The sequence below is a fragment of the Campylobacter sp. JH32 genome, assembly GCF_017846535.1.
Classification (GTDB): domain Bacteria; phylum Campylobacterota; class Campylobacteria; order Campylobacterales; family Campylobacteraceae; genus Campylobacter_D; species Campylobacter_D coli.
Genome location: NZ_JAEQBS010000003.1, coordinates 1 through 57,671 on the forward strand (window position 1 = coordinate 1; position 57,671 = coordinate 57,671).

The 57,671-nt window shown below is 31.1% G+C and carries 58 protein-coding genes and 4 pseudogenes (1 of these 62 running past the window's edge); 31 read left to right on the forward strand and 31 right to left on the reverse strand.

Going from position 1 to position 57,671, the window contains the following annotated elements; all coding sequences use genetic code 11:
- Nucleotides 1–199: GTP-binding protein (locus KAR67_RS02710; RefSeq protein WP_192801052.1), on the reverse strand; the 199-nt coding region annotated here is incomplete at its 3' end.
- Nucleotides 200–483: 284 nt separating this feature from the next.
- On the opposite strand from KAR67_RS02710, the pseudogene KAR67_RS02715 reads away from it, so the two are divergent.
- The 6 genes and pseudogenes from KAR67_RS02715 to KAR67_RS02740 form a co-directional block, all read left to right on the forward strand.
- Nucleotides 484–601: pseudogene (locus KAR67_RS02715) on the forward strand (N-acetyltransferase); the annotation flags it as partial.
- A 63-nt stretch (nt 602–664) separates the two neighbouring features.
- Nucleotides 665–1,284 (forward strand): annotated as a pseudogene (locus KAR67_RS02720) (nitroreductase family protein).
- Complete coding sequence (locus KAR67_RS02725) at nt 1,284–1,889, forward strand: NAD(P)H-dependent oxidoreductase (RefSeq protein WP_002777066.1); 606 nt, start codon at nt 1,284–1,286, stop codon at nt 1,887–1,889. The pseudogene KAR67_RS02720 and the gene KAR67_RS02725 overlap by 1 nt, the downstream one beginning before the upstream one ends.
- A 150-nt stretch (nt 1,890–2,039) precedes the next feature.
- Nucleotides 2,040–2,576, forward strand: a complete 537-nt coding sequence (gene pgsA, locus KAR67_RS02730) for a CDP-diacylglycerol--glycerol-3-phosphate 3-phosphatidyltransferase (protein WP_002777068.1) — start codon at nt 2,040–2,042, stop codon at nt 2,574–2,576.
- A complete protein-coding gene (gene rseP / locus KAR67_RS02735) occupies nt 2,573–3,676 on the forward strand; it encodes an RIP metalloprotease RseP (protein WP_060794051.1) in 1,104 nt (367 codons plus the stop codon). The genes pgsA and rseP overlap by 4 nt, the downstream gene beginning before the upstream one ends.
- Nucleotides 3,673–4,529, forward strand: a pseudogene (locus KAR67_RS02740) (VirK family antimicrobial peptide resistance protein). Before rseP ends, KAR67_RS02740 begins: the two are co-directional and overlap by 4 nt.
- Here the strand turns inward: KAR67_RS02740 and KAR67_RS02745 are convergent.
- Both KAR67_RS02745 and KAR67_RS02750 read right to left on the reverse strand, forming a co-directional pair.
- Nucleotides 4,522–5,523: a TIM barrel protein gene (locus KAR67_RS02745; RefSeq protein WP_057030590.1), complete on the reverse strand. Its 1,002-nt coding sequence runs from the start codon at nt 5,521–5,523 to the stop codon at nt 4,522–4,524. The pseudogene KAR67_RS02740 and the gene KAR67_RS02745 overlap by 8 nt on opposite strands.
- The gene (locus KAR67_RS02750; protein WP_057030591.1) at nt 5,523–6,794 is read right to left on the reverse strand and encodes an MFS transporter; all 1,272 of its coding nucleotides are present in this window, start codon (nt 6,792–6,794) and stop codon (nt 5,523–5,525) included. The genes KAR67_RS02745 and KAR67_RS02750 overlap by 1 nt, the downstream gene beginning before the upstream one ends.
- Nucleotides 6,795–7,072: 278 nt before the next feature.
- Here KAR67_RS02750 and rpsF point away from each other — a divergent pair, with 278 nt between their 5' ends.
- The 3 genes from rpsF to rpsR are packed head-to-tail and all read left to right on the forward strand — an operon-like array spanning nt 7,073 to nt 8,278.
- The gene (gene rpsF, locus KAR67_RS02755) at nt 7,073–7,450 is read left to right on the forward strand and encodes a 30S ribosomal protein S6 (protein ID WP_002777082.1); all 378 of its coding nucleotides are present in this window, start codon (nt 7,073–7,075) and stop codon (nt 7,448–7,450) included.
- Between the two features lie 8 nt (nt 7,451–7,458).
- A complete protein-coding gene (locus KAR67_RS02760) occupies nt 7,459–8,007 on the forward strand; it encodes a single-stranded DNA-binding protein (protein ID WP_052780253.1) in 549 nt (182 codons plus the stop codon).
- 10 nt (nt 8,008–8,017) lie between these two features.
- Nucleotides 8,018–8,278, forward strand: a complete 261-nt coding sequence (gene rpsR, locus KAR67_RS02765; RefSeq protein ID WP_002777087.1) for a 30S ribosomal protein S18 — start codon at nt 8,018–8,020, stop codon at nt 8,276–8,278.
- Nucleotides 8,279–8,333: 55 nt separating this feature from the next.
- Here rpsR and lon read toward each other — a convergent pair whose 3' ends face one another.
- A complete protein-coding gene (gene lon, locus KAR67_RS02770; protein ID WP_170876373.1) occupies nt 8,334–10,709 on the reverse strand; it encodes an endopeptidase La in 2,376 nt (791 codons plus the stop codon).
- A gap of 15 nt (nt 10,710–10,724) precedes the next feature.
- The gene (gene bamD, locus KAR67_RS02775; RefSeq protein WP_002780248.1) at nt 10,725–11,372 is read right to left on the reverse strand and encodes an outer membrane protein assembly factor BamD; all 648 of its coding nucleotides are present in this window, start codon (nt 11,370–11,372) and stop codon (nt 10,725–10,727) included.
- A gap of 164 nt (nt 11,373–11,536) precedes the next feature.
- Between bamD and fliW the strand changes: the two genes are divergently transcribed.
- Genes fliW through KAR67_RS02800 form a run of 5 tightly spaced genes read left to right on the forward strand, consistent with a single transcriptional unit; the run spans nt 11,537 to nt 14,075 of the window.
- Nucleotides 11,537–11,926 carry a flagellar assembly protein FliW gene (gene fliW / locus KAR67_RS02780; protein ID WP_002777093.1) on the forward strand — a complete coding sequence of 130 codons (390 nt, stop codon included), beginning with the start codon at nt 11,537–11,539 and terminating at the stop codon, nt 11,924–11,926.
- Nucleotides 11,926–12,663, forward strand: a complete 738-nt coding sequence (locus KAR67_RS02785) for a pyrroline-5-carboxylate reductase (RefSeq protein ID WP_002780246.1) — start codon at nt 11,926–11,928, stop codon at nt 12,661–12,663. The genes fliW and KAR67_RS02785 overlap by 1 nt, the downstream gene beginning before the upstream one ends.
- Nucleotides 12,660–12,965 carry a hypothetical protein gene (locus KAR67_RS02790; protein ID WP_002790525.1) on the forward strand — a complete coding sequence of 102 codons (306 nt, stop codon included), beginning with the start codon at nt 12,660–12,662 and terminating at the stop codon, nt 12,963–12,965. Before KAR67_RS02785 ends, KAR67_RS02790 begins: the two co-directional genes overlap by 4 nt.
- Complete coding sequence (locus KAR67_RS02795) at nt 12,958–13,626, forward strand: hypothetical protein (protein WP_002790524.1); 669 nt, start codon at nt 12,958–12,960, stop codon at nt 13,624–13,626. Before KAR67_RS02790 ends, KAR67_RS02795 begins: the two co-directional genes overlap by 8 nt.
- Nucleotides 13,623–14,075 (forward strand): hypothetical protein, encoded by a 453-nt coding sequence (locus KAR67_RS02800; protein ID WP_002777117.1) that lies wholly within the window; start codon nt 13,623–13,625, stop codon nt 14,073–14,075. Before KAR67_RS02795 ends, KAR67_RS02800 begins: the two co-directional genes overlap by 4 nt.
- Here the strand turns inward: KAR67_RS02800 and KAR67_RS02805 are convergent.
- The 15 genes from KAR67_RS02805 to yajC are packed head-to-tail and all read right to left on the reverse strand — an operon-like array spanning nt 14,068 to nt 30,024.
- Complete coding sequence (locus tag KAR67_RS02805; RefSeq protein ID WP_002783358.1) at nt 14,068–14,697, reverse strand: uroporphyrinogen-III synthase; 630 nt, start codon at nt 14,695–14,697, stop codon at nt 14,068–14,070. The two genes, KAR67_RS02800 and KAR67_RS02805, sit on opposite strands and share 8 nt — an antisense overlap.
- Nucleotides 14,675–15,307 carry a thiamine phosphate synthase gene (gene thiE, locus KAR67_RS02810; RefSeq protein WP_162284675.1) on the reverse strand — a complete coding sequence of 211 codons (633 nt, stop codon included), beginning with the start codon at nt 15,305–15,307 and terminating at the stop codon, nt 14,675–14,677. The genes KAR67_RS02805 and thiE overlap by 23 nt, the downstream gene beginning before the upstream one ends.
- Nucleotides 15,297–16,109, reverse strand: a complete 813-nt coding sequence (gene thiD, locus KAR67_RS02815; protein ID WP_002822374.1) for a bifunctional hydroxymethylpyrimidine kinase/phosphomethylpyrimidine kinase — start codon at nt 16,107–16,109, stop codon at nt 15,297–15,299. Before thiD ends, thiE begins: the two co-directional genes overlap by 11 nt.
- Nucleotides 16,109–16,792 carry a 3-methyladenine DNA glycosylase gene (locus KAR67_RS02820; RefSeq protein WP_060785324.1) on the reverse strand — a complete coding sequence of 228 codons (684 nt, stop codon included), beginning with the start codon at nt 16,790–16,792 and terminating at the stop codon, nt 16,109–16,111. Before KAR67_RS02820 ends, thiD begins: the two co-directional genes overlap by 1 nt.
- Nucleotides 16,789–17,550 (reverse strand): ATP-binding protein, encoded by a 762-nt coding sequence (locus tag KAR67_RS02825; protein ID WP_072212081.1) that lies wholly within the window; start codon nt 17,548–17,550, stop codon nt 16,789–16,791. Before KAR67_RS02825 ends, KAR67_RS02820 begins: the two co-directional genes overlap by 4 nt.
- A gap of 3 nt (nt 17,551–17,553) precedes the next feature.
- The gene (locus KAR67_RS02830; protein WP_060785325.1) at nt 17,554–20,490 is read right to left on the reverse strand and encodes a DEAD/DEAH box helicase; all 2,937 of its coding nucleotides are present in this window, start codon (nt 20,488–20,490) and stop codon (nt 17,554–17,556) included.
- Nucleotides 20,490–20,885 carry a polymer-forming cytoskeletal protein gene (locus KAR67_RS02835; RefSeq protein ID WP_002780236.1) on the reverse strand — a complete coding sequence of 132 codons (396 nt, stop codon included), beginning with the start codon at nt 20,883–20,885 and terminating at the stop codon, nt 20,490–20,492. Before KAR67_RS02835 ends, KAR67_RS02830 begins: the two co-directional genes overlap by 1 nt.
- Nucleotides 20,822–21,724, reverse strand: coding sequence for a M23 family metallopeptidase (locus KAR67_RS02840; protein WP_002777140.1), 903 nt, complete (start codon nt 21,722–21,724; stop codon nt 20,822–20,824). Before KAR67_RS02840 ends, KAR67_RS02835 begins: the two co-directional genes overlap by 64 nt.
- A complete protein-coding gene (locus tag KAR67_RS02845; protein WP_002791730.1) occupies nt 21,711–22,898 on the reverse strand; it encodes a Mur ligase family protein in 1,188 nt (395 codons plus the stop codon). The genes KAR67_RS02840 and KAR67_RS02845 overlap by 14 nt, the downstream gene beginning before the upstream one ends.
- A complete protein-coding gene (locus KAR67_RS02850) occupies nt 22,870–24,273 on the reverse strand; it encodes a hypothetical protein (protein ID WP_002777143.1) in 1,404 nt (467 codons plus the stop codon). Before KAR67_RS02850 ends, KAR67_RS02845 begins: the two co-directional genes overlap by 29 nt.
- Nucleotides 24,257–24,769: an LPS assembly lipoprotein LptE gene (gene lptE / locus KAR67_RS02855; RefSeq protein ID WP_162284674.1), complete on the reverse strand. Its 513-nt coding sequence runs from the start codon at nt 24,767–24,769 to the stop codon at nt 24,257–24,259. The genes KAR67_RS02850 and lptE overlap by 17 nt, the downstream gene beginning before the upstream one ends.
- Nucleotides 24,766–27,198 (reverse strand): leucine--tRNA ligase, encoded by a 2,433-nt coding sequence (leuS, locus tag KAR67_RS02860; protein ID WP_192801053.1) that lies wholly within the window; start codon nt 27,196–27,198, stop codon nt 24,766–24,768. Before leuS ends, lptE begins: the two co-directional genes overlap by 4 nt.
- A gap of 9 nt (nt 27,199–27,207) precedes the next feature.
- Nucleotides 27,208–28,179: a protein translocase subunit SecF gene (gene secF, locus KAR67_RS02865; RefSeq protein ID WP_002853635.1), complete on the reverse strand. Its 972-nt coding sequence runs from the start codon at nt 28,177–28,179 to the stop codon at nt 27,208–27,210.
- A complete protein-coding gene (secD, locus tag KAR67_RS02870) occupies nt 28,179–29,759 on the reverse strand; it encodes a protein translocase subunit SecD (protein ID WP_162284671.1) in 1,581 nt (526 codons plus the stop codon). The genes secF and secD overlap by 1 nt, the downstream gene beginning before the upstream one ends.
- On the reverse strand, nt 29,752–30,024 hold the full coding sequence (gene yajC / locus KAR67_RS02875) for a preprotein translocase subunit YajC (protein WP_002777154.1): 273 nt from the start codon (nt 30,022–30,024) through the stop codon (nt 29,752–29,754). The genes secD and yajC overlap by 8 nt, the downstream gene beginning before the upstream one ends.
- Between yajC and KAR67_RS02880 the strand changes: the two genes are divergently transcribed.
- From KAR67_RS02880 to KAR67_RS02890, 3 genes and pseudogenes are all read left to right on the forward strand, one after another.
- Nucleotides 29,997–31,316 carry an apolipoprotein N-acyltransferase gene (locus KAR67_RS02880; protein WP_002783373.1) on the forward strand — a complete coding sequence of 440 codons (1,320 nt, stop codon included), beginning with the start codon at nt 29,997–29,999 and terminating at the stop codon, nt 31,314–31,316. The genes yajC and KAR67_RS02880 overlap by 28 nt on opposite strands.
- Nucleotides 31,317–31,457: 141 nt before the next feature.
- Nucleotides 31,458–32,219 carry an SDR family oxidoreductase gene (locus KAR67_RS02885; protein ID WP_002787915.1) on the forward strand — a complete coding sequence of 254 codons (762 nt, stop codon included), beginning with the start codon at nt 31,458–31,460 and terminating at the stop codon, nt 32,217–32,219.
- Between the two features lie 77 nt (nt 32,220–32,296).
- A pseudogene (locus KAR67_RS02890) lies at nt 32,297–33,446 on the forward strand (hypothetical protein).
- Nucleotides 33,447–33,812: 366 nt separating this feature from the next.
- Here the strand turns inward: KAR67_RS02890 and metK are convergent.
- The gene (metK, locus tag KAR67_RS02895) at nt 33,813–35,012 is read right to left on the reverse strand and encodes a methionine adenosyltransferase (protein ID WP_002777165.1); all 1,200 of its coding nucleotides are present in this window, start codon (nt 35,010–35,012) and stop codon (nt 33,813–33,815) included.
- 151 nt (nt 35,013–35,163) lie between these two features.
- Between metK and sstT the strand changes: the two genes are divergently transcribed.
- Genes sstT through aat form a run of 13 tightly spaced genes read left to right on the forward strand, consistent with a single transcriptional unit; the run spans nt 35,164 to nt 47,392 of the window.
- Nucleotides 35,164–36,387: a serine/threonine transporter SstT gene (gene sstT / locus KAR67_RS02900; RefSeq protein ID WP_002782167.1), complete on the forward strand. Its 1,224-nt coding sequence runs from the start codon at nt 35,164–35,166 to the stop codon at nt 36,385–36,387.
- A 5-nt stretch (nt 36,388–36,392) separates the two neighbouring features.
- Nucleotides 36,393–37,274, forward strand: coding sequence for an aspartate carbamoyltransferase catalytic subunit (locus KAR67_RS02905; protein WP_002777170.1), 882 nt, complete (start codon nt 36,393–36,395; stop codon nt 37,272–37,274).
- Nucleotides 37,275–37,283: 9 nt separating this feature from the next.
- Entirely contained in the window at nt 37,284–38,999 is a 1,716-nt protein-coding gene (locus tag KAR67_RS02910; RefSeq protein WP_057030596.1) for a M3 family oligoendopeptidase, read from the forward strand.
- On the forward strand, nt 38,999–39,436 hold the full coding sequence (locus KAR67_RS02915; protein WP_002777175.1) for a hypothetical protein: 438 nt from the start codon (nt 38,999–39,001) through the stop codon (nt 39,434–39,436). Before KAR67_RS02910 ends, KAR67_RS02915 begins: the two co-directional genes overlap by 1 nt.
- The gene (locus KAR67_RS02920; protein ID WP_002783711.1) at nt 39,433–41,493 is read left to right on the forward strand and encodes a UvrD-helicase domain-containing protein; all 2,061 of its coding nucleotides are present in this window, start codon (nt 39,433–39,435) and stop codon (nt 41,491–41,493) included. The genes KAR67_RS02915 and KAR67_RS02920 overlap by 4 nt, the downstream gene beginning before the upstream one ends.
- The gene (gene truB / locus KAR67_RS02925; RefSeq protein ID WP_002777177.1) at nt 41,490–42,308 is read left to right on the forward strand and encodes a tRNA pseudouridine(55) synthase TruB; all 819 of its coding nucleotides are present in this window, start codon (nt 41,490–41,492) and stop codon (nt 42,306–42,308) included. The genes KAR67_RS02920 and truB overlap by 4 nt, the downstream gene beginning before the upstream one ends.
- Nucleotides 42,302–42,529 carry a carbon storage regulator CsrA gene (gene csrA / locus KAR67_RS02930; protein WP_002777178.1) on the forward strand — a complete coding sequence of 76 codons (228 nt, stop codon included), beginning with the start codon at nt 42,302–42,304 and terminating at the stop codon, nt 42,527–42,529. The genes truB and csrA overlap by 7 nt, the downstream gene beginning before the upstream one ends.
- Entirely contained in the window at nt 42,526–43,296 is a 771-nt protein-coding gene (locus KAR67_RS02935; RefSeq protein ID WP_002790135.1) for a 4-(cytidine 5'-diphospho)-2-C-methyl-D-erythritol kinase, read from the forward strand. Before csrA ends, KAR67_RS02935 begins: the two co-directional genes overlap by 4 nt.
- Complete coding sequence (smpB, locus tag KAR67_RS02940) at nt 43,293–43,745, forward strand: SsrA-binding protein SmpB (RefSeq protein ID WP_002777180.1); 453 nt, start codon at nt 43,293–43,295, stop codon at nt 43,743–43,745. The genes KAR67_RS02935 and smpB overlap by 4 nt, the downstream gene beginning before the upstream one ends.
- 9 nt (nt 43,746–43,754) lie before the next feature.
- Complete coding sequence (locus KAR67_RS02945; RefSeq protein ID WP_002777181.1) at nt 43,755–44,360, forward strand: TlpA disulfide reductase family protein; 606 nt, start codon at nt 43,755–43,757, stop codon at nt 44,358–44,360.
- Nucleotides 44,360–44,650, forward strand: coding sequence for an ATP-dependent Clp protease adaptor ClpS (locus KAR67_RS02950; RefSeq protein WP_002777182.1), 291 nt, complete (start codon nt 44,360–44,362; stop codon nt 44,648–44,650). Before KAR67_RS02945 ends, KAR67_RS02950 begins: the two co-directional genes overlap by 1 nt.
- Nucleotides 44,647–46,764, forward strand: a complete 2,118-nt coding sequence (locus KAR67_RS02955) for an AAA family ATPase (RefSeq protein WP_131235454.1) — start codon at nt 44,647–44,649, stop codon at nt 46,762–46,764. Before KAR67_RS02950 ends, KAR67_RS02955 begins: the two co-directional genes overlap by 4 nt.
- Nucleotides 46,739–47,392, forward strand: a complete 654-nt coding sequence (aat, locus tag KAR67_RS02960; RefSeq protein ID WP_002787725.1) for a leucyl/phenylalanyl-tRNA--protein transferase — start codon at nt 46,739–46,741, stop codon at nt 47,390–47,392. The genes KAR67_RS02955 and aat overlap by 26 nt, the downstream gene beginning before the upstream one ends.
- Before the next feature lie 85 nt (nt 47,393–47,477).
- Here the strand turns inward: aat and KAR67_RS02965 are convergent, their stop codons facing one another.
- Together KAR67_RS02965 and KAR67_RS02970 are read right to left on the reverse strand one after the other, a co-directional pair.
- A complete protein-coding gene (locus KAR67_RS02965) occupies nt 47,478–48,116 on the reverse strand; it encodes a MarC family protein (protein ID WP_002777185.1) in 639 nt (212 codons plus the stop codon).
- A 3-nt stretch (nt 48,117–48,119) separates the two neighbouring features.
- Nucleotides 48,120–48,476, reverse strand: coding sequence for a methionine-R-sulfoxide reductase (locus tag KAR67_RS02970; RefSeq protein ID WP_002777186.1), 357 nt, complete (start codon nt 48,474–48,476; stop codon nt 48,120–48,122).
- 163 nt (nt 48,477–48,639) lie between these two features.
- Between KAR67_RS02970 and KAR67_RS02975 the strand changes: the two genes are divergently transcribed.
- On the forward strand, nt 48,640–49,437 hold the full coding sequence (locus KAR67_RS02975; protein WP_002777187.1) for a ferritin-like domain-containing protein: 798 nt from the start codon (nt 48,640–48,642) through the stop codon (nt 49,435–49,437).
- Here KAR67_RS02975 and pssA read toward each other — a convergent pair.
- The 8 genes from pssA to pglD all read right to left on the reverse strand — a co-directional run.
- The gene (pssA, locus tag KAR67_RS02980; RefSeq protein ID WP_002777189.1) at nt 49,434–50,159 is read right to left on the reverse strand and encodes a CDP-diacylglycerol--serine O-phosphatidyltransferase; all 726 of its coding nucleotides are present in this window, start codon (nt 50,157–50,159) and stop codon (nt 49,434–49,436) included. The genes KAR67_RS02975 and pssA overlap by 4 nt on opposite strands.
- A gap of 9 nt (nt 50,160–50,168) precedes the next feature.
- Nucleotides 50,169–50,783 (reverse strand): phosphatidylserine decarboxylase, encoded by a 615-nt coding sequence (locus tag KAR67_RS02985; RefSeq protein ID WP_002790132.1) that lies wholly within the window; start codon nt 50,781–50,783, stop codon nt 50,169–50,171.
- Nucleotides 50,783–52,729, reverse strand: a complete 1,947-nt coding sequence (gene ftsH / locus KAR67_RS02990; RefSeq protein WP_002780655.1) for an ATP-dependent zinc metalloprotease FtsH — start codon at nt 52,727–52,729, stop codon at nt 50,783–50,785. Before ftsH ends, KAR67_RS02985 begins: the two co-directional genes overlap by 1 nt.
- Nucleotides 52,729–53,577, reverse strand: a complete 849-nt coding sequence (locus tag KAR67_RS02995; RefSeq protein ID WP_002777195.1) for a 50S ribosomal protein L11 methyltransferase — start codon at nt 53,575–53,577, stop codon at nt 52,729–52,731. The genes ftsH and KAR67_RS02995 overlap by 1 nt, the downstream gene beginning before the upstream one ends.
- Before the next feature lie 13 nt (nt 53,578–53,590).
- The gene (locus tag KAR67_RS03000; RefSeq protein ID WP_002777196.1) at nt 53,591–53,983 is read right to left on the reverse strand and encodes a chemotaxis response regulator CheY; all 393 of its coding nucleotides are present in this window, start codon (nt 53,981–53,983) and stop codon (nt 53,591–53,593) included.
- Between the two features lie 214 nt (nt 53,984–54,197).
- Nucleotides 54,198–55,970, reverse strand: a complete 1,773-nt coding sequence (gene pglF, locus KAR67_RS03005) for a UDP-N-acetylglucosamine 4,6-dehydratase (configuration-retaining) (RefSeq protein ID WP_002777199.1) — start codon at nt 55,968–55,970, stop codon at nt 54,198–54,200.
- A 2-nt stretch (nt 55,971–55,972) separates the two neighbouring features.
- Nucleotides 55,973–57,133, reverse strand: coding sequence for a UDP-N-acetylbacillosamine transaminase (gene pglE / locus KAR67_RS03010; protein ID WP_002777202.1), 1,161 nt, complete (start codon nt 57,131–57,133; stop codon nt 55,973–55,975).
- Between the two features lie 154 nt (nt 57,134–57,287).
- Nucleotides 57,288–57,671, reverse strand: partial view of a UDP-N-acetylbacillosamine N-acetyltransferase gene (gene pglD / locus KAR67_RS03015; RefSeq protein WP_002780649.1) — the 3' portion only. 204 nt of this gene lie beyond the right edge of the window; the window shows 384 of its 588 coding nt (coding positions 205–588); the start codon falls outside the window, past its right edge — the gene reads right to left on this strand; its stop codon occupies nt 57,288–57,290.

The window sequence follows — 57,671 nt, forward strand, 5'->3', positions numbered from 1 at the left end:
CCTCCCACTGAAAAGATGTCACTGCTGTCTGGATAGTGATTCCCCTTTGACGCTCCAAATTCATTGTATCTGTCCTTGTTGTGCCTTCATCTACGCTCCCTAGTTCTGCAATTGCACCACTGGTATACAATAAACTTTCCGTTAATGTTGTCTTTCCTGCGTCAACGTGAGCCAGAATGCCTAAGTTAATTATTTTCATGTAATTTTCCTCCTATCAACACCCAAAAAAGGGCATAAAAATACCCAGTGATAAATACTCCTATCACTGGGTAAATAACTCCAATAGCCCCAAAACACTTATATGTTTTCGGGCATATAAAATTACATGATAAAAGTATTCTTAAACTGGGTACAAAAAACTAAGCCCCATATTAAAAGTGAAACGGGACTGCTACTTTTTGTTCCCACTATCAAATTGACAGTTTATTTAAGAATACCTTGCCGCATATTTATTAACTCCTTGTATAATACTGAATCTAATTATATCAAGAATTAGAACTAAGTTCAAGTTTTTTTTAGAACACAAGCTCATGAATTTTATATCCAAAAAATGGGTTTTGAAAAATCTGGTTTTGTTTTTAAGAAAAATATCAAACTATAATATTTTTTGATTAAGCTTTGCATTTTATAATTAATATTATTATTTTTGATTTTAAGGAATAAAATGAATTTTAAAGAACTAATTTCAAAACGCAGAGCTTGTAAACTTTTTAATGATAAAAAATCAGTGAAGAAGATTTGCATTTTATCTTAGAAAGTGGAATTTTAGCTCCTAGCTCACATGGATTTGAGCCTTGGAAATTTATCATACTAGACAAAAAAGAAGACAATCAAAAGCTTGCTAAACTTTGTTTTGATCAAGCAAGCGTAGCAAGTGCGAGTCATAATATCATTCTTTTAGCAAGAAAAGACTTGCAAAGCAAGGATGAATTTGCACAAAAACAGATTCGTCGTTTTGCAGGCTCCAAGGAAGAAAATTTCCAAAAAATTTTAAAGATTTATACCCATGATACTGATGCAATGGATGAAAAAGAACTGTATCATTTTGCACAACTTCAATGCTATCTTGCAATGATGCAAATGTCGCTAGCTGCGATGAGTTTGGGGATTGATTCTTGTATGATAGGGGGCTATGAAAAAGATAAGGTGGATGATTTTCTTAAACTTGAGTATCCTTTTGAAACGGCTGTGATCTTATCTTTGGGCTATCAAGCTCACGAGCCAAAATACCCTACTCAACGTTTAAAATTTGATGAAGTGGTTGAATTTTATAAGGAGAAGTGATGAAAACAGAACTTGAAATTTTTAGCACAAGATATTCTTGTAGAAATTTTAAAAATGAAAAACTTAAAAAAGAAGATTTGGATACTATTTTAGAGATAGCAAGATTAAGTCCTAGTTCTTTAGGGCTTGAGCCTTGGAGATTTTTAGTGGTGCAAGATGACAATAAAAAAGAAGAGCTGGCTCAAATTTGCAATCAACAACAACATGTAAAAGATTGCGGGGCGTTAATTATCATTGTTTCAAGGCTTGATTTTTTAGATTATTTTGAAGATAAGCTTAGAAAAAGAGATATGAGTGAAGCAGAAATTCAAAAACGCTTAGATACTTATATGCCTTTTTTACAATCCCTTAGTCAAGAACAAAAAATATCCTATGCAAGAGAACAAGCTCATATAGCACTTGCGAGTATACTTTATAGTGCCAATGCTTTAAATATAGCAAGTTGTACCATAGGCGGTTTTGATAAAGAAAAACTCGATTCTTATCTTTTGCTTGATACTAAAAAAGAAAAATCTACTTTGGTGATAGCTTTAGGGTATTCTAATGATGAGAAAATTCCACAAAAAAATCGCTTTGAATTTGACAAGATAGTTCAATTTCTTTGATTTTTACCTTGCTCTTTTAGGCAAGGTGTTTATATTTTTTACATTATATTTCAAAAAAATATAAATTTAAATATTTTTTTACTAAAGCTTTGCCTAAATCTTATACAATTTTATCTAATAGTTTTATCTTAATCTAAAATAAGGTTTTTTATGAACATACCCAATACTTTAGCTGTGCTAAGGATGATTTTAGCACCCTTGCTCTTTTTTTTATTGAGTTATAAATTTGATAATATACATCAAAGCTGGATTAATTATTTTGCTGCTTTAACTTTTGCTTTGGCAGCCTTGAGTGATTTTTTTGACGGCTTTATAGCTAGAACCTTACAACAAACCACAAAGCTTGGTGGAATTTTAGATCCTCTAGCAGATAAAATGTTAACCCTAGCAGCTTTTTTAGGCCTTCTTCTATCAGGAAAAGCTAATGAATGGATTGTTTATCTTATCTTAGTGCGCGAATTTTTTATCACGGGTTTTCGCGTGGTTATGGTAAGTGAAAATTTAAATGTCAATGCTTCTTTTACTGGAAAATTAAAAACAACTTTTCAAATGATAGCCATAGGGTTTTTAACTATGGAATGGATAGGTGGAGATATCTTGCTTTACATTGCTTTATTTCTCACGCTTTATTCAGGATTTGAGTATATTTTTAGTTATGTTAAGCAAAGCAAAGGAAAATTACAATGAAATCTTTACTTTTTTTAGCTTTGATTTTAATTCTTGGGTTTAAATTTTACTCTATAGAATTTTTAGCAACCATCTTAGTTATTTCTTTTTTGATTTTCTTTCACGAACTAGGTCATTTTTTAGCAGCAAAATCCTTAGGTGTTAAAGTAGAAATTTTTAGCATAGGTTTTGGACAAAGCTTATTTGAGTGTGAATTTAAAGGTACCAAATACCGCTTGAGTGCTTTACCATTAGGCGGTTATGTTAAGCTTAAGGGGCAAGATGATATGCAACCTGGTTTAGAAAATCAGGATCAAGATAGCTATAGTATTTTAAGCCCTATGAAAAAAAATTATATTCTTTTTGCAGGACCTTTTTTTAATCTTTTCCTAGCCTTTTTGCTTTACATAGCCATAGGAAATTTAGGCATACAAAAACTAAGTCCACAAATAGGAAATATCGCACCTAATTCAGCTGCAGCTTTAGCAGGACTTGAAAATAATGACACTATACTTGCTATAAATGGCATAAAAATTCAAAGTTTTGATGAAATTTCTAATCACCTAAGTCTTGAACCCTTAAAAATTCTTATCGACAGAAAAGGAGAAAATTTAGAATTTCTTATCACTCCAAAACTAGGACAAGCTTATAATGATTTTGGACAAGTTATTTCAAAAGCCCAGCTTGGAGTAAGCCCTAGTGGAAGCACCACTATAATCTATCATCAAGGCATGCAAAGTATAAATTATGCTTTAGATGAGAGCATTAAAGCTTCTACTCTTATAGTAAAAGGTATCGTTAAACTCATAAGTGGTGAAGTTGAGGCTAAAAATTTAGGTGGTATTATCACCATGACTGAGCTTACTTCAAAGGCGGCTGAGAAAAGCTTGGTTGTATTGCTATTTATCACTGCTTTAATCTCCATCAATTTAGGAATTTTAAATCTCTTGCCTATCCCTATGCTAGATGGAGGACATATACTTTTTAATCTTTATGAAATGATTTTTAGACGCAAAGTTCCACCAAGAGCTTTTGAATACCTTAGCTATGGAGGAATGGCTTTGCTTTTAAGCTTGATGGTTTTTGCAACATTTAACGATATCATGAGAGTGATGCAATGAATTTATTTAAATTTCCTATACCTAATTTTAATGACAAATCCAAAAGTACTATTTTTTGGCGTCATATGCGATTTTATTCTAGAAAATTTTTATACTATCCTCAAGTTAAATTTCTTGAAAAAACGCTCAATATGAAAGGAAATGAACACCTAAAGAACTTTTTTTCAAATAGACCCGATGCTTGCTACAATGTCACAAGAAGATTTTGCGATAAAAGCTTTAGCGCTAATGAGCGTGTTAAAACTTTGATTTATGATGTAAACAAGGGACTTGAAAGTTTTAAATTTCTACCCCAAGATCAAATTATTTTCAAATTTGATGAAGATTTTGAACTCTACTTAGGAAGCAATCGTCATGTATCCGAAGAGGGTTTTTGGGCACTTTCTTTAAGATATCAAAACGCACCATTGAACAATGCTGTTTTTGTTTTACCTTAGATAATAAGCTTTTAATTTCTTGCATACAAGGTTATCAATACTCTGATTTTAATGTTTTAGATATCAATAAAATCTTTACAAAAAAATGCTACGGATTGCGTCCTATTGCCCTGCTTATAGAGTGTATTAAAATGCTTTGTGTATCTTTAAAACTCGATGCCACGCTTGGAGTCCATGAAAAAAATCAAATCCGCTCTCAAAAAGGAGAGGATAAAGGCTATTTTGTTGATTATCAAAAAATTTGGTTAGAAAATGGGGGAAAGCTTGTCAAGATCAATAATCATTTATATTATGAACTTTCTCACAAGCGAAAAAATCTTGAAGAAATTCCAAGCAGCAAGCGTTCAATGTATAAAAAACGCTTTGCTATACTTGAAGAAATCAAACAAGCTTTAGATCAAAGCTTGTTTATATAATACTCTTTAGATATTTCACACTTCTTTCACAACCCTCTTTTTGTAAAATTAAAAGTCTTTCTAGATGCTCTTTAGAGACTTCTTGAGGGTAATAATACTGCATTGCTTTTAAGTCATTAAACAAGGGCTTTTCGATTTTAAAAGCTCCTTTGCCCAGCTCTTTAATCCCACCTGCACCCTCTTCTCTCTTAAAAGTGGCACAATAAGGATAGCATTGTTCTACATTGATACGATCTAATCCAGCTTGTTTTAAAATTTCTACACAAGTCTTAATATCCAAATTTCCCTCACCTAAAGGCACGCCACATACATACTTAGTATCATCTTCTATAAATACGATATGATCTTTACAATGTGTACTAAAAGTATGTTTAGCCATATTCTCACAAGCTTTAATAGGCTCTTCATAAGCCATCATTGAATTCCCAAAATCATATAAAAATCCTATTCTAGGATGATGAATCAAATTTAATAATTCAAGCAAATCATCAGAAGTTTGATATTCGTGATTTTCGATGGCAAGTTTTAAATCATACTCTTCTAAAAGCGGAATTAAAGCTTTGATCTCATCTGCTGTACTTAAAAATTCACTCTTGTCAAATTTGGCCGTGATTTTAGAATCATCATAAGCTCCATCGCTAGCATTTTTAACCTTTTTATTCTTGTCTGTCAAGGGCACATAAGAACGGATGATTTTAACCCCTAAAAGCTGAGAAACTTTCGCAATTTTTTCAAATTTGTCCTTATCAAAACTCTTAGAATCAATCTCACAATACATACCATACGTGTCTAATTTTTCTTTAATTTTTTTAAGATGACTCTCGTCGTTGCTTCCTAAACAGCCCCACTCCTCATCCAAGCCAAAATCTTTGATAATATTTATAATAATGCCATCACAACCTAGCTCCTCAGCAAAATCAATATAAGAAAATATATCCATTCTGCCATTTTGAAACCAAAGGTGCATACTTTCTGTTTCTAAACCAATTTTCATCACGCTACCTCTTGTAATGTTTTTTTCTTAGCTATCATTCTAAGCAAGATAGTTGTTATAATCACTCCACAAATCGCAAAAAATCCCATTAAGGCAAAAACGATTTGATATCCCAATAAACCTTTAAACTGATCTATAATAAAACCATAAAGCGCGAAACAAAAAAGTTGTGGAGAATAACCAAATATACAAGCTATACTCATCGCAGCACCACTGATCTCTCTTAGCATTTCAATCTCATCCACAGGAGCAAAAAATGTAGCACGCATAGTAAAAACAATAGCTGCAAACCCTAAAGTTAAACTCATTCCAAAATAAATATTTAACTTTTCATGCGGCATAAAAATAAAAATTAAAATTGCAACTGCAGCCAAAATAAGAGCAAAGCGCAAGTATCTTGTAGAAGAACGGAAAGTCTTATCTGCCAAATAGCCTCCAATTGGTCCTCCAACCAATTTTAAAGTATATTGATTGATAATACCATAAGCACCCACCAAAGCTACTGGCATACCATAAATATCTTTTAAAAAAGGTATAAAATATGTAAGTCCACAATACACTGAATAAATAGTAAAAATTGTCAAAGAAACTACCCAAATTTCAGGTGTTTTAACAGCTTTTATAACTCCATTCCAAGCAGCTTTATTTTTACTGATTTCATGCCCCTCGTCATCTTTAGTGCTGATCTTATCATCTTCAAGTAGAAAATATGCTAATATACCCGCAATAATTACACAAGCACTATAAAAAAGTATAGCGGCTTTAAGTCCACCTGCTCCAGAACCCAAAAGTAAGAAAATCCCTAAAGCACTAAAAGCAACTATAGTATCTACAACCCCACGCCCTGCTTCTAAAAATCCAAAAAGTCTTCCTTGTTGAGTAGAGTCTCCAAGTAAACGAATAGCCTTTAAAAGCACAGGCCAATACACCACTTCACCAAACAAAGAAAGCAAACCCCAAGCAATCAAAATTCCATAAAATGAAGGAAAAGTAGAAATATAAATTCCCACCAAGCCAACGCAAATCAATGAAAAAGGAATAAGAATTTTTTTGGAAAATCTATCTGCTATATAAATAGAAGCGAAATTTCCTACAGTCTGAACTATCCCATATACTGAAAGCGCAAGCCCAATTTGAGTATTGCTAAGATTCATAAATTCCTGCATAGGTACATAAAAAGCATCTTTTAAAGAAGAAAGTTTAAAAACCGTTCCCCCGCCAATCACTAAAACAATAAAAGTAAACCATCGTATAGGTTTTGCATTTTGTATGAAATATCCTCCCGTATTTTAATTATCTAAACTCAGGTACCATCAAAATAAATAATAACATAAAATCAAAATAAGCAAGTATATAAATATTAATTTTTTTAATATGTTGTAATTAAGTAACAAATGATAATCAACATAAAGCTAAATTAAACATTCTCTATTGACGCCCGAAAAGTAAAGATTAAGTATATTTTGATATAATTAAGCTTTGCATTGTAAAAACTTTGCAAAATCCTTGCCTGTGAAACACATAGGCTTAACATCCAAAAGGAGAATATATGAAACATTATGAGGTTTTATTTATTTTAAAACCAACGCTTACCGAAGAGGAAGTGAATGCAAAGTTGGAATTCGTAAAAGAAGTCCTTGTAAAAAATGGTGCAGAAATTGAAACCGTTGTTCCAATGGGCACTAGAAAATTAGCGTATAAAATCAAAAAATACGAAAGAGGAACTTATTTTGTAATTTATTTCAAAGCTCCTACAAATTTAATTGCAGAGCTTGAAAGAATTTTAAGAATTACAGAGGAAGTAATAAGATTTTTGATTGTAAAATATGAAAATAAAAAAGAAATTGCAGCTTGGGAAAAACTAAGCCATGGCATCAAACAGTCTAAAAAAGAGATCAAACCTTTAGACGCGCCTGAAATTCAATAAGGAAAAAAATGTTTAATAAAGTTGTTTTGGTAGGTAATCTAACACGCGATATAGAAATGCGTTATGGTCAAAATGGAAACGCTATCGGAGCTTCGGCTATCGCAGTAACAAGAAGGTTTACCACAAATGGAGAAAGACGAGAAGAAACTTGCTTTATCGATATTAGCTTTTATGGTCGTACTGCTGAAGTAGCAAACCAATATCTCTCTAAGGGTTCTAAAGTCCTTATAGAAGGTCGTTTAAGATTTGAACAATGGAATGATCAAAATGGACAAATGCGCTCTAAGCACAGCGTTCAAGTTGAAAACATGGAAATGCTAGGAAACAATCCTCAACAAGGTGGAAATTTTAACAATGGTGGAAATAATTATGGAGCTAATAATAATTATTCAAATTATGAAAACCAAACTTACGATCCTTATATGAGTGAAAATAATTTCAAAAAAGCTCCACAGCAAGCACAAACAAAAACACAAAATCCTAACCAAAACCAAGAAAAAATTAAAGAAATTGATGTTGATGCTTATGATAGCGATGACACCGATTTACCATTTTAAAGGATAAACTATGGCAGAAAAAAGAAAATACTCTCGCAAATATTGCAAATACACAGAAGCAAAAGTTGAATTTATTGATTATAAAGATACAGCTATGTTAAAACATGCTTTATCAGAAAGATTTAAAATCATGCCCCGCCGCTTAACAGGGACAAGCAAAAAATACCAAGAAATGGTAGAAGTTGCTATTAAACGCGCTAGACATGTAGCTCTTATTCCTTATATAGTAGATAGAAAAGAAGTAGTTAACAATCCTTTCGAAGGACTATAAGTTATTAAAAAAGGCAAAATCAATATTTTGCCTTTTTCTCCCCTCGCTCTAGATTTTAAACCAAAGCGTATTTTAAAACCTCATCAAAATCTTTAACTCCAATTATTTTCATATTATCTTTAACCTCATCAGGAATATCTTTTAAATCTCTTTCGTAATTTTTCTTTGGAATCAAAGCTATTTTAATATCAGCCTTATATGCTGCGATAAGCTTTTCTTTGAGCCCTCCTATAGGCAATACATTACCCGCTAAATCTATTTCTCCTGTCATTGCTACATCAGAACGAACTTTTTTATCACTAAAAACTGAAGCAATAGCTGTACTCATCGTAATTCCAGCACTTGGTCCATCTTTTGGAGTTGCACCATCGGGTACATGGATGTGCAAATTATAACTATCATAAACATTAGTTTTAGGATCAAGAATCATCTTTTTATGAATTTTAATCTTCCCTTCATCGATTAAAACCTTAATCACACTAAAAGCAATTCTAGCAGATTCTTTCATCACATCACCCAAACTTCCAGTAAGAGTTAACTCTCCCTTGCCTTTGATCTTAATCGCTTCAACCTTTAAAACATCTCCACCCACACTGGTCCATGCTAAGCCATTGACTTGTCCTATGCGGTTTTCTCCATCATGCTTTTCTATCTCAAAAACTTTTTTATCTAAAAATTCATTTAAATTTTTAACATTGATACTTACTTTTTTGATATTTTCTAAAAGTAATTTTTTAGCACTTTTACGGCACAGTTCAGCTATCTTTCTGCGTAGATTTCTTACCCCTGATTCTCTAGTGTATTCGCTTATGATAAGCTCTATAGTCTCATCATTAATATCTAATTCACTAGATTTTAATCCATGTTTTTTAAGTTCATCAGGAATTAAATATTTTTTAGTAATGTGAAATTTTTCATTTGGAGTGTAAGAGCTTAACTCTATAAATTCCATCCTATCTCTTAAAGGAGCAGGTATATTGCTTATATCATTAGCTGTTGCTATAAAAATCACCTTGCTTAAATCAAGATTAAAATTTAAATAATAATCCCTAAATTTAGAATTTTGCTCCGGATCTAAAATTTCTAAAAGAACTGCGCTAGGATCACCTCTAAAGCTTCTGTTTAACTTATCAATTTCATCAAGCACAACTACAGGATTGATTTGTTTTGCTTCAATTAAACCCTGAGTAATGCGCCCTGGCATCGCACCTATATAGGTACGGCGGTGTCCGCGCAATTCATTCACATCTTCTAAGCCCCCTAAAGCTATACGAATAAGTTCTCTTTTTAAGGCCTTAGCGACAGAATTAGCCAGTGAAGTTTTTCCAACTCCTGGAGGCCCATAAAGACAAAGTATAACCTTAGCCCCATCTTTATCTGCTACACCGCGTTTTTCTAAAAGCTCACGAACAGCAAAATACTCTTCAATGCGCTCTTTTGGTTTATTAAGAGCATAATGATCATGATTTAACTGCTTAGCCACTTCTTTGATATCAAGTTTTTTCTTTGCTATTTTCTCAAAAGGCACATCCAAAGCGGTTTCAATATAAGTTTGTATCATAGAAGCTTCAGAATTATCCTGATGTATACGTTCAAATTTTTCAATTTGCTTTTTAATTTCCTTATAAGCATCCTCGTGCATAAATTTCTTTTTGCTTTCTAATTTTTTATAATAATCTCTAACTTCGTCTTCTTTTTGATTGTCACTACCTAATTCTTTTTGAATTTGTCTAAGTTGCTCTTTTAAAAAATATTCTTTATTGACTTTATCAATACGAGAATGAACTTTGTTTTTAATTTCCTTTTGAATTTTATTGGCTTCTATCTCTTGGGCTATCAAGTCTATTAATTTTAAAAGCTTTTCTTCTAGATCGGTTAAGATAAAAAATTGATAAGCTTCTTGCTTTTTTATACGAACAGTATTTAAAATCAAATCACAAATTCTAGAAGCATCTAAACCCTCATCTATAGTTCGGAGCAAATCAGGTGAAAAATAATGGCTAATATTTGCCAAAGCTCTAACTTTTTCTTTTAAAACATCCAGTAAAGCTTCTTTTTTTGTGCCCTCTAAAAACTCTTCTTTAATTAGCTCTATTTTAGCCTCTAAGGGCTTGCTCGAAAGTGGTTTTATAATCCTAGCCTTAGCATAACCTTGAAAAAGTATTTTTACTCTACCATCAGGCAAGGGAACTTTTCTCATAATCGTTCCAACTACCCCACAATCATAAATTTCATCAAAAGATCTTCCATTTTCGAGCTTTGAAGGGGCTACAAAAAGCATTGAATCATTTTTAATAGCTAAATCCAAAGCTTTCATATTTGCTGAATCGCTAATAAAAATTGGAGTAATCATAAATGGATATAAAAATAATTCATCTTCTACTAAAATAGGTAAATTACTTGGATAATTTTGCATTTCTTCAATTTGCATCAGTTTCCCTTAAATCTAAAATTTTTCAAATATACTTCTATACCAAGGAAGTTCTGGCTTGATAATGCTTTGTTGATAAAACTCACTTTCTTGCAATCTTTCTTGGTAAATTTCAGCACTTTGAGTATGACCTGTACGCTCATATAAATCCTGTATTGTATCATTTAAATAAAATACAGCTAAATTAAATTTAGTTAACATAGTCTGTACTAAAGGTTCGTATTCTGTATAAGGATAATCATTTAAAAAACTATCTATTTCTTTTTGGCTTTCAAGCATTAAAGCTTGGTTACGATTTGGCACGGCAAAGGCATCAAATTTAGCTTTGATTTTAAGATAGCGAATATAATCTGCATTGCGTGAATTTCCAAATTTTTTATTATACTCATCTAAATAAAACTCCGCTAATTGATATTCTTCTTCATCCATATGTGCTTGTGCTAAGATAATTTGTGTTGTTTCTAAAAGCGGATCTGCTATATGCTCACTTGCCATACCATTATAATGATCATCAGCTTTTTCCAAATCTTTATCTTGCAAATCTTTAATGATTTGTTTATACCATTCATTTGCACTTAAATTATACAATCCTTCATCATTTTTTGTACTGCAAGCACTGAATAAAATCCCCAATAAAATACATAGAAAGAAATTTTTTTTCATTAATTTTTACCTTTTTCATTTTTTTAGTTAAATACACTATTTTAAATGCTTTATGATTATTTCTAGTTAAAATTATAGTGAAAATAAATAAATAAATTTAAATTTTGGAACTAATATTGCTTATTTTGTGATAAAATATTTTATTATAAACTCGAGGAGAAAAAATGACACTAGCTGTTAAATGCCCTATCTTAGGTTTTGAAGAAACCAAAAATATGGAATTTTCAACCATTGATGAAGTGTTTGTAAGACTTAAAAGTCTTGATGGAAAAGATTTTTCTTTTGTTCTTATTAATCCTTATCTTATAAGACCAGATTATGAATTTGAGATACCTACATACTACCAAGAATTGCTTTCTTTGACACCAGAGTCAAATATGAAAATTTTCAATATAGTAGCAATTGCTAAAAGTATAGAAGAATCTACTGTAAATTTCCTAGCTCCTGTGGTTATTAATCTTGATAATAATTCCATGGTGCAAGTAATCTTAGATACTGTAGCTTATCCTAACTTTTTTCAAGCGGATCAAATTGCAAATTATATTAAGAAGTAATGAAAGCTGATTTATATATACTTGCTAATGGTGCGATGGCGCAAGCTTTGGCTTATGGATTAAAAGATTCTTATAATATCTATATAGTCGGTAGAAATTTAGAAAAGCTTCAAATTTTAGAAAAAGAAGGTTTTAAAACTTTACTCTATAAAGATTTTAATATAGAAAATAAAAATATTATCTTAGCTTTTAAACCTTATGCCTTAGAAAGTGTCGCAGCAAATTTAAAAGGCAAGGCAAAAATTTTAATTTCAGTTTTAGCCAATACGGATTTTGATAAATTAAAACTTATCCAAGCCCAAAATTATGCAAGGATAATGCCAAATACAGCAGCTAAATATAAAGCTTCCACAACTCCTTATGTTTTAAAAAATTCAAATTTTAAAGATGAAGTCATAGAAATTTTAAATACTTTTGGCAAGGCTTATGAGTTAAACGAAGAAAAACAAATGAATGCTGCGATGGCTATAAGCGGTTGCGCTCCTGCTTTTTTAGCATTAGTAGCTGAAAGCATTGCTAATGCTGGCGTGTATGAAGGATTATCAAAAGAGCTGAGTTTAAATCTCACTCGTTCGCTTTTTAAAAGTGCTGCAGCCTTGCTAGAAAACGAGCACCCAGCCATCATTAAGGAAAATATCTGCTCGCCTGCAGGTGTTACCATAAAAGGGATTAAAGTATTAGAGCAAAAAGGTATCCGTGGGACTTTTTTTGAGGCTCTTAATGCTAGTGCAACATGAAAGTTGCATTCTCGCTTTTAGAATTAATTCTTTGTATAATTATCCTAGGATTAATTTTTACAAGTATTTCTAAATTATTTTATCAGCTAAATGACAATCATGATTATTTAAATTATTTTGAAAGATTATACACACTGCAAGATAAACTTTATACCGATCCTCATCAAAGAGATATAAAACTTCATATACAGAATTTAAAAACTTTTGATTTTAAAGAAAACTTTATAAATGATAATATCTTTCAATTTAAAAAATTACATATTCAAAATCAAGATTACTCCCTATATTTTTACGATGAATAAAGCTTTTAGTCTTTTTGAAACTATTCTTGTATTAATTCTAATCGGATTTTTAGCACTTTTTCTATCAAGGACATTGTGGGAATTTTATTATTTAAACAATCAACAATTAAAAATGAAAGATTTGATACTAAAAACTCATTTAAGTGTGTTAAGATTAGAAAAATTGCTTCAAACTTGCACTAATATTACTTTTGAGCCAAATCATATAAGCTGTTTGCTTAAAGATGATTTATTATATCTTGATGATAATAAAGAAAAATTATTAAATTCTAGCCTTATTTTAGAAAACAATACAAGTTTATATTCTCCCAATAGTAATTTTAAACTTCAACTTCAAAATCGAAAAGAATTGTATAATGATGAGCAAAATATCATTTATGCTTTAGTAAATAAAGAAATTAAAAAAATATTCATTCATTCAGAAAATAATATCACTGCTTCTTTTAAGGGTAAATTTATCCCTATCCAAGCTAGAATAAAATTATTTCTTAAAGAAGATAAAATTCATTATGAGCTCTATCCTTATTTTAATAATCAGCTTGAGCAATACTCTATATTTATGGATAATGTAAGCTTATTTGAAATACAAAAACAAAAACTTAAAGTATGTTTAAAAGAACAAGAGCAAGAATATTGCCTTACAAAAAGGTTATTCATATGAAACGAGCCTATATTTTACTATCCTTGGTATTTTTAATCAGTGCTTTAGGGATATGGCTTAGTTTAAATATCACCACTTCAAGTTATATACCAAGATTTGTAAAAGATGCTTATTATTATTTACAAGCCCAAATTTTAGCCGATGAGAAACTCGTTAAATATTTACTTTATCAAGCTAAATTAGACGGAAAGGAATGTTTAGATTCTATCACGCTTCACTATCCTAATTTAAACGATAAAATCAAAATACAATACCACTATCCCATAGCCCAGTGTAAAAATTTCAAATTTCAAGCGATCAACAAAGATGCAAATTTAAGCCAAGATGGTATCATAATCGCGCATATGAGTATAGCGTTAAATACACAAAAAAATGTCAATGATGAAATTTTAATAAATAAAACCTTTATCTTGCATACAAAAGAATCATTTTGGAATCAAACTAAATAAGACTTTTAGCCAATTTCACACACTCTTTTAAATCCTGTTTAGAACTTATAAAAAGATTATCTAGATGAGTAAGTTTTTTTGCTGTGCTCTGCCCTATTGCTATGACCTTATCTTCCTTTTTTAAATCATATTGTTTAAAAAAATTTTCCACACTCAAAGGAGAAGTAAAAATAAAAATAGCAGGATGAAGGATTGTTTGCTTGCTTTTTTTAAAAACATTCTTATAAACAATGATTTCTTGTAAATCTACCCCATAAGTTCTAAGATCTAAATTTAAAGTAGAAGCTATATTTTCAGCCCTTAAATAAAGGCATTTTTGGTTTTTTAATTCCTCTTTAAAATGATTAAAAAGCTCACTTCCATAAGATTTTGGCGCAAATTGAACCTTTTTAAAACCCATATCCTTAGCAAATTGAGCAGTGTTTTGCCCTACTGCATATACATTAATATCTAAATTTAAACTATTTTTTGTTTTTTTTAAAGCTTTTAGGGCATTTTTTGAAGTACAAAGTAAAGCATCAAATTCATCTAAATTGACACCAAAATCGTAAAAAACTATCTCATTTAAAACAAGATTTTCCACACCCTCAAAAACAGTCTCATTTAAAAGATAAATTTTCATTCATTTCTTGCCTAAGCTCTTTAGTTGCCAAATAAGCATTTTGCGCATCCATTATGGCTCTAACTACTGCAATGCCACTTATTTTAATGCCCTTTAGCTCTTTAATCAGCTCTTTATCAATCCCGCCTATTGCTACCACGCCTATAGGGCTTTTTTCACAAATTTGACTCAAGGTTTCAAAACTTATAACAGAACTTTCTTTAGTTGGAGTAGCCTTAATCGCACCACAACCTAAATAATCAGCCCCGTCAATATCTTTTAATTGTTCTAAGTTCTTAAGACTTAAGCCTATGATTTTTTCTTTACCTAAAATTTTTCTTGCAAAGCGCACTTCTAAATCCTCTTGCCCTAAATGCACCCCATCAGCATCTAAAGCCAAGGCGATATCGATTCTATCATTGATTAAAAAGGGTATTTCATACTCCTTGCAAAGCTTTTGTACTTTCAAGCCAAGCTTGTAAAATTCTCTTGAACTTAATTCTTTTTCACGAAGTTGGATTATACTTACTCCACCCCTTATCGCTTCTTCAAGCGTGTTTAAAAAAAGCTCGTCACTTTTTTTTCCACGACTTGCTACAAGATAAAGACTAAGATCTAAATCATTTTTCATTTAAAAACCTGAAAAAATGGTTAGTTGGCCCACAGCCCTTCCCTAAATTTAAAGAATAATAAATCGCATTTCTTACATATTCTTTTGCCTCACTTACAGCATTATACAAATCTTTTCCCAAGGCTAAATTACTAGCAATTGCCGAAGAGAGTGTACAACCTGTACCATGAGTGTTTTTTGTTTCTATGCGTTCGCCTTTTAAAATAAAAATTTCATTACCATCAAAAAGCACATCATTGGCATTTTCTTCACTATGCCCCCCTTTAAGCAAAACAGCTTTTGCTCCTTGCGTACATAAATATTTAGCCACTTTTATCATATCTTCTTCATTTTTTATTTTAAAATCGCAAAGAAATTCCGCTTCTGGGATATTAGGCGTAAGAATATCTGCAAATTTCACTATGGTTTTTTTAAAAAAATCACAATTTTCTTGTGGCATTAAAGCAAAACCATTTTTTGCAAACATCACAGGATCGATAACTATATTTTGGGGTTTGAATTTTTCTAAATTTCTAGCCACGCACTCCATCAGCTCACAAGTTCCTATCATTCCTATTTTAGTCGCCTTTGGCACTATATCTTCAAAAACAGCAAGCATTTGCTCATCCACACTTTGAACGGGTATATCATGAACTGAAATCACTCTTGCAGTATTTTCAGCCACTACACTTAAAACAACACTCATACCAAAAAGATTGTGAGCGCTAAAAGTTTTAAGATCAGCTTGTATACCAGCCCCGCCACTACAATCACTTCCTGCTATACTCAATACAGGAATTAAATCACTTCCCTTTGCTTTCATTACCCTTCCTTTAAATTTTGAATCAAATTTTCACCCTCTAAAGTCAATTTTGCTCCCTTGAAGGCAACTTTTCCAAAAGCAATAATCACAGCATGAAAAATTTGATAAAGTTCGAAAAGCTCGTATTTTTTTTCTAAAAATTGACACAAATTTTCTTGCTCATTTTCTATACCACTTTCAAAAAATTCTCTTAAATCTTCATAATTTTCAAATTCATAACCCAAATACATAGCCAATCTTTGCGTATAGCTATCCACAACCAAAATTTCTCTTTTGCAAAGATAATTTAAAATACTATCCACGCTTTCAAAACCCAAACCTTTGATATTTAAAAGCCATTCTCGATCTACATTTTTCTTAAAATTTTCTATATTGCTATAAGTATCTAAAATCTTATTTGCTAACTCTTTTAAGCGTTTAGCTTTGGTATTGTAAAATCCACTTGGTTTTATCAGAGTAGCAAGCTCTAGATTGGATAAATTTGAAAGCTGCTCTAAGCTTGAAATTCGCGCATTTTTTAAGTTATTTAATGCCTTTAAGACATTATCCCATTTTGTATTTTGGGTTAAAATCACAGAAATTAAAAGCTCAAAATCGCTCAAGCCTTGATTCTCAAGCCAATCAAATTCTTTAAAATCCAAATTGCAAGCAAGAAGTTTTTTAAAGATATCAGCACCATTCATTCAATACTTTCCTTAAAGGCTAAATAAAATTGCTTTGCAGTTCTTCCACTTCTACTTGCTCTTAAATTTGCAAATTCTTTTGCTTTTTTATGCAAAAGCTCTTTATCGCATTTTATATCTTTAAAATAAAAATCAACAAGCTTTAAATACTCGTTTAAATTTCCTTGATAAAAACTAAGCCAAAGGCCAAATCTATCGCTTAAACTCAATCTCTCCTCAGCCGCATCGCTTGCATGAAGCTCTGTATGAGCAACTTGAACTCCTTGATTATCACTCATACTTTCACTTAATAAATGGCGTCTATTAGAACTCGCATAAATAATAATATTTTGCGGAGGTGCTTCTATACTACCCTCTAGTAAAGGCTTTAAAAATTTATAGCTATCATCGTTTTTTTCAAAGGAAAAATCATCACAAAATAATATAAATTTAAAAGGCTGTTCTCTTAACTCATCGATAATATCAACTAAAGCAAATAAATCATCTTTAGCTAACTCTACAAGCCTTAAGCCTTTGTCTTTAAATTCATTAAAAATAGCCTTAATCAAGCTTGATTTACCCGTACCCTTAGCACCCCATAAAAGTGCGTGATTTGCTCCTTTATTATGGATAAAATTTAAAGTATTTTGATAAAGGACATTTTTTTGTTCTTCCATGCCCAATAAATCATTTAAGCCAATATTATCAAGATCTATAATGGGTTTTAAATAATCTTTTCTAGATCTATAAATTGCCGCATAAGTTTTATCCCAGTCAATCATTTATTTATCTTTCCTTAAATGCGTTAAAACTGCTTCTATAATATCATCATCATCTTTGCTTCTTGCTTTAATAAACTCTTTTTCATCATTGATCTTTACAAATTGTATATTTTGCTCAAAATTACTTATGGTTTTAAATTTCCCCAAAGCTAAAATTTTAATTATAATCAATGTTAAAAACTGCTTTGTATAAAGATCTAATTTCCCAAAGCGATCCTCTATCTCACCTTCAATTTCATAGACTTCATCTATATTTTTACATTTACTAAGTCTACGATAAAGCTCCAATCTTAAACGATCTTCATTGATAAGTTCTGAATTTAAAAAAGCATTGATGGTAAGTTTTAAGTCTATTTTTTTCTCTTCAAAGCTTTCTTTTTTAGTAAGTGCATTTAACTCATCTTCTAGCATTTTAAGATACAAGCTAAGTCCAATTTGCTCTATGTGTCCGCTTTGATCGATACCTAGCAAATTTCCACCTCCGCGAATTTCAAGATCATGATAAGCTAAAACTGAACCTGCTCCTAAATAAGAATTACTCTCTAAAGAAACAAGACGCTTAAGTGCATCTTGAGTAAGTTCTTCTTTATTTTCAACTAAAAAATAACAATACCCCTGCCTATCACTCCTGCCTACACGGCCGCGTAATTGGTGCAAATCAGCCATTCCAAATCTATCACTTCTTTCGACTATCATAGTATTTGCATTAGGCAGATCAATACCGCTTTCAACAATAGAAGTGCTTAAAAGTAAATCGTATTCTTTGTTTTCAAATTTAAGCATTTCTTCTTCTTGAATCTTCGCATCAATTTTAGAATGCAAAATCAAAATCCTTAAATTTTTAAATAAATCAAGTAAATGTTTTTTACATTGCTCTATACTTGCAATATGATTGTGTATATAAAAAATTTGTCCGCCGCGTCTTAATTCTCTTGTTATAGCCTCTTTTAAAAGCGCATCATCATTTTCTTTCACAAAGGTTCTAACATCAAGCCTATCTTCTGGAGGGGTTTGTAAAACACTATAAGATTTTATAGAGCTTAAAGCTTGATTTAAACTCCTTGGTATAGGAGTAGCAGACATAGATAAAAGATGAGAATTTTGGGTTAATTCTTTTAATTTTTCTTTTTGTTTTACTCCAAATTTATGCTCCTCATCAATGATAACAAGGGCTAAATTTTCACATTCTACATTTAAAAGTGCGTGGGTGCCAATCACCACGCAGGCTTTGTTTTGTTCTAAATTTAACATTAAAGTTTTTTTCTCTTTAGTGCTTGTAAAGCGATCCAGTTTAAAAACTTCAATGCCAAAAGGCTCAAAACGCTTTTTTAAACTCTTATAATGCTGATGAGATAAAAGCGTGGTAGGCGCAAAGAAAAAAGCACAAAAACCGCTTTTTACCACGGGATAAATAGCATTCATCGCAACTTCGGTTTTACCAAAACCCACATCACCGCTTAAAAGTCTATCCATCACTTTGCCGTTTTCAAAATCGTTTAAAATTTCTTCACAAGCCTTATTTTGATCTTGTGTATAAGAAAATTCAGCTTTTGAAACAAAATAAGCTTGATCTGCATAATCTATCTTGATTTCTTTTGGTTTAATTAAAGCTCTTTTAGCCGCCATAATAACAATCTCAGAAGCAATAGCCAAAAGCTTGGTTTTTAGCCTTTCTTTTAGCCTGATAAAAGTCATTTTTCCCAAGCGATCTAAAAGCGGTATGCCTCCACTAGCTCCTAAATACTTATCTATCATATAAAGATTTTCAACCGGTAAAAGAAGTTTATCGCTATTTTGATATTCAATGGCAACAAATTCTTTCTTAGCCCCACTAATGCTAATCATTTCAAGACCTAAGAATTTACCCACACCATAATCCTCATGAACGATAAAATCACCAATTTTTAACTCATCTATAATCAAATTTGCTTTACGCTTATATTTTTGTTTTTCTTTATGATTTAATGAGATGATAAGTTCTTGATTGCTAATTAAATTAAGGATCAAATCGCTTTTTTGAAAAGAAATATTTTGTGTATTTTCAAGCTCTAAAGCCTTAAACAAAGCTTCATTTTTAGCCAAAATCGTAATTTTTTTATTTTGTTGCAAAGAAAAGAAGTCTTTATTGTAAGAACTTTTTAAATCCTTATAAACAGAAGCTTGGGGTATAATTTTAGCATTGATTTTGCTAAGATCTTTATCCCATTCTTCTTGATTGAATTTTTTGATACTTATAAAATCAAGTTCTAAATAATCACAAAAATCATCAATACACCAAAATCCTAAAGAATTAATATCATTAATCAAAACATCGCTATTGAAATTTTCTAATTTGTCTTTAAAATTTTCATAATTTTCCTCAGAAAAATATGTCAAAAAAGGACAAATTTCAAGTTCTTCATATTCTTTGGGAAATGATTTTTGATTCATAGGATCAAATTTTCTAATACTTTCTAACTCATCTCCAAAAAGCAAAACCCTAGTAGGTAATTCTTCATTGATACAAAATATATCAATAATCTCTCCGCGTATACTTACCTCACCCTTATCTTGAACCATATCCACAAATTCATATCCAAGCTTGTTGAGCTCATTTTTAAATTCACTTAAATTAAAAACATTTTTCTTAGAAAGTTTGTAATTTTTTAAATGTTTTTGACCGGGTAATTTTTTAAGTATGGTAGACAAAGGGGAAATAAGAATTTTAGTATCTTTTTCCTTGTGATAAGCATTTAAAACCTTGCAAAGCTCAAAAAGCTCCTTGGAAAAAGCCCTTAAATCATCTCCGAATTCAGCTCTAAAATCAGGTAAAACAAAGGTTTTTAGATCCTTAAAAAGAGCAACTTGAGAAAGCAAAAAAGATTCTTTATCATCTTCGCAAAGCACTAATTGTGCTATATTTGAATCTTGTAAATACTCAAAAAAATTTGCTTGCATTATTCTGAGCTATTCTCTAACAACCTTACAGGCTCTTCTTGCTTTATTTTACTAGTCCCATTAAAACGACCGCCATTTTCTATAGCTAAGTCTTTAATGCTGATATTCCCGCTAACCACGCCACCTGCTAAAATTTCAAGGCTATCTGCCTCCAAATCGCCTTCAAAGCAGCCATTAACAACTATCTTATCAGCCTTAAGCTCACCTTTTAAATTCCCATTTTTTCCTATAACTACTATGCTTTCAGAATGCACTATACCATTAAGCTCTCCATCCACATGAAGCATAGAAGCAAAATAAAATTTACCCTCTATTCTAGCACCTGATGAAATTACTGTTGTTTCGGAACTGGAGCTAAGTGCTGTGCCGTTACCGCTTTTATTAAAGATTGCCATGGAACTCTCCTTTCTTGATTAAAAAACTCATTCATATTTTTTCTTTCTAAATTTAAAAAATATAAAGGTTCTAAGGTTTTATTAATAAACCTTACTTCATAGTGCAAATGCGGACCTGTTGAAAGTCCTGTGTTGCCAGTATAGCCTATCAGTTGCCCCTTATTGACAAACTGGCCTGCTTTAACAACATCTTTTCTCACCATATGAGCAAAAACAGTTTTAAAGCCAAAATTATGTAGCAAAATCACATTATACCCATAACCATTATCACTATATCCTGAAAACTCAACCACCCCACTAGCAGGTGCATATATAGGCGTACCTATCGCTGCTCTTAAATCAATACCTGGATGAAATTCTCTTCTTTTTAAAAGAGGGTGTTCCCTCCATCCAAAATTTCCCGTAACGCCTTTATTTTCAATAGGCCATCCATTAGGAATTTGTCCTAAAATCCCAATTTGCTGCTCATTTGTAAGCTTTAAATTATCAAGCCTATCTGTAATAGTAAGATTATTTTCAGCTTCTAAGCCCAAAGCTTCTTCAAAAGAAGCAATCTTATCTTCTATAGCTGCATATTGCTTTGCTTTTTCTTCAACATTTTTTTGCATTTGCGCATTAGCAAGTTCTAATTCCTTGCTTTTTGCTAAAAGCTCTTCTCTTTTAGTACTAATATCACTCAGTTTGCTATCAAGATATTTAATATAAAAACCGCTAAAAATTAAAAACAAAAATATAAAAGCTACTACATAAAGAACGATTTTTTTAATGATCTGATTTAAATAAAAATGCCTTGAACCATTAATATCTGTAATAGTGATGGTAAATTTATTTTTTATCACTCCACTCCTTTAAAAAACTTTCGACTAAAGCGAAAGAACCAAAAACTAAAGTTTTTTTCTTTTCATCTAAAGAAACAAATTCTTCACACTTAAGATTTAAAGCATTGGCAACTTGATAAATTTTATCATTAGCCAATCTTCTTTCTAAACTTACATATTTATATATTTTTATTGTATCAATAATAGGCTTTAATGTTTTTAAAATCTCAAAAATATCTTTATCAAGATAAGAATTGTAGATTAAAACAAGCTTTTCGCCACTAAATTTTTTACACAGGGCGCTAGCAGCCATAACATTATGACCCACATCCACATACAAATGGGGCGCAATTTGCTCACAGCGTCCCTTTAAATTTAATTTTCCTAATTTTAACAAAGCTTGACTAAGTTTTTCTTTAGAAAGTAATATTTCTAATGCATTTAAGGCTAAAATTAAATTGTGTCTTAAAAATTCAGGCAAATCGTATTTTTGAACATACTCATTTAATTGCATTAAATTTTCATCCTTTAACTGCCATGAAAAATATAATTTTGTATTTTTTAAAAATGCTATTTTTTGAGCCATTTGCAAAACTCTTTCATCTTGCTCGCTTGAAATCAAAGCTTGTTTTGCCATAACTTTAAATTTTGTTCTAGTAATCTTTTCTAAACTATCTCCTAAAATTTGAGTATGATCAAATCCCACCTTTGTAAAAATACTCAAGCTTTTATCAAAAACAGAAGTTGCATCATATTCACCCCCAACTCCTGCTTCAAAAATCGCATAATCACAATCTTTAAAAAGCTCGACTGCTAAAAAAGTAGCATATTCAAAATAGCTAAGTTTTTTTAAATTATCCTTAAAAATATCTAACAAATTTTCATGCGCGAGCTCTAAATCATTTTCGCTAATAATATCTCCATTTTTATAAAAGCGCTCACGAAATTCAAAAATATGCGGACTGGTATAATGCCCCACTTTAAAACCCAAGCCTTCTAAAAGCTGGGTTAAAAATCTACCCGTACTTCCTTTTCCATTGGTTCCTATAATATGCACAATGGGTTTAATCGAAAAATTTGTTTTATATTTTTCATACATTCTAAACATAACAAAACGATCGATCTTGTCATAATTTGTACTTTTTTGTACTAAAAATTCATCAACCTTACTGATCTTTTGCATTGTTTCTTTCATCTAAATTTGAAATTTGATTCATTAATTCTTCTAAAATATTAGCATGGGGCTTACTTTGCTTATCCAAATAAGCTGTGATAATTTTTGGAGTAATAATATCTTGCTTATAAATAAAACGAAAATTTTCAATAGTCTTTAAATTTTCTCGGACAAGCTGTGCCACTTTTTCTTTATTTCTTCCAGGTGAAATAATAAGATAACTCTTTTCATCTATCATCCAAAGCTCATCAAATTCAGAGCAATTATCTTTTAAAATTTTTTTAAAACGCACAAAAATTTCATTTAAGCTACCTACCCCATACCTTTCCATAATAAAACGATAATTTTTTATAGAAAATAATGCTAAAGAATAATTAACTTTATATTTATTGTAATTTTCATCCAATCTCTCAAGCTCTTTTAAAACACTCCAAGATTCACGCTCTTCTAAATTTTGCGTAAATTCAATTTGTGCATTTAAAGAATTAATCCTCTCATTAAGTTGCATAAATTTTTGTTTTAAAAGTTCAAAACTAAGTTTTATTTCCCCTTGTTTATCGGGTTTTAAGGTATTTATAAAATCCATATTTTGCTCATTGGACTTGTTTAACAGCATAAAAAGTTCATAAATCTTTTTCAAGTTATCATTAAAAAAATTTAAATTTTTTTGCACATACATATTATCAACCATCACACGACGATTGACAAATTCTAAAAGTTCATTTTTAAAACCGCTTTCACTTAAAAGAAAGGGTTTTTGAAGTAAATTTTGTGCAAAACCATGAATTTTAAGATCCTCAACCAAAGATGGATTCAAACAAGAGGCCAAAAGTTCAGCAAAAACTTCTAAACTTCTTTCTTCTAACTTATTTAGAAGTTTTTTAACCACGGTATCAAAATCATCATATTTTGCGATGCCATATCTTCTTAATCCGCCTTCTAAATCATTTTCGTTATAATTTTTTTCAAATTCTTTCCATTTTTTAGAAAGCAAATAAATACTTTCGCTGTCCATAGTTTTTGAAATTCTAATAGAAGTAATTTTAGCCAAGTCTCTGATTTTTTTATCTTTACTTACTTGCAAACTTTTAGATAAGGTAGCCAAAAAATCGAAAAATTCACTAAATTGCTTTCCATTTTGTCTATTTAATGCGGAGATTAAAAAGCTTATTAATTCTTCTAAAGTACGGATGGATTTAGAATTTAACTCTTGTTGATAGTTTGGTAAAAGCAAAGCTTTATATTTTTCAAGCTTGGCTTTATTTGAGCTTATTAAACCATATTTTTTAGAAAGCTCTTCAAAAATTTCTGTATAATTTTCAGGGGTAGGACGAAGCTTTCTATCCTTAAGTGTGATTAAAGTTTCTTTTGCTATTTCATTAATATTGGGTAGCACGCTTTTGTCCCTTGATAGCTATTACTGAAATAAATTCATCAAAAGCTTCGCTAGAAGCTGAGCGTATAGCTTCGTAGCGCGCTGTATCACTGATAATACTGTTAGGTGATATATCAAAATTATAGCTTCCACTTGTATTAAAATGTTCGACGCTACCATCCTTAAATACCACTTTAAATTCTAGATTAAGTTTGGCTTTGTAGCTTACAACATAACCATTTTGATCATAGATTAAAGGGATAAATTCAAGATTATTCATCCTAACATTGATCACATCATCTGCCTCATGTTTTAAAGCCAATCTTCGTCCCAATTTTGAAATAACCATCTCTTTAAGCGTATCGGCTACGAAAATACTGTTTCTAGGATCTTGAAGGCTTAATTCCACATTCACATATACTTTATCATCAAAAATATTATCCGCTACTTTTGAAGTTGGAACATAACCACACGCCCCTAAAAACAAAGCTACGATAAAAAATAAAATTCCTTTCATTTTATCACCAAATTTACCAGTTTTCCCTCTACATAAATCTCTTTAACTATGTTTTTACCCTCTAGCCATTTTGAAACTTTTTGCTTTGCTAGCTCTAAAATTTCATCTTGACTTGCCGAGCTTGAAACTTCAATTTCTCCACGCTTTTTGCCATTTACGCTGATGCCTAAATTTAAACTATCTTTTACAAAAACTTCTTCTTTTAAATTTAAAACCTTAAAATTCTCGCATTTAAAAAGCTTATCACTTAATTCAAAGCACACATGAGGAATAATAGGTTCTAAAATATTTAAGATAATATAAAAAGCTTCCTGTTCTAAAGCTTCATTTTTACAAGGAGCTAAAGCATTAAGCGCTTCCATACAAGCAGCGATTAGGGTATTAAAAGCAAAGCTTTGAGTATAAACTTCAAAAGATTTTTTCAAAGCTTCATACACTTTCAATCTAGCGTATTTTTCTTCCTTATTTAAATCATCATGCTTAAATTCTAAAAGCTCCCCAGCTCTTACATTTTGAGCCCTATCATAGAGTTTGCAAATAAACCTATAAGCCCCCTCAACCGCATCATCATTCCATTCAAGTTCTTTAGCAGGAGGTGCAGCAAAAAGGATAAAAAGTCTTGCAGTATCGGCTCCGTATTTATTGATAATATCATCAGGATCGACTACATTTCCTTTGGATTTAGACATTTTGGCACCATCTTTTAAAACCATACCTTGAGTTAAAAGTCTAGCAAAAGGCTCATTATCCTCTAAATAGCCTAAATCTTTTAAAACTTTTTGAAAAAATCTTGCATAAAGCAAATGTAAAATGGCATGCTCTATGCCACCTATATATTGATCAACATTCATCCAATACTTCACACTTTCTTTATCCAAAGCCTTTTCTTGCCATGTTTTTTCATCACTTGCAAAGCGTGCAAAATACCATGAACTTTCAAAAAAAGTATCCAAAGTATCGCTTTCTTTTTGTGCTTCTTGTCCACATTTTGGACAAGTACAATTTTTCCAAATAGGATGTTTTTCAAGCGGATTGCCCTCTCCTGTGATTTGAATATCTTCAGGCAAGGTAATAGGTAAATTCTCAATTTTTTGAGGCACAATCCCACAATTTTTGCATTTTACCATAGGTATAGGAGCACCCCAGTATCTTTGGCGAGAAACTCCCCAGTCGCGAATTTTAAAATTAATAACCCTTTTTCCTAACTTTTCATCTTCAAATTTTGAAATAATTCTCGCTCTTACTTCATTGCAATCAAACCCATTAAATTCACCACTTTGGATAAGCTTTCCTGTTTTTTGAACATGAGGAAGCTGTGCATCTTCACACTCAATCACTTGCTTGATTTCAAGTTTGTATTTATTAGCAAATTCAAAATCTCTTTCATCATGAGCTGGAACAGCCATAACCGCTCCACTACCATAATCAGCCAAGACAAAATTAGCCACCCATAAAGGAATTTTTTCTCCGCTTAAAGGATGAATGGCATAAATTCCTAAAAAATAACCTTCTTTTTCAGAACTTTGTCTTTCTCTTGGGCTTTGATTTTGAATAGCTTTGATTTTATTTAATACATCTTGATTTAATAAATTTTGCGAAAGCAAATTTTGAACAATTTTATGTTCTGGAGCTAAAGCGATATACGAAACTCCATAAATTGTATCTGCTCTTGTAGTAAAAACTTCTAAAGAACTTTCTTTAGTTTTTTGCTTGCTTTCTTCGTCTAAATTTAAAGAAAATTCCAAACCTTCGCTTTTACCAATCCAATTTTCTTGCATAGTTAAAACTTGATTAGGCCATTTATCTTTTAATTCTTCTAAATCTTTTAAAAGTTCCTCAGCATAAGCAGTGATTTTTACATAATAACCTGGCATTTTTTTCTGCACCACTTCATGACCACAACGCCAACATTTTCCGTCTTCAACTTGCTCATTAGCCAAAACCGTTTGATCTTGCTCACACCAATTCACATTTGCTTCTTTAGTGTAAATCAAACCTTTTTCAAACATCTTAATAAAAAATTCTTGCTCAAATTTTGTATAAAGTGGATCTGAAGTAGCAAGCATTCTTTTTTTAGAAAAAGAAAAACCTAAAGAAAAAAGTTCTTTTTTCATATAAGCTATATTTTCATAAGTCCATGACTTAGGATGAATTTTATGTTTAATAGCTGCGTTTTCAGCAGGCATACCAAAGCTATCAAAACCTATAGGATGTAAAACATTAAATCCTATCTTGCGATAATATCTTGCTAAAGCATCACCTATAGTATAATTTCTTACATGCCCCATGTGAATGCGTCCGCTAGGATAAGGAAACATCGATAAAATATATTTTTTAGGCAAATTTAAATCATCTTTTGGCTCAAAATATTCATTTTCATCCCAAATTTTTTGCCATTTTTTTTCTATTAAACTTGCTTCATAAGCCATAAATTCTCCTTACACTGTTCCTTTTTCATACATTGCACGATTGCGTTCTTTATCTTGTTTTCTTTTTGCTTTTTCAATTTCTTTATTTCTAAACTCAAGCACACTAAATTTAAACCATAATAATGTCGGACTTGCAACAAAGATAGAGCTTAAAGTTCCCGCTATAATACCTACAATTAAAGCCAAAGAAAATCCTTGTATCATTTCCCCGCCAAAGAAATAAAGTATCACAACGGTTGCTAAAGTCAACCCTGAAGTTAAAACCGTTCTTGATAAAGTTGCTGAAACACTTTCATTGATAATAGGTGCAAGTTCGGTTTTTTTACTTGTTTTAATACCTTCTCTGATTCTATCAAAAATAATAATTGTATCATTCAAAGAGTACCCAAGCACAGTTAAAACAGCAGCCAAAGTATCTAAATTGACATCAATTTTAAATAAAGAAATTGCCCCTAAAGTAATCACAACATCATGAATTTCACTGATTATAGCCGCAAGAGCAAAACGCCACTCAAAACGCAACGCTATATAAATTAAAATTGCTATCAAAGATACAGCTATAGCCATAAGTCCTTTATTTCTAAGTTCATCACCTACTTTTGGACCTACCACATCAGCACGACGCACTTCAAATTTTCCCGTATCCTTTAAAAGAGTGCTTATATGCTCACCTATATCATTGCTTACATTATCATTACTTCCTAAAAAGCGTATGGTTACTTCTTCATTACTTCCAAATTCAGTTACAGATAAATTTTGAAAAGTTCCTTGTTTTTCTAAAATTTCTCGAATTTGTGTTATAGGAGCTGCATTTTCATATTTAAGCTGAACTAAAGTTCCTCCGCTAAAATCAATGCCATATTGCAAACCCCTATCCCAAAGCAAATAAATAGAACCAAAAAACAAAATAAAAGAAAGAGAAATAGCAGCAAAACGCATTCTCATAAAATCATAAATTTTCTTTTCGCTAAAAAACTGCATTATCTTCTCCTATAGCCAAACCAAAATCTTGTATTATTACTTTTTTCTATGCGTTGCATAAAATAATCAAACATTCCATGCGTTCCCCAAATAGCAGTAATCATAGAAACAACAATACCAATTCCTAAAGTCACTGCAAATCCTTTAACAGCACCTGTTCCATAAGCATAAAGTGCTATAGAGGTTACAAGAGAGGTGATATTAGAATCTATTATCGCGCTCATAGCATTTTTATAACCTTGCTCTATACTTGCTTTGATATTTGCACCCTCGCGCAAAAGCTCTCTGATACGCTCATTAATGATAACATTGGCATCAACAGCCATACCTACAGTTAAAACAAGTCCTGCCATACCTGGTAAAGTCAAAGTTGCACCAAACATTGCCATTACAGCCACAACAACCAAAACATTAACGAGCATTGCAATATTTGCAAAAATTCCTGCCATACCATAATAAAGCACCATAAATACCACGATAAAAATCGAAGCACCTATAAGAGCTATCATACTCATTTTAATACTATCAGCACCCAAAGATGGACCTATACTTCTTTGCTCTAAAAGTTTAACTGGCGCCAGTAAAGCCCCACTTCTTAAAGCCACAGCCACATCTCGTGCTTCTTCTTGAGTAAAAGCCCCGCTGATTTGACCACTTCCACCGCCTATGCGTTCATTAATCGATGGAGCAGAATATACTTTATTATCAAGCACGATAGCCAAACGCTTTCCAACATTTGCTCCTGTATAATCAGCAAATTTCTTAGAACCTTCAGCATTTAAAGTAAAATTAATAACAGGATAATTACTCGTATCACTAAGCCCTACTCTAGCATCTGTAAGCATAGAACCATCTAAAATAGGAATGCTTTTTAAAGGATATTTTAAATTTGGATTTCTAGAATCAGGAACTAAAACAAGCCCATAGCTTGCCGCTTCAGCATCACTCATATTAGAAGCTTGACTCATTTTAGAATCATCCACTTCCATGAGTTGCAAATGAGCTGCTTTAGTAATGCGCTCTTTAGCCCTTAGTTCATCCTCTTTGGTTTTAATTCCTGCCAATTCGACTAAGATTTTATCTTCGCCTTGTTTTGCAACCGTTGGTTCTGCTAAGCCAAATTGATCCAAACGATTTCTAATAGTCTCAACTGCTTGCAAAAGAGCAAAATTCTCTATACTTTTAACCTCTTCTGAGGTAAAAGAAATTGTATAATGCATATCTTCTCTTTGCACATTAAGTCCATTAATTTCCTTAAGCAAATTCTCAGTCTTAACTATATCTGCATTATCTAATAAAGTAAAATCCAAACTATCATCATGGATATTTAATCCATCGTTTAAAATATTCTCTTTGTTAAAAGAATAACTCAAAGAAGAAGCGACGGATTTGATTTTAGATTTTACAGCCTCTTGATTATCTACACCCAAAAGCATATAAAGTCCGCCTTGTAAATCAAGCCCTAAATTGATTTTCACTCCTCGCTCGGATTGCAAAAAAGAAGGGAGTGAAAAAACAACTCCAAAAATAAATACCGCAATAAAAACAACCAATCGATAAGTGATTTTAGAATTACGCATCAATTTTCTTTGCTATAAATTCTCTTGAAATTTTTGCAGTAACATTGTCTTCATTAAGCTTAACTTTGATAAAATCGTCCTCTGGTTTTACGACTTCACAAATAAGTCCGCCATTAGTGATGATTTTATCTCCTTTTTGCAAAGACTCAAGCATTTGTTTATGTGCTTTTGCTTGTTTTTGTTGTGGTCTTATAACCAAAAAATAAAAAATTGCAAATAGCACAACAAGAGGTAACAATGAAGTTAAAATTGAATTTTCTGCCATATTTTTCCTTTATTCCAAAAAAATTAAACACTAATTCTACCATTTTTAAAATAATAAAAGTCTTTTTTATAGCATTTTTGCTTTCAAATTGTATTTATTTATCTTTTTTTGAAAATATTTTTACCCAAGCGATCAGTTCATTTCTTGCAATTTGGGGCTTAGTCTTGCTTTTAAAAAGCAAAAGTCCTAAGCAATATTTTTGGATAGGATTTTTTGTAGGGATACTTTGGTTTTGGTGGATAGGACTTTCTTCGATTTATTTTGACTTAAATTATTTAGTACCTATAGTTATTATCCTTATAGGTATAGTTTATGGAATACTCTTTAGAATTTGTTATTTATTTAAATTCGATTTTTTACGCCTTTGCGGAATTTTTTGTTTAAGCTTTATTCATCCTTTAGGCTTTGATTGGCTTAATTGGGGAGTTTATACTGTATATGGTTTTTTTGACCCAAGTTATCGTGGTATTATTTGTATTTTTTTACTAGCATATATTATTCATGAAAATTATATTTCAAGATATTATAAAATTGCTATTCTCTTAATTATATTTTTTATAGGCTTTCAATACGATGAAAAAAAATCAGAAGAGCTAAATCTATCCTATAAGCTTATCTCCACAGATATATCTCAAGATCAAAAATTCCTTCAAGAAAATGTATCTGTAAATTCAGACAATCTAATCAAAGAAATTATTCAAGCCATCAATGAAAAAAAAGAGCTCGTCATCTTGCCAGAAACCGCTTTTGCATTTAATCTCAAAAACACCTTATACGAAAAAATGCTAAAAGAGCTATCATACCAAATTATCATCATAACTGGAGCATTTAACATACAAGAGGGTAAAACTTACAATAGTACATATATTTTTAAAGGAGGCAATAGCTATATACTCAATAAACATTTTTTAGTACCTTTTGGGGAAGAAATTCCATTTTTCAAAAAAACAATACAAAAATACTTCTTACCCAATATAGCAGAATTTGATCAAGGACCATTACAAAGCAAATACAAACTCAATGATCAAATCATTACCAATGCTATTTGTTACGAAGCTACAAAAGAACAAAATTATAAAAATTCAAAAATTATTATAGCCATAAGTAATAATGCTTGGTTTAATTATTCTAGCGAATACAAACTACAAAAACTACTCATGCAATTTTATGCAAGCAAATATGGAGTTAGTGTATACCATGCCACAAATGGCAAGGAAAGTGGTGTAATCAAACCTAAAGAAAAATTTGTGCAAAAGATTAAAAATTATTTTAACAAGCAAGATAAAAGTTAAAAAATTTTTATCTTTGTGCAAAAAATTATATTAAATACACAAGCTCTCAAAAAAATTAATCATTAAATTTTAATTTTAAGATATTTTAAAATTAGATATGTTTTAATAATTTCTTTATAATTTACAAAAGGAGATAATGCTATGGATAAAGTTGTATTTATTACAGGAGGCTCTACTGGTATTGGCAATGCTTGTGTACATAAATTTCATAATGAAGGCTATAAAGTAGCCTTTATGGATATCAATCAAGAAGAAGGACAAAAAATAGCGAATAATTTAAAAGATGTCTTATTTATAGCAGGAGATACAAAAAATAAAGAAGATATTAAAAATGCTGTCGCTAGAGCAGTAGAAAAATTTGGAAATTTTGATGTAATTTCTTTAAATGCAGGAATTCATCGCTGCAATACCATTCTTGATATTAGCGATGAGGAGCTTGATTTGATTATTCAAACCAATATTTATGGCTATGTAAACACCATGAGGATCGCCATTCCTCATATGAAAAAAGAAGGCGGAAGTATTGTAATCAATGCCTCTGACCAATGTTTTGTAGGAAAGCCAAATAGCTTTGCATACGGACTTACAAAAGGTGCTTTAGGACAAATAACAAAATCTTTAAGCTTAGATTTAGCACCAAAAATTAGAGTAAATGCTGTATGTGCAGGAACTATCAAAACACCGATGGCAGAGAGATTATTTCAAGACTTTGCCAACATTACACATGGTGGAAATACAGATTTTTATTGGCAAAATGAAGCAGAAAAATATCCTTTAAAAAAAGTAGGACAAGCCAATGAAGTAGCCGAGCTGATTTATTTTTTAGCAAGTCCAAAGGCAAGTTTTATAACTGGTGGACTTTATTTGATTGATGGTGGATTAACAGCAGGAATTCCTCATTAAATACAATTTTTACTTAAGAAAAAATCATTTTTGCCGATTTACTTTATAAATAAAACTTTATTTATAAGGTGGCAAAGATGATTAATGGTATAAATTCCTATTCAAGCTACAATTATACAAATACTTTATAGCAACAATACTCCAAATACAAAATCATCTAACACTGTAAATGAAACTTCAAACCTTGTAAGCGATAAATCTAGGGCAGTAAGTAAAATGCTAGGATATGGCGTAGATAAAGATGGCTTTTTTACAAGCGATTTTAACGAAGCTGCAGGCTTACCAAAAGATTATAAGATTTATGCTAAAGATATAGAAAATTTTGTTAATATTCAAACAAAAAGTCTATTATCAAGTTATATTAATATTGATATAGCAAAAAGTATAGGAAATGCTTATAAAGTATTTTCACAACTTTTAAATGATGAGTTAAACAATAAAATCAATTTTACAAAAGAAGACTTAGTAAAAATACCACAAGGTTTCGAATTTAATCAAAATACTTTGGAGATAAATAAAAAATATAATTTAAATGATAAAGAGTATAAAGATTTTATGTCTAATTATCAAAATTACTCTCCGACTTCCCATAATATAAAAATAATGACTTTTTTCTCACTTGATGATAAAAGTGATATTTTTAAATATTCTTTAATAGATCCTACTCCTTATAGTAATAATGATAAAACTATAACAAAAAGTGGTATTTTTATGACTTTCTTTACTGGATTTCAAGCAAAAAACTATTTTATCGAAGGACAAACAAGTATTTTAGGCAAAATGCAAGGATTTGATAAAACTATGAGTCAAAGTGAAATTGATAATTTAAACAAATTCATAAGTGAAAATAGTATGAATTTTAAAGGAGATATTTTTAAGCTTTTTGATTTATTAAATTCAGATATGAGCATTGATGATTTTAAACAAAAAATACTAGAACAAAAAGAAAATTTAAACAATCCTACAAAAAATACAAATAACAAAGAAACTTTAGAAGAAGACAAAGAAAAGCCATTTAAACCTATACAAGCGCAAAGTTCAAGCGAAACCTATAAAGATGATAATAAAATGAATGAGCTTTTAAAAAAGCTACTGGAAAATAAATTTGGCACAAGCGATGAATTAGAAATTCTTTTTGGTATGAAGTTTAGCGATGATGATACAGGAGAATTTAATAAAATTCTTTCTTTAAACTCTGCACCAAAAAGCATAGATATTAAGGCTTAAGAATTATTTTTATCTATCAAGCCTTTTAATATCCCTTGCATTTTTTTAGAGTTTTCAACCATCTCACTATCAAGATAAAATAACTCTTCGGCTTTATCCTTTACTTTTTATAAAGCCTTTAAATCTTTAAAATCTCTTATTAGATATTTAAACAATCGCTTGTCTGTTTTTCTTTCTGCGATTATAAATAAGCTTTTTCTGTCTTTTTCATATTCATAAGAAATGGACTATCATACCTTGTATCGTGGATACTTTTGCCTATATATTCTTTTACAATCTCAATAAGTCTATTGATGAAGTTTGAATTTTAAATTGGTTTTATATTAAGATGAAATTTAAAGTATGATAAGCCTTGAAAAACAAGGCTTATTTAATTAAAGTCTTAAATTGATCTATAGCATCAAGTTTTTCCCAAGGATAATCCTTTTGTCCTACTTGTCCGCGAGCTGCTACATCAGCATAAAGAAAAGTGTCTTTGCTAGGTTTATCAAGACCAAATTTATCACGAATCCAATTTGGGGTTAAAGAGAAATTTTTCATTACAAAATCACTTAAAACATCATCATTTACCCCTGTATTGGTTCCTAAACAATCTACACTTACAGAAGTAGGTTTAGCAACACCTATGGCGTAACTGAGTTGAACTATACATTTTTTAGCAAGTCCTGCTGCGACTATATTTTTAGCAAGCCATCTGCCCGCATAAAGTCCACTTCTATCAACCTTGGTATAATCCTTGCTAGATTGCGCACCCCCTCCTATAGGAGCATATCCTCCAAAACTATCCACTATAAGTTTTCTTCCTGTTAAACCACTATCATGTAAAGAAGAGTGATTGACATATTTTCCTGTTGGATTGATCAAAATTCTAGTTTTTTCAGGATTAAAAAGTTCTTTTGGTAAATCACTTTCTAGGATCAATTTATTTACTAAAGCTCTTAAATCCTCTATTTTCATACTTTCAACGCAAGGTACAGAAACAACGATAGTATGAATACTTTGCGGTTTACAATTTTCAAAATTAGCTTTTGTACCATAATCAATAGTCACTTGAGTTTTAATATCTACACCCAACTCTTGCGGATGAGCTTTTGCATAAGCATAAACCTTATCACAAAGCGCTCTTGCGTAGCTTATAGCTGCTGGCATATACTCTTTAGCCTCACAACTTGCAAAACCAAACATAATACCTTGATCTCCAGCACCTGTTTCACCATCTTCTTGATCTACACCTTGATTAATATCAGGGCTTTGCTCATTTAAAAATACCATAACATCGACTTCATCAGGATGCAAACATTGTTCTTTACTAAAATATCCTGCTCCATCATAGCCTATATTTTTCAAAACATCTTTAACTAAATTATCGTAATCGGCTTTACTAAGCTTGTGATTTGATTTAACTTCTCCTCCTATCACAACCTTATTTCCTGCGACAAAAACCTCACTCGCCACCCTTGAATTTTTGTCATTTTTCAAGAGTATATCCACTATTGTATCAGCGATTATATCAGCGCATTTATCTGGATGACCTGCGCTTACGACTTCTGAAGTGAATAGATACATAAAAAGTCCTTTCATAAAAAATGAGTTACAATTCTAACTCAAATAAATTTATTCAAGCTTAATGCTTTAAAAAATTCACTAAAATTAAGCAAAAGTTCGTTAAAATCAAGTCCGATATATTGCATCAAATTTCAAAATAATAAAGGTTCTTATGTTCTCAAAACTAGTTCAAAGCTACGCCAAAGGTAGTCTAATCCTTCAAATCTGCGCAGGTATAATTTTAGGCATACTCGTAGGAATAAGCTCTAAGGAAATAGCTGAAGTTGTCAATTTATTGGGAGTTTTATTTACCAATGCTTTAAAAGCTATAGCTCCTATTCTTGTCTTTATACTCATTTTAACTTCGATTTGTACGAGAGATTTTTCTCAAAGTAGTTCTAAGATAAGAAATATTGTCATTTTATATATTGTAGGAACTTTTTTAGCAGCAGCTTGTGCAGTGATTGCAAGTTTTATGTTTCCTGTGGAATTAGTCCTAGAAGGAGTTCAAAAAGCAGAAAATACTTCTCCTATGCATTTAAATGAAATTTTTAAGAATTTACTTTTAAATATAGTAGATAATCCTATCAATGCACTTTCAAGTGGAAATTATTTAGGAATTTTAGCTTGGGCAATAGGCGGTGGTATAGCTTTGAAAAATTGCTCGCAAGAAGCAAAACAAATTTTTGTAGATATCAATGAAGGGGTTTTAAAAATTGTTAAATTTATAGTAAAACTCGCTCCTTTTGGAATTTTTGGTTTGGTAGCTAATTCTGTGGCACAAACAGGAGCGCAAGGATTGTTAAGCTACGCAAAACTCTTAGTATTGCTTGTACTTACTATGCTTTTTGTTGCTTTTGTAATCAATGCCTTAATTGTTTTCATTTATACTAGAAAAAATCCTTTTCCTTTGATTTTTATCTGCTTAAGACACAGCGCTTTTTTTGCTTTTTTTACAAGAAGCTCAGCTGCAAATATTCCTGTAAATATGGCACTTTGTGCTAAACTTGGAATCAATAAAGAATTTTATAGTATCTCCATCCCTCTTGGAGCAACCATAAACATGGCAGGTGCAGCAGTAACCATAGCTATACTAAGCCTTAGTGCCGCACATAGCGTTGGCATACAAGTAAGTTTTTTGCAAGCCTTTTTATTAAGCATTATTGCTACTTTTGCAGCCTGTGGCGCAAGTGGCGTAGCGGGCGGTTCGCTTTTACTTATCCCTTTAGCTTGCTCTTTATTTAACATAGACTATGATATCGCTATGAAAGTAGTTGCAATAGGGTTTATCATAGGCGTAGTACAAGATAGTGTTGAAACGGCATTAAATAGCTCAACAGATGTTTTATTTAGTGCTATTTGTTCTAAAGATGAGTTAAATTACGATATAAGGTAAATACAATGAGGCATCTCATCACAACAAAAGATTTTACTAATGATGAAATAATGGAGCTTTTTGAAGAAGCAAGAAATTTTTTAGATGAAAAACCTAGAACCTTACTCGAAGGCAAAAGTGTTACAACGATATTCTTTGAAAATTCCACGCGTACACTCTCATCCTTTGAAAGTGCCGCAAGAAGACTAGGAGCTAGAATTTTACGCCTTGATGTTTCAAGATCGAGCTCTAGTAAAGGCGAAACACTCTATGATACAGCGACTAATTTAGACGCTATGAGTCCTAATGCTATCATAGTAAGACATGCAAATTCAGGAGTACCTCATATTTTAGCTTCTCATATGCATTGTCCTGTTGTAAATGGTGGAGATGGCAAACATGCACACCCTACTCAAGCCCTACTTGATCTTTTTACAATTTATGAACATTTTAAAGGTGATATCAAGGGTAGAAAAATCTTAATCGTAGGAGATATTAAAAATTCAAGAGTTGCCTCTTCAAACGCTGAGCTTCTAACAAGATTTGGTTTAGATATCACCTTTGTGGCACCGCCCCATTTTATGCCTCATTCACCTTTAAAAAAATCTTATTCTTTAAATGAAGATTTAATCTCAAAAACCGATATTATAATGAGCTTAAGAACACAAACAGAAAGACATAATAAAATCATTTATGGTTCTTTAAAAGATTATGCAAATGATTTTTGTATCAAGCTTGATTTGATTAAAGATAAAAAACTCATCTTGCTCCATCCTGGCCCTGTACATAGAAATATCGATATAAGCGATGAAGTGATGGATGATGAAAGAGCTTTAGTTTTAAAACAAGTTAAAAATGGCGTTGCTATCAGAATGGCTGTTTTAAAAAAATTGATTTTAGAAAGCTAAGGAGAAAATATGTTAACTTGGGATTTGGGAGTATTGTTTAAAAACGAAGATGAATTAGAAAACACAACGCAAAACTATATTCAACAATCTAAAGAATTCAAAAAAAATTATTCTACTACTTTAGATAAATTAAACCCTGATGATTTTCTAAACGCTTTAAAAGAATACGAACATTTACATTTAATACTCTCAAAAATTATGACTTATGCTTATTTATGCTTTGCTAAGGATAGCTCCAAGGGTTCTTTTTATACTAAATATGAACAAGAATGTAAAAAAATAGAAGAAAATTTATTATTTTTTGAATTAGAATTTTGTGAACTTAGTGAAGAAAAAACTAAAGAATTGATTAAATTTTGCAAAGGCTATGATTTTTACTTGCAAAATCTTCTTCAAAATAAACGCTATAATCTAAGCCAAAAAGAAGAACGCATAATGCTTTATCTTTCAAACACAGGAGCTAATGCTTTTAGTAGATTATTTGATGAAAGCATGACTGCATTAAAAATTCCTTTCGAAGGCAATAAGCTTAGCGAGGAAGAAATTTTAAGCAAGCTTTACAATAATGACAGAAAAATAAGAAAAAAAGCCGCTAAAAAATTTACCAAAGCTCTTGATAAAAATTTAAATTTACTCACTTTTATTTTCAATATGATCAAAACAGAATTAAACAATATCTGCAAATTACGCGGATATGAAAGCGCAGAAACTCCAAGGCACTTGCAAAATCAAATCACCCAACAAAGTGTTGATTCGCTGATTCAAACCACGCAAAAACATTTTTACCTCGTATCTAATTTCTATAAAAGAAAAAAACAAATTTTAGGCTTTAACAAACTTAAAGATTATGATCGTTATGCACCCATTGGCAAAGAGGCAAAATTCAGTTTTGAGGAAAGTAAAAAAATCATTTTAAATGCTTTTTATGATTTTTCTCCTGTTCTTGGAGATATTGCAAAAGAAGCATTTAAAAAGGGTTGGATAGATGTTTATCCACAAGATAAAAAACAAAGTGGTGCTTTTTCACATTCAGCTACCCCAGATACTCATCCTTTTATCTTGCTAAATTATACAGATGGAAGGCGCGATCTTTTTACGCTTGCTCATGAGTTAGGACACACCATACATCAAAAACTTTCTTATAATGTTTCTTTTTTAAATCAAAATACTCCTTTAACTACAGCTGAAACTGCTTCAGTGTTTGCTGAAATGTTGGTATTTGATTATGTTAAAAACAAGCTCAAAAAAGAAGAATTGTTAGCGCTTTATGCTGCAAAAATCGAAGATATTTTTGCCACTCTTTATAGACAGATTAATTTCACTTGTTTTGAAAGACGCATTCATGTTAATGAAAATGAGCTAAAAAGTGAAGAAATTTCTCAAATTTGGATGGAAGAATCTCAAAAAATGTTTGGTGAAAGCGTGGAACTAAGTAAAAATTATGCCCTTTGGTGGAGTTATATTCCTCATTTTATCCATAGCCCTTTTTATTGTTATGCTTATGCTTATGCCCAGCTTTTAGTACTCGCGCTTTATGGGCTTTACAAGAGCAATGCTTGTAGCAATTTTAAAGAACTTTATATCAAAATGCTCTCTCTTGGAGGAAGCGTGAGTCCAAAAGAACTTGTGGGAATGTTTGGATTTGATATAGAAGATAAAAGCTTTTGGGAAATAGGTATAGTAGAAATCAAAAAACTTATCGATGAATTTATGAGGCTAAAATAATGATAGAAAAAATTCTTGAAAATGAAAATTTCATTGCTTTAATGCAAAAAAATTGCTATGATTTACTTTCAATCTTAATCCAAGAAAATATAGAATTTTCTATAGTGGCTAATACAAATTTTATTGATTTTGATCCTGTGTTGCCTGAAAATTTGGATGTTAAACAAAATCCTTTTGCATTATTTGTCCTTGGAGGATATACTTTTGAGTCCATTCAATTAGAAAAAGATCATATACAATTTCATGCAGGTTTTGGTCCTGATGATTTTGCTAGCTATGTTAAAGTAGATCTTGGAGCAATTACTCAAATTCAAGTTGAAAATAGTGTTTTGTTTGTTAATTTTAGTTTTTACAAACGCAAAGATAATACAAAGTCACAAAAATCCAAAAATATCTTTTTAAACAACCCTAAAAACAAAGACATTTTCAAAAAATGAATTTATTTACAGGTTTAAACGAAAGTCAAAAAGAGGCTGCAAGTCATATCGATGGCCCTATGCTTATACTAGCAGGTGCAGGTAGTGGAAAAACCAAAACAATTACAACGCGTCTTGCCTATATGATTGGGGAAGTTGGAATTCCTGCTATCAATACCCTAACCCTAACCTTTACAAACAAGGCTGCAAGTGTGATGAAAAATAGAGCCTTAAGCCTTCTTAATAGCAATGAAAATCCTTTACTTTGCACTTTTCATAAATTTGGCTTATTGTTTTTAAAACTCCATATAGAAAGATTAGGAAGAAAAAATAATTTTATTATCATCGATAATGATGATTCTAAAAAAATTTTAAAAGAACTCATTAATGATGATAAAACTAGCCCTCATCAAATTCTTCAGTTTATCTCACACTTTAAAAATGAAAGTAAAAGTGTTCAAGATGTATTTAATGATCTAGAATTGTTAAAAGATAATGAAATCAAACACCAAGCCTTGCAAAAAATTGCTATTTATTATCAAAACTATCAAGAATATTTACTCAAGCACAATTTCGTAGATTTTGATGATCTTTTACTTTTGACCAATATTCTTTTGGAAAATGATCAAAATTTCGCCAAAGAGCAAAGCTCTTTTTATCGTTATATCACAGTCGATGAATATCAAGATACCAATGCTTTACAATACAAAATTCTTAAAAATCTTTGCTGCGTTCATGAAAATATATGCGTTGTAGGGGATGATGATCAAAGCATTTATAGTTGGCGTGGTGCAAAGATAGAAAATATTTTAAATTTCCAAAGTGAATTTTCAAATGTAAAACTTGTTAAATTAGAGCAAAATTATCGTTCTGTGGGTATGATTTTAAAAGCTGCTAATAACCTAATATCACACAATAAAAAACGTCTTGGAAAAACCCTACTTTGCACAAAAGATGAGGGTGAAGATATTCAAATTCTAAGTTCAGATAATGAAAAAATCGAAAGTGCATTGGTGGCTAAAAAAATCAAAGAGCTTTTAAATTCGGGCATTTATGCTGGAGAAATTGCTGTTTTATTTCGTATCAATGCTCTTTCAAGATCCATAGAGGAAGCCTTTATGAAGGAAAAAATTCCTTATAAATTGCTAAGCGGAATGCGTTTTTATGAAAGACTTGAAATCAAAGATCTCATTTGCTATTTTAGAATTTTAATCAACCCTAATGATGATTTATCCTTTAAACGCATTATCAATAGGCCTAAAAGAAGCATAGGTGAAAAAGCTTTACAAAATTTAGAAGATTATGCACAAAAAAGAAAAATTTCACTCTTTGAAGCATTGTGCGAAAGCGATGGCAGTGTGGGAATTTTTTCTCTTAAAAAAGCACAAAATGAGGCAAAAAAATTCATACAAAATATTTACAAACTTAGAGAATATTCTGATTTAAAAAAAATGATTGAAAAATTTGAAGAACTTTTTGCTCTTAAAGAATTTTACGCTCTTCAAGAGGATGGCGATGAGCGCGTATTAAATATTGATGAATTTTATGCAAGCATCAAAGAAAAAATAAAAGAAGAACCACAAACAACCCTAGAAGATATTTTAAGTGAAATTTCACTGTTAAGCGATCAAGATGGGATTGAGGGAGAATGTGTATATCTTATGAGTGTGCATGCGAGCAAGGGTTTGGAATTTGATCATGTATTTATAGTAGGACTTGAAGAAGGATTTTTTCCTTTGAATGAAAGCGATATAGAAGAAGAAAGACGCCTTGCTTATGTGGCTATCACTCGCGCTAAAAAATGTCTATCGCTAAGCATTGCAAAATCTCGTTTTTACCGAGGAAGTCGCACGGAATTAGACTCTAGTCGTTTTTTAGAAGAAAGTCAATTAACAAAAAAAATCTCTATAAACAAAACCGAACAAGGATATCATAAAGGAGATCTAGTCAAACATAAAATTTTTGGCATAGGACGCGTTATTAGTGTCAATAAAAGCGCAAAAGAAGAAAAACTTACCATAAATTTTGGCGGGATAGAACGCATTATTATGGCAAGTTTTGTGGAAAAAGCCGTATGAATAAAATTTTTGTTGCTTTTAAACCCGCGGAAATGAGTTCTAATGCTTTTTTAGGTCAGATAAAAAAAAGATATAAAAATAAAAAGGCAGGTTATTCAGGAACCTTAGATCCCTTTGCCAAAGGGGTTTTAATAGTCGCCTTTGGGCAATACACTAAGCTTTTTAGATTTTTAAAAAAAACTCCAAAAACATACCAAGCAACACTTTGGCTTGGGGTTAAATCTCTAAGTCTTGATAATAAAAACATACAAGAAATAAAGCTTATAAAAGCTTTTGACATTAAACTCTTAGAACAAATCAAAATGGAACTTTTAGGAAAAATTTCTTATACTCCACCGCAATTTAGTGCTAAAAGAATAGAAGGTAAAAGAGCTTATGAATTTGCCAAAAGAGGTGAAAATATAGAGTTAAAATCTTGTATAATGGAAATTTTCTCTTGCAAAATCATACATTATACTCATCCCTTTTTACAGCTTGAATTAAGCGTTAGCGAAGGAGCTTATATAAGATCTTATTGTGAGCTTTTTGCTAAAAAATTAGGTATTAATGCCACTTTAAGTTCTCTTGAGCGCACCCGTGAGGGAGAATTTTTTTATAATCACGAAAAAAGCTTAAATGTGTTAGAATATCTAAATTTAAAGCCCAATTTCATTAAAGATTTAACAAAACTTGAAAATGGCACTAAAATATCCTTGGAAGAATTAAAATTTCAAGATGAGGGTTTTTATTATATAGAAAATAAAAAGTATTTTAGTATTATAAATATTAAAGAAAATAAAGTAGAATATCTTTTAAATAAGGTTGAAAAATGTTAATATTATCGCGAAAAGAAAATGAAAGTATTGTTATTGGTGAAGGAATTGAAATCAAAATCGTTCAAACTGGAAAAGGATATGCCAAAATAGGCATCGATGCTCCAAAATCTCTAATGATTTTAAGAAAAGAACTCCTTACTCAAATCAAAGATGAGAATTTACATTCTGTGGTAAAAAACGATGTTAAATTAGATGATTTAAGCAAAAAATTGATCCCATGAAAGCATATGCTAAAGCAAATATTTTTTTAAAACTTGTCGGATTTGATAAAAGACGATATCATCTTTTAGAATCTCGCTTTATACTTTTAAAAAACCTTTTTGATGAAATTCATATCGTTGAAAAAAGCTCTAATTCTCCTAAAGGTTTTGAAATCATTAGCAATTTTAATTGCGAGGATAATATCATCACAAAAGCTTATCATTTACTTTGTCAAAATGGCTATCAAAATAAATTAGAAGAATTTTTTAAAACCAAAAGCTTAAAATTAATCAAAAATATCCCCACATGTGCAGGACTTGGGGGAGGTAGTAGTGATTGCGCAAGTTTTTTAATGCTAATTAATGAAGAACTAAACTTAAAATTAAGCACTCAAAAACTTATAGAATTAAGCACTCAATTAGGCAGTGATATTGCTTTTTTCTTGAGTGGTTTTGAAAGTGCTAATGTAAGCGGATGTGGTGAAATCATAGAAGAATTTAATGATACTATACCGAGCCTAGAATGGGTTTTTCCTGAAGTATCTTGTCAAACTAAAAAAGTTTATGATGAATTTGATAAAGGGGAAATTGATTTTGAAAAAAACATTCTTGAAGCTAAAATTTACAAAGATTTAAACACGAAAGAACTTTTAGAAACTTTTAAAAATACCCAGCTTAATGATTTATTTACTCCTTGTGTAACTTTATATCCTAAAATGTTTCTTTTTTTAGAACAAGGTTTTTTCCTAAGTGGAAGCGGAAGTAGTGTTTTTAAGGTACATCAATGAAAGTCATTGCTAGAAATAAAAAAGCCTTATTTGATTATAGCATTATAGAACGCTTTGAATCAGGAGTGGTTTTAAAGGGTAGTGAAGTCGTGGCTTTACGCGCTGGAAGGGCAAATTTAAAAGACTCTTTTGTGCGTATTATTAAGGGTGAATTATTTTTGCTAAATGCTCATATATCACACCTTAGCACTACGCATTCTTATTATAAACATGAAGAAAGAGCTGCTAGAAAACTTTTAATGCACCGCAAACAAATAGATAAGCTTTTAGGCAAAGTTAGTATTGAGGGATACACCTTGGTAGTCTTAGAACTCTATTTTAACCATAAAAACAAAGTTAAAGCCACGCTAGCCTTAGCCAAAGGAAAAAATCTGCACGATAAACGCGAAAGTTTAAAGAAAAAACAAGCAGATATGGAAGCAAGATCTGCTATGAAAAATTACAAATAAAGGACTAGTATGAAAAAGAAAACGATATTGTCATTTTTTATCATTATAGGTTTTTTTATAAGCGCTTGTTCGCACCAAGAAGACATACAAAATGATTTTATGTTTGAAGAATACAGCAAAGGCGATAAGATTGTATTAAATAGCGTAAATGGAGGAGCTAAAACCTTAATTCGAACCGATAAAGGCTTCATTGTTGAAGGCGAGGAAGATAAAGTGTTGATGATTGATTTTTTTGGAACTTTTTGCGCTCCTTGCAAAGAAGAAGCTTTAGAGCTTAGCAAACTTTGGAAAAATAACTCAAATAAATTTATTATCATGGGGCTAACACATTTTGAAGATGTAAGTGATGAAACGGTTAAAAAATTTGCTGATGATTATGGAGCTTATTATTTCTTAAGTAATGATTCGCAAAATGATCGTATTATTGCTCAAATTTTAAAAGATATAGATTATCAAAGCATGGAGCAATTGCCTTTTAAAGTAGTAATGAAAAATGGAATTTATCAAAATCTTAGCAATTATTGGGATAGTAACACTTCAACAAATTTTTATTTAGGTAAAATTCCAACAGATTTTATACAAGATGATTTAGATAAAATTTATAAAGAAAAATAATGCCAAAGTTAAAAGTATTAGAAAAAAGTAAGCTTAAAGAGCCTAAAATGTTTAAGGTTATATTATTAAACGATGATGTAACCACGATGGACTTTGTTATTGAAGTTTTAATCAATATTTTCTACCATGATTTTGAAACAGCTAATAAAATTATGTTAGAGGTTCATCTTAATGGCAGTGGAATTTGTGGAATTTACACTCAAGAAATTGCACTTTCAAAGCAAAAAAAAGTTTCTGATGCTGCTAAATTGGCAAATTTTCCTTTACAAACTAGAGTGGAAGAAGAATGAAATATCAAGAAAATTTACAAAAATACCTTGATAATGCTAAACATTTAAGCACTATCAATCGTCATGAATTTACAACTTGTGAGCATGTGCTTTTTGCTATATTAAAACTAAGTTCAGATTTTAAATCAATATTTGAAGAACTCGCAGATGCCGAATTTGAACTTTTAGAAAGTGAACTTAAAAATTATATAGCAGAAAAAAACCAAAGTTTGGATCAAGAAATCGAACCTGTTAATTCTATAGTTTTAGATGAAATTCTTAATCATAAAAATGAAATAAAAATCATTGATTTTTTAGAAAAACTCATCCAAGATGATAGAACATATTCGAGCTTTCTTTTACAAAAACATGGTATGAATTTAGAAAAAATTCAAGATTTTAAACAAAATAGCGAAATAGAAAATTTAAATTCTTACGCAAGCGACTTAACGCTTTTGGCGCAAAAAGGTAAAATAGACCCTTTAATAGGAAGAAAATTCGAGCTTGAGCGCATTATACAAATCCTATCAAGACGCAAGAAAAACAATCCTATTTTAATCGGAGAAGCTGGAGTTGGAAAAACTGCGATAGTTGAAGGACTTGCATTGGCCATTGCTGAAAAAAAAGTTCCAAAAAATTTGCAAAATGCTAAAATTTTTAGCCTAGATATAGCAGGATTGCTTTCAGGGACTAAATATCGTGGCGATTTTGAAAAACGAATCAAAGAAGTCTTAGAAGGACTTCAAAAACTTCCTAATGCTATCTTATTTATAGATGAAATTCACACCATAGTTGGAGCTGGAGCAACTGGAGAATCACATACAGATTTTTCTAATCTACTCAAGCCAGCCTTAAGCAATGGTACTTTAAAATGTATAGGTGCAACCACTTTTATGGAATATAAAAATACTTTTGATAAAAACAAAGCCTTAAGTCGCCGTTTTGCTAAAATCAATATAGATGAACCAAGCCAAGAAGAAGCTTTTCAAATTTTACAAGGCTTAAAAAGCAAATATGAGGATTTTCATAAGATTAAAATTAGTGATGAAGTCCTTCAGCAAGCTGTTGTTTGGGGCAAGAAATTTTTCAGCGATAAATACCTTCCTGATAGTGCTATAGATCTTGTCGATGAGCTTGGAGCTTCTTATGTTCTTAAGGCAAAAACTAAAAAAAATGCCGATATTAAAGATTTAGAACAAGTTTTAGCCAAAATGACTCATCATCATAAAATGTTTGAATTTGATCAAAATAAAGCCTTGATGAATCTAAGTCTTAATTTAAAGGCAAAAATATTTGGTCAAGATGAAGTGATTGACAAGCTTGTTGCGACCCTAAAACAAAGTTTTGCAGGATTTAAAAATTTAAATACCCCACGAGGAGTATTTTTATTTACAGGATCTAGCGGAGTTGGAAAAACTGAACTTTGCAAAGTTTTAGCAGAATTTTTAGGTTTAAATTTAGAGCGTTTTGATATGAGCGAATATGCAGAAAAACATAGCATAAGCAAACTCATAGGTTCTCCTGCAGGATATGTGGGATATGAAGATGGAGGACTTTTAAGCAATGCGGTTCGAAAAAATCCTTTCAGTCTTATCCTCTTTGATGAGATAGAAAAAGCTCATCCTGATTTAAGCAATACTTTCTTGCAAATCTTTGATAATGCAGAGCTTACAGACAATAGTGGCCTTAAAGCTGACTTTAAAAATACTATTATAATCATGACTTCAAATTTAGGACTAAAAGAAAGCAATGAGCTTGGATTCCTAAGCAAAAATGAAGAAAAAAGCAACCGTGCTATTAAAGATTTTTTTGCACCTGAATTTATCAATCGTATTGATAAAATTCTTCATTTTAACGATCTAGATGATACTGTGCTTGTTAAAATCATTCAAAAAGAATTAGATGAAATTTCTAAAAATCTTAAAAATATCCAATTAGTTGCTGATGAAAAAGCTAAGCTATACTTAGCGAAAAAAGCCTACAATAAAGAATTTGGAGTAAGATTATTAAAACGCATTATTTCCGAAGAAATCGGAGAAAAAATCAGTGATGAAATTTTATTTGGAAAACTTAAAAAAGGCGGGATAGCTAAAATCAAGCTTAATAAAAATGGAAAGCTCGATCTTATATTCTAAACTTATGGATGCGCCCAAAGACGCACCCGTTTTTTTAAGTCAAAAACTAGAACCTGATTTTATCTTAAAAGCCTATCGTTTTGGGCTTTTTCCATGGACTAACAAACCCGTTACTTGGTGGTGCCCTGATCCTAGATGTGTATTAAATCCCAGCGAAATTCATATCCAAAAAAATATGAAAAAATTTATCAATCTTTATCAAATTAAACTTGATTATGATTTTTTAAGCCTTATCCATTTGTGTCGCAACACGCGTCCTCAAAGTTGGATTGATGATGAGTTTATAGAAAATTACTATGAGCTTTTTAAGCAAGGATACGTTCATACTTTAGAACTTTATGAGGATAAAGAATTAATTGGGGGAATTTATGGACTGATTATAGGTAAGGTTTTTTTTGGAGAAAGTATGGTAAGCCTTAGAAAAAATGCTTCAAAAATAGCTTTAATCAAACTTTGCAAGCTTCTTAAACCCTATGATTTTGTCATAGATTGTCAAGTTTATAATAAACATTTAGAATTTATGGGAGCTAAAAATATCGAAAGAAAAACATTTTTAAATATTTTAAAAGAAAAATGTGATCAAGAAAGTGGATTTACAAATTTTAGCACCTTAATCAATCAAATATAACTTCTCTTCATTTTTATGCTTATTTTTTAATTTTTGATTATCATTAGCTTGTGATTTGCATTCATATCAACTTTTTATTGTCTAATCAAATGTTAAATATATTTTTGATACCTATTATAATCATCTTACACCCCATCGCCACAATAAAAACCTGAGCGATACGCGAAAAGACATGTAAAATAAGCTTTCCAACAATTTTTTCAATCGTAGCAGCAAAATGAAAAAGTGCAAACATAAAAATAAAAGCTATTATCACACCTCCAAAAGCTATATCCAATCCACCATCCTCTGAAATCACTATCACACTAGCTAAGGTTCCAGGACCTACAAGCATTGGAAAAGCCATAGGTATTAAACTTTGGCGTAAAATTTCTTTCTCATTTGCTTCTTGATAAGAATCAAAACTTTGAGTTGCAAGCTTGGTTGAAAATAATAAATTTTTAATAGCCATTATAATTAAAACCAAACCCCCAGAAACTCTCAAATCATCTAAAGAAACCCTAAAAATATAATTCATAAACAAAGGTCCTGAAAATAAAAAAGCAAGCACAATAGCCAATGCTGTATAAAGTATAGTTCTAAAAAGTTTTTTTCTAAGGGCTAAAGGTAGGCCATCGCTCATGGCTAAAAATTGCGTTAAATTACCAAAAGGATTTAACACAGCCAATAATGTTATGCCCGCAAAAAACATTAAATAAAGCTCAGAGCCTACATTTGAAAACATTTATTATTCGCCTTTTACAAATTCTAAAGAGATGGAATTAACACAATGTCTAATATTTTTAGCAGAAAAACCCTCTCCCTCAAATACATGGCCTAAATGGCCATTGCAATTTGCACATACAATTTCCGTGCGAATGCCATCTTTATCAGGAAGTCTTTTAATAGCCCCTTTGATTTCATCATCAAAGCTTGGCCATCCACAACCTGACTTGAATTTATCTTCAGATCTATAAAGCTTAGACCCGCATTGCTTGCAAAGATAGATCCCTTTTTCGTAAAAATTATTATATTTACCACTAAAAGGAGCTTCAGTGCCCTTGTTTAAAATAACCCTAGCTTCTTCTTTGTTTAATTTTTTCATAGTTTATCCTTGATGAAATTGTTCTAAATTACTACTTAAGAATTATAGCAAATTTTATTTTTTATCAAAATGTATTTTCCAAAAAAGCTTTAGTTTGAATTTTTTATAGTAAAAATTTAGTTTTATATATTAAAATCAAAAAAATATTTTAGAAAGACTTAAAATGCAAAAAGAATTTTTTAATGAACTTGAAAAAATACTCTATGAGCAAAATCTTGATAACAAATTTGAAAATTTTGCTATATTTTATGATGATTTTAAAAGCCAAAAATTCATTTTTAATCACGAGCAAGGAAGTATTTTTAAGACAAATATTAACCCTGCTTTAAAATTATTGCACCCTACTCGCATTAGACGTCCTAAATTTGTAAATTCTACCCATTCTTTAGCAAAGATTGTTCATTCCATTGCGCATATAGAATTTAGTGCTATCAATTTAGCCTTAGATGCAAGTTATCGTTTTAAAAATCTGCCTCAACAATTTTATATCGATTGGCTAGAAGTTGCCGATGAAGAAATCAAACATTTCAAGCTTTTAAATGCAGCATTAGATGAGCTAGGTTATAAATATGGGGATTTTGCTATTCATGATAACTTAGAAGCCGCGCTTGAAGCCACAAAAGATTGTTTGAGTTTAAGAATGGGAGTGGTTCACCGAGGGTTAGAAGCCAAGGGGCTTGATGCAAATCCTTTTGTAGTAGCAAAACTTGAAAGCTCAAACCATCCCATAAAAAGTCTTTTAAAAGATGTTTTGCATATTATCTTAAATGATGAAATAAAACATGTAAGCAAGGGTGATAACTGGTGGAAATTTTCCAATCAAAACAATTATGATTTTATAGAACTTTGTAAAATATTTAATCAATTTTCCCTAGCAGGTAAAAAACTTAATATCGAAGCAAGAATAAAGGCTGGATTTAGCAAAGCAGAATGTGAGGCTATAGCTCAATTCTATGCTTAAGCTTTCATCTTAAATTTAGAAAAAATAAGGGTATAAATCGCTCTTATTATCCCATAAATCACATACAAACTTGCTAAGATTACTAAACTTTCAAGTGGATAAAGATATAAAAAAGAAAAAACAATAATTAAGATAATCAAAACCTTTAAAACACTTGATCTATTAAAATCTAGCTTTTTAAAACTTGGATAGCGTATATTGCTAACCATTAGCAAGCCTAAAATCGCTTGCAAGATTAAAAAAATGATTCCATATGCTCTTAAAAAATCATAATAATAATAACTATAAGTCCAAATAGCACTTACTACAGCAGCAGTAGGTATAGGAAGTCCTATAAAAACAGATGGTTCATAAGTTCCTGTAGTGACATTAAATCTTGCTAGGCGTATTGCTCCAAAAACAACAAAAAAAGCAGTTATTAAAGAGCCATATCTTCCAAATTCAGAGCCAATAACCATATAAAAAAATATGGCCGGTGCGGCGCCAAAGGCTATCAGATCGGCCAAAGAGTCAAATTCAATGCCAAATTTAGAAGTAGTCTTTGTAAGCCTTGCAACACGACCATCAAGACCATCACATATTAAAGAAAAAATAATATACAATAAAGCCATATAATAATTGCCTTGTATAGAGGCGATTATAGAAATTACACCCAAAAACGCTGAAGCTGCTGTAAAAAGATTGGGTAAAATATAAATAAATTGTGATTTATTATTGTTCATTTTTTATCCTTAAGCTAAGTAGCCTAATAAAGAACCTGATTTTAACTCGTCTCCAAGTCCTACATGAATTCGTGTATCTCTTGGCAATAAAATACTTATGGTTCCATTAATTAAAAAACCCATTTTATCTCCAACTGTCAAGCTATGAGATAAATTATCAAGCTTCAATTTTCTATCAAAAGAGCCTGCATATATCCGTAAAACAACATTAGATCCGTTACTTGAAGCAAAAATACTTACATTTTCATTCATTATTCTAGCGCTTTTTAATTCGCTGCATAAAAAAAGTCCATGCTTTAGCGCAATATCATTAATATCCATTTTAAAAGGAGTGTAAAAAGCTCCAGCATCATAAAAAGCATTTTTAATGCTTATTTCAACACTTTCACCTAAATATTTATCAAATGTATTTTCTATTCTAGTTATCCTGCCATCAATAGGTGATAATATAGCCTTACTATCATTGCATACCCTTACACGATTTGGGATTCTAAAAATAAACAAAAGTACCAATAAAAATAAAAAAAGAAGGACAGAAAAGCTATAAAATATCCAACAAATAACAAATAAGATAAAAACTATAGCTATAAACCAATGTCCTTCTTTAGTAATATATTTTCCCATTACTCTGCTTGTTTGCTTTCTTCTTTATGTTCTTCGTTTATTTCCTGCAAACGCGTAGGAAGATTGTTTTCATTTTCATAACTTTTGATAATATCTCTTACCTTAGCACCTTCTATGGTTTCTTCTTCATAAAGTGCTGCAACCATGGTTTCAATCGCACCCTTATAAGTATTTAAAGTGTCTTTAACATCTTTATAACGCTCATCCAAAGTCTTTTTAACATAATCATCTAAAGATTCAGCCATTTTTTCAGAATAATCTTTTATAGTTTGGCCACCTGTTAAAAAAGTATTTCTTTGCTTTTCAAGCACCATCAAGCCTGCAATTTCACTCATACCATACATTGAAATCATAGCCTTGATAATATCTGTTGCTCTTTCAAGGTCATTGCTTGCACCGGTAGAAATTTCGCCTATAAATACCTCTTCTGCAGCACGCCCGCCCAAAAGCACATCAACTTCGGCAATAAGCTCATGCTTTTGCATTAAAAATTTATTTTCTTCAGGCGTATTGAGTGTATAACCAAGTGCAGCAAGCCCTCTAGGAATCACAGAAACCTTACTAACGCGTTTTGCACCCTTTGTAGTTTCAGCAATTAAAGCATGTCCACATTCGTGATAAGTAATGATTTTCTTCTCTTTGTCGTTAATGCGACGTGATTTCTTTTCAAGGCCAGCTATAGCTCTTTCAACAGCTTCTACAAGATCATTTTGTTCTACATATTTTTTCGAATCCCTACCTGCTAAAAGCGCTGCTTCATTGATAATATTTGCAAGATCAGCTCCCGCAAGCCCTGCGGTTAAACGCGCTATATCTTCTACTTTAACCTTTGGAGAAATTTTCACATCTTTCATATGCACTTTTAAAATATCACATCTACCTTTAAAATCAGGCTTATCAACCAAAACTTGACGATCAAACCTTCCCGGTCTTAAAAGGGCCGCATCCAAAACTTCAGGTCTATTAGTAGCTGCTAAAACAATTACTGGAGAACTTTCAGTCCCAAAACCATCCATTTCAGCTAAAAGCTGATTTAAAGTTTGTTCTCTTTCATCATTGCCACCCATCATACCGCTTGCGGCACGACTTTTACCTATGGCATCAATTTCATCGATAAAAACAATAGCAGGAGCTTCTTTTTTTGCATTTTCAAATAAATCCCTCACACGAGAAGCACCCACACCCACAAACATTTCTATAAAAGATGAACCCGAAACGCTAAAAAATGGCACATCAGCTTCACCCGCTACTGCTTTTGCTAATAATGTTTTTCCTGTGCCCGGAGGTCCTACAAGCAATAAACCTTTTGGAATTTTTGCACCAAGCTTAATGTATCTTTCTGGATATTTTAAAAAATCTACTATTTCCTTAACTTCTTCTTTTGCCTCTTCTACGCCCGCAACATCGTTAAATTTAACTTTTGGTTTTTCTGAATTTACAAGTTTTTTAGAGCTGCCTATACCAAGTATAGAACTTCCCATGTTTTTTTGCATACGACTTGCCAAAAACATCCAAATTCCAAAGAAAATAAATATAGGCAAAACCCAAGAAAATAAAATATCTGTAAACCAATTTGTTTCAGAATAAGCTCCATAAGCAATATTCTTACTATCAAGCAAGCTTACAAATTCAGGATCATTAACTTTTTTAGTAGTATAGACTGTATTTTGAGCACTAGAAACTGCTTTTATAGTAGTTTGTCCTATACTTACTTGATTGATCTGTCCACTTTCAATAAGTTTTTTGAGTTCAGAATAAGGTACATTTTTGCTAACCTCAGTTCCATTTAAAGCACCACCTAAAGATCCATTGCCATCAAAAAATCCCTTAAAGACAATTATCATAACAATAGCAAAAATCGCAAAAATAAAAATTGGATTCTTGTTGAAAAAGTTATTGCCCTGCGGATTACCCTTATTATTAGGAGCATTGTTGTTATTATTCATCATTTTTCCTTTGTTTTATTTTTATATACCAAAGAGCACCATTCATTAATTTGCATTTCATCAATAAGCTCTAAATCCTGAAATTTTTCTTTTACTCTTGTTTTATACTTATCCAAAATTCCAGATAAGATAAGTATAGCATTATCTTCTAAATGCTTTTTAATATCTTTTTCTAAAATCAAAATCACATCAGCAATTATATTTGCAACCACCAAATCATATAATCCCTCTGCCTTATCTACAGAACCATGCCAAGCTTGTGCGAAATTTACATTATTTAACTTTGCATTGTCTAAGGCACTTTCAATAGCCAAATCATCAGTATCGCAAATTTCAACTTTGCATCCTAATTTTGCCATAACAATGGCTAAGATACCGCTTCCACAGCCTATATCTAAAGATCTTGAATTATTTTTAGCAAATTTTTGTAGAAATTTTACACAGCCATAAGTGCTTTCATGATGCCCAGAACCAAAAGCTAAAGCAGGATTGATTTTAATATTAAGATAATTTTCTTTTTCTTCTTGCCAAGTAGTATGAATATAAATATTATCAATTAAAATGGGCTTTATTCCTTTTTTATATTCTTCCACCCAGTCTTTATTTTCTTTTTTTTCAATGCTTTTATGAAGTATAATATTTTCTTTTAAATTGAATCTTTGACTTAATTTTTGGGCAAAAATTTCAATTGCCCAAGCAAGCTCTTCTAAATTTTCTTCCGAGCGTATATAAATACCATTATCTTTTTCTTCTATAGCGTCTACACCCAAATCGAAAACAAAATCAAGAAATAAATTTTTATACTGCTCTTGAATTTCAAGAAACAGTTCATAATAAAATTTTTGCATTAATTATTAAAAATTACTCAGCTTCAGAGTCTCCGTTGCCGGTACCTAAAACATCTTCAAGTTTTTCTTTTAATACTTGTGGAGTAAAAGGCTTAACTATATAATTGTTTACCCCTGCTTTTAAGGCAGTAATCACCTCAGCCTTGCCCCCTTCGGTAGTAACCATAATAATAGGCATATCTTCATATTTTTTTTCTGCTCTTACTTTTTTAACAAGCTCTAAGCCATTCATCTCAGGCATATTCCAATCAGTAATTAGAATTTTAATATCTTCGTTTTTTTCAAGTAAATCCCAAGCTTCAACTCCATGTTCAGCTTCAAGAACATCATTATGTCCGAGTCTTGTTAGGGTATTTTTTATAATCCTTCTCATAGTAGAACTGTCATCAACAACTAACAATTTCACAATTTCGTCCTTTCAAAATTTTCATAAATTTTATATATTGTATCCTTTTTAGCCTTATTAATCAAGTTTCTAAAAAATTTTAAAAGTGAATTATAGCATTTTTTACTATATTTTTGTTTAATTTTTTTTATAAAAATGATTGTTTTTTAATTTTTTAATCCAAAATTTCATAAAGAATTTCAGTAAAATCAAACTTTAATATATTAAAATAATATTAATTACCATCTTTATTATGATTAAATTCAGGAACTATTTCTTTTAAAATTTCAGCTATATTTTGGCAATCTTGCAATTTTTTAATATAATCATTTAAAATTTGAATATCCATCTTTTCATTTTTAGCAACAAAAATACTCTCATATTCTGTCTTTGCATCATTCTCATCGATTAGCAATTCTTCAAAAAGCTTTTCTCCACGTCTTAAACCTGTGATTTTTATCTCTAAGTCTTCTCGGTTGGATAGAATAAGCATTTTTTTAGCCAAGTCCATAATCTTAACCGGCTCGCCCATATCCAGCACAAAAAGCTCACCTCCTTTTGCGATAGCTCCAGCTTGCAAAACAAGCTGCACTGCTTCACTTACTAGCATAAAATAACGCACTATATCAGGGTGAGTTAAGGTTAATGGCTCATTATTTGCAATTTGAGCTTTAAATTTAGGTATCACACTTCCACTTGATCCTAAAACATTTCCAAAGCGCACACAAGAAACTTCAAAATTTTCATCACTCGAATTTAAGGTATAAAGCTCACATACTCTTTTAGTGCATCCCATGATATTTGTTGGACGTACCGCCTTATCTGTACTTATCATAACAAATTTTTTTACTTTATTTTTTTTAGCTACATCGCATAGAGTTTTAGTACCTACGATATTATTAAGCACAGCAGAATGCGGATTTTGCTCACAAAGAGGCACATGCTTATAAGCAGCTGCATGCAAGATCAATTCAGGCTTATACTCCTTAATAATCTCATCTAAACTTTGCTCGTCTAAAATACTAAGCAAAACAGGGGTAATTTTTTCTTTATATAAGCTTAAATCTTCATTAATCTTATAAAGATTAAATTCGCTATGATCAAGCATTATAAGATGTTTTGCACCAAATTTAATACACTGCTTACAAAGCTCACTTCCTATAGTTCCGCCTGCGCCACTTACCAAAACTACTTTATCTTTTAAAAATGAAGCCACAGCACTATCATCTAAATCTTTAGGTTTTCTAGCAAGCAAATCTTCTATGCTGATATCTCTTGCTTCATTTCTTGTAAAAGAAAAAATCTTAACATCACTGATTCCATAAGCAATAAGCTCTTCAAACAAAGCTTTAAGCTCAGCTTGATCTAGTTTTAAAGCTATAATAGCAGTTTTAACACCTTCATTGACATAATCTTTAATTTTACTTTTATCTTCAACGATAAATTTATCGCAATATGTTCCTATAAGCTCTCTTCTAGCATCTACAACACCCACAGGAAAAAGACCCAAAGAGCCTTCCTTTGCTCCCTTTAGCAAATGCAAAGCCTTTGAAGTAGCACCCACCACTATACAAGGAGTTTCTTCTTCTTTTGCGCGGGAAGGCTTAAAGTCTATAAGCATTCTTTTAGAAATTCTTAAAGTGCCTACAAACATATAAGAAAGAATAAGATCAATACCTATAACCGAACGCGGGAAAGGATTGAAAAAATCATCGTAAAAATAAAAAATCAACAAAAAACAAATTTCAGCCAAAACCAAAGCAAAAAATATCTTTCTTGCTTCACTTAAGGAAAAAAACCGCCATGCCACCTTATAAATTCTAAAAATAAATAAAAAAGCTATTTTTAAAACCAGTAAAATAAGTCCCGCTTTAATCATACCCTCATAAAAAATACTAGGAATTTCCCCGCTAAAACGCAAAGAAAAAGCTAAAAATATAGAGAGTATAAACAAAAATGCATCAAAACATAAGAAAAAAATCAGCCTTTTGCTTTTATAAAAATCCATCATCAAGCCTTTACGCTCTTGATAATAAGTTCTGAAATTTCACGCACATTGTCTTTACTCATCGCTGTGCCACTTGGCAAGCATATCCCTTTTTTAAAGAATAACTCACTATTGCCATTTACATAAGCCTTGGCACCTTTGAAAACCTCTTGAGTATGCATAGCTTTCCAAAGTGGGCGTGTTTCAATTTGCTCTTTTTGCAAATCTGTTATAAGTTTTGAAATTTTTGGATGCAAAATCAAGTCTTTTTGCGAAATTTCTATACATTTTTGATAAGCATTCATTTCGTTTTTATCAAAATCAATCAAAGCCGTGCTTAACCAGCGATTGCTTCTTGAATTTTCAAGCTCATCTAAAAAGACAAAACTATCACCTAAAAATTCTTTATACCACTCATAAATTTCTCTTTTTTTTAGCACTCTTTGTTCTAAAACTTCCATTTGCGCCACGCCAATAGCGCCTAAAACATTACTCAAGCGGTAATTATAACCATAATCTAAATGTTCATAATGCAAACAATTTTCCCTTGCCTGAGTGCTGTAAAATCTCGCTCTTTCGATTTTTTGCTTATCTTTACCTATAAGCATACCACCGCCTGAAGTGGTGATGATTTTATTTCCATTATAAGAATAAGCTCCAAATTCTCCAAAAGTTCCTAAAGCCCTACCCTTGTAAAAACTTCCCAAAGCCTCGGCGGCATCTTCGATTAAAATAATATTTTCTTTTTCGCAAATTTGGACGATCTCATCCATTTTGGCCGCATTGCCATAAAGATGAGTTAAAATCAAGGCTTTTGGTTTTTTTTCGCTCTCTTTAATAGCAAGCTTTAACAGATCAATATCTATATTAAAAGTCTCATCACAATCAATAAAAACAGGTTTTGCCTTAAGATAGCAAATAGGAGCCACTGAAGCAATAAAAGTAAAAGATGAAGCTAAAACAATATCATCTTGCTCCACTCCTGCTACTCTTAAAGCCAAGTGCAAAGCGGCCGTAGCTGAATTTAGCGCCAAAGCATTTTCGCATTGAGCGTAATCTTTAACACTTTCTTCAAAACGATTTACAAATTCGCCCAAAGGAGCTATATAATTGCTTTTAAATACTTCTTCTATATATTTTAACTCATTGCCACCCATGTGCGGAGGAGAAAGAAAAAACCTCATTTTTTATCCTTTATTATAAACAGTGATTTTACTAAGATGATGTATTTTATCTAAAATAATTTACTAAGTATCAAACATTAAAAATTCTTTTGCAATCAAAGCTTATTTTTATTATATCTTAAGATTAAAAGTAATTTTTTAAGGATTAAAATATCTACATTCTTTTTGCAGGCACTCCCACAAAAACACCCTTTTCGCTTTGACTTTTCACTAAAGTCGCCCCACCCCCTAAAATGCTATCATCTGCCAAACTTAAATTTGGCAAAACACAAGAATTAATCCCTAAAAAACAATTTTTGCCAATTTTGACATTTCCTGCACACTTAGCCCCAACGCTTATATGGGAAAACTCACCCACCTCACATTCATGCTCTATCACGCTTGAAGTATTTAAAATCACGCCTTTTTTGATTTTTGCTTTTGCATTTACTACCACATAAGGCATTATTAAAATTCCAGCATCTTCTGCTATATCCGCACTTTGGCTAATAATCGCACTTTTGTGGATAAGATTTACGATCTTAAAGCCACTGTCTGA

Bases quoted from the DNA above. Each gene is read 5' to 3' on its own strand.
- KAR67_RS02725 (WP_002777066.1), top strand. From the start codon at position 1,284: ATGAAAACAGAACTTGAAATTTTTAGCACAAGATATTCTTGTAGAAAT.
- pgsA (WP_002777068.1), top strand. From the start codon at position 2,040: ATGAACATACCCAATACTTTAGCTGTGCTAAGGATGATTTTAGCACCC.
- rseP (WP_060794051.1), top strand. From the start codon at position 2,573: ATGAAATCTTTACTTTTTTTAGCTTTGATTTTAATTCTTGGGTTTAAA.
- KAR67_RS02745 (WP_057030590.1), bottom strand. From the start codon at position 5,523: ATGAAAATTGGTTTAGAAACAGAAAGTATGCACCTTTGGTTTCAAAAT.
- rpsF (WP_002777082.1), top strand. From the start codon at position 7,073: ATGAAACATTATGAGGTTTTATTTATTTTAAAACCAACGCTTACCGAA.
- KAR67_RS02760 (WP_052780253.1), top strand. From the start codon at position 7,459: ATGTTTAATAAAGTTGTTTTGGTAGGTAATCTAACACGCGATATAGAA.
- rpsR (WP_002777087.1), top strand. From the start codon at position 8,018: ATGGCAGAAAAAAGAAAATACTCTCGCAAATATTGCAAATACACAGAA.
- lon (WP_170876373.1), bottom strand. From the start codon at position 10,709: ATGCAAATTGAAGAAATGCAAAATTATCCAAGTAATTTACCTATTTTA.
- bamD (WP_002780248.1), bottom strand. From the start codon at position 11,372: ATGAAAAAAAATTTCTTTCTATGTATTTTATTGGGGATTTTATTCAGT.
- fliW (WP_002777093.1), top strand. From the start codon at position 11,537: ATGACACTAGCTGTTAAATGCCCTATCTTAGGTTTTGAAGAAACCAAA.
- KAR67_RS02785 (WP_002780246.1), top strand. From the start codon at position 11,926: ATGAAAGCTGATTTATATATACTTGCTAATGGTGCGATGGCGCAAGCT.
- KAR67_RS02790 (WP_002790525.1), top strand. From the start codon at position 12,660: ATGAAAGTTGCATTCTCGCTTTTAGAATTAATTCTTTGTATAATTATC.
- KAR67_RS02795 (WP_002790524.1), top strand. From the start codon at position 12,958: ATGAATAAAGCTTTTAGTCTTTTTGAAACTATTCTTGTATTAATTCTA.
- KAR67_RS02800 (WP_002777117.1), top strand. From the start codon at position 13,623: ATGAAACGAGCCTATATTTTACTATCCTTGGTATTTTTAATCAGTGCT.
- KAR67_RS02805 (WP_002783358.1), bottom strand. From the start codon at position 14,697: ATGAAAATTTATCTTTTAAATGAGACTGTTTTTGAGGGTGTGGAAAAT.
- thiE (WP_162284675.1), bottom strand. From the start codon at position 15,307: ATGAAAAATGATTTAGATCTTAGTCTTTATCTTGTAGCAAGTCGTGGA.
- thiD (WP_002822374.1), bottom strand. From the start codon at position 16,109: ATGAAAGCAAAGGGAAGTGATTTAATTCCTGTATTGAGTATAGCAGGA.
- KAR67_RS02820 (WP_060785324.1), bottom strand. From the start codon at position 16,792: ATGAATGGTGCTGATATCTTTAAAAAACTTCTTGCTTGCAATTTGGAT.
- KAR67_RS02830 (WP_060785325.1), bottom strand. From the start codon at position 20,490: ATGCAAGCAAATTTTTTTGAGTATTTACAAGATTCAAATATAGCACAA.
- KAR67_RS02835 (WP_002780236.1), bottom strand. From the start codon at position 20,885: ATGGCAATCTTTAATAAAAGCGGTAACGGCACAGCACTTAGCTCCAGT.
- KAR67_RS02845 (WP_002791730.1), bottom strand. From the start codon at position 22,898: ATGAAAGAAACAATGCAAAAGATCAGTAAGGTTGATGAATTTTTAGTA.
- lptE (WP_162284674.1), bottom strand. From the start codon at position 24,769: ATGAAAGGAATTTTATTTTTTATCGTAGCTTTGTTTTTAGGGGCGTGT.
- leuS (WP_192801053.1), bottom strand. From the start codon at position 27,198: ATGGCTTATGAAGCAAGTTTAATAGAAAAAAAATGGCAAAAAATTTGG.
- secF (WP_002853635.1), bottom strand. From the start codon at position 28,179: ATGCAGTTTTTTAGCGAAAAGAAAATTTATGATTTTATGAGAATGCGT.
- secD (WP_162284671.1), bottom strand. From the start codon at position 29,759: ATGCGTAATTCTAAAATCACTTATCGATTGGTTGTTTTTATTGCGGTA.
- KAR67_RS02880 (WP_002783373.1), top strand. From the start codon at position 29,997: ATGAAGTTAAAATTGAATTTTCTGCCATATTTTTCCTTTATTCCAAAA.
- yajC (WP_002777154.1), bottom strand. From the start codon at position 30,024: ATGGCAGAAAATTCAATTTTAACTTCATTGTTACCTCTTGTTGTGCTA.
- KAR67_RS02885 (WP_002787915.1), top strand. From the start codon at position 31,458: ATGGATAAAGTTGTATTTATTACAGGAGGCTCTACTGGTATTGGCAAT.
- metK (WP_002777165.1), bottom strand. From the start codon at position 35,012: ATGTATCTATTCACTTCAGAAGTCGTAAGCGCAGGTCATCCAGATAAA.
- sstT (WP_002782167.1), top strand. From the start codon at position 35,164: ATGTTCTCAAAACTAGTTCAAAGCTACGCCAAAGGTAGTCTAATCCTT.
- KAR67_RS02905 (WP_002777170.1), top strand. From the start codon at position 36,393: ATGAGGCATCTCATCACAACAAAAGATTTTACTAATGATGAAATAATG.
- KAR67_RS02910 (WP_057030596.1), top strand. From the start codon at position 37,284: ATGTTAACTTGGGATTTGGGAGTATTGTTTAAAAACGAAGATGAATTA.
- KAR67_RS02915 (WP_002777175.1), top strand. From the start codon at position 38,999: ATGATAGAAAAAATTCTTGAAAATGAAAATTTCATTGCTTTAATGCAA.
- KAR67_RS02920 (WP_002783711.1), top strand. From the start codon at position 39,433: ATGAATTTATTTACAGGTTTAAACGAAAGTCAAAAAGAGGCTGCAAGT.
- truB (WP_002777177.1), top strand. From the start codon at position 41,490: ATGAATAAAATTTTTGTTGCTTTTAAACCCGCGGAAATGAGTTCTAAT.
- csrA (WP_002777178.1), top strand. From the start codon at position 42,302: ATGTTAATATTATCGCGAAAAGAAAATGAAAGTATTGTTATTGGTGAA.
- KAR67_RS02935 (WP_002790135.1), top strand. From the start codon at position 42,526: ATGAAAGCATATGCTAAAGCAAATATTTTTTTAAAACTTGTCGGATTT.
- smpB (WP_002777180.1), top strand. From the start codon at position 43,293: ATGAAAGTCATTGCTAGAAATAAAAAAGCCTTATTTGATTATAGCATT.
- KAR67_RS02945 (WP_002777181.1), top strand. From the start codon at position 43,755: ATGAAAAAGAAAACGATATTGTCATTTTTTATCATTATAGGTTTTTTT.
- KAR67_RS02950 (WP_002777182.1), top strand. From the start codon at position 44,360: ATGCCAAAGTTAAAAGTATTAGAAAAAAGTAAGCTTAAAGAGCCTAAA.
- KAR67_RS02955 (WP_131235454.1), top strand. From the start codon at position 44,647: ATGAAATATCAAGAAAATTTACAAAAATACCTTGATAATGCTAAACAT.
- aat (WP_002787725.1), top strand. From the start codon at position 46,739: ATGGAAAGCTCGATCTTATATTCTAAACTTATGGATGCGCCCAAAGAC.
- KAR67_RS02965 (WP_002777185.1), bottom strand. From the start codon at position 48,116: ATGTTTTCAAATGTAGGCTCTGAGCTTTATTTAATGTTTTTTGCGGGC.
- KAR67_RS02970 (WP_002777186.1), bottom strand. From the start codon at position 48,476: ATGAAAAAATTAAACAAAGAAGAAGCTAGGGTTATTTTAAACAAGGGC.
- KAR67_RS02975 (WP_002777187.1), top strand. From the start codon at position 48,640: ATGCAAAAAGAATTTTTTAATGAACTTGAAAAAATACTCTATGAGCAA.
- pssA (WP_002777189.1), bottom strand. From the start codon at position 50,159: ATGAACAATAATAAATCACAATTTATTTATATTTTACCCAATCTTTTT.
- KAR67_RS02985 (WP_002790132.1), bottom strand. From the start codon at position 50,783: ATGGGAAAATATATTACTAAAGAAGGACATTGGTTTATAGCTATAGTT.
- ftsH (WP_002780655.1), bottom strand. From the start codon at position 52,729: ATGAATAATAACAACAATGCTCCTAATAATAAGGGTAATCCGCAGGGC.
- KAR67_RS02995 (WP_002777195.1), bottom strand. From the start codon at position 53,577: ATGCAAAAATTTTATTATGAACTGTTTCTTGAAATTCAAGAGCAGTAT.
- pglF (WP_002777199.1), bottom strand. From the start codon at position 55,970: ATGGATTTTTATAAAAGCAAAAGGCTGATTTTTTTCTTATGTTTTGAT.
- pglE (WP_002777202.1), bottom strand. From the start codon at position 57,133: ATGAGGTTTTTTCTTTCTCCTCCGCACATGGGTGGCAATGAGTTAAAA.